Annotated in this window: 56 protein-coding genes, 15 tRNA genes and 1 rRNA gene (1 of these 72 running past the window's edge); 47 read left to right on the forward strand and 25 right to left on the reverse strand. The window is 44.1% G+C overall.

Features of this window, described 5'->3' with window-relative positions; all coding sequences use genetic code 11:
* Window positions 1-174 precede the first annotated feature (174 nt).
* The 20 genes from rrf (at window position 175) to KNP94_RS00100 (ending at window position 4,647) form a co-directional block, all read left to right on the forward strand.
* Window positions 175-290, forward strand: a 5S ribosomal RNA gene (rrf, locus tag KNP94_RS00005).
* 6 nt (window positions 291-296) lie between these two features.
* A tRNA-Asn gene (locus KNP94_RS00010) sits at window positions 297-371 on the forward strand.
* Between the two features lie 26 nt (window positions 372-397).
* A tRNA-Ser gene (locus KNP94_RS00015) sits at window positions 398-488 on the forward strand.
* 33 nt (window positions 489-521) lie between these two features.
* A tRNA-Glu gene (locus KNP94_RS00020) sits at window positions 522-596 on the forward strand.
* A 10-nt stretch (window positions 597-606) separates the two neighbouring features.
* A tRNA-Met gene (locus tag KNP94_RS00025) sits at window positions 607-680 on the forward strand.
* Between the two features lie 7 nt (window positions 681-687).
* Window positions 688-763 (forward strand) — tRNA-Asp (locus tag KNP94_RS00030).
* Window positions 764-770: 7 nt separating this feature from the next.
* Window positions 771-843: transfer RNA gene (locus KNP94_RS00035), tRNA-Phe, on the forward strand.
* 36 nt (window positions 844-879) lie between these two features.
* A tRNA-Tyr gene (locus KNP94_RS00040) sits at window positions 880-963 on the forward strand.
* A 4-nt stretch (window positions 964-967) separates the two neighbouring features.
* Window positions 968-1,038 (forward strand) — tRNA-Trp (locus tag KNP94_RS00045).
* Window positions 1,039-1,047: 9 nt separating this feature from the next.
* Window positions 1,048-1,120: transfer RNA gene (locus KNP94_RS00050), tRNA-His, on the forward strand.
* 10 nt (window positions 1,121-1,130) lie between these two features.
* Window positions 1,131-1,202: transfer RNA gene (locus KNP94_RS00055), tRNA-Gln, on the forward strand.
* Window positions 1,203-1,210: 8 nt separating this feature from the next.
* Window positions 1,211-1,285, forward strand: a tRNA-Gly gene (locus tag KNP94_RS00060).
* Between the two features lie 6 nt (window positions 1,286-1,291).
* Window positions 1,292-1,365 (forward strand) — tRNA-Cys (locus KNP94_RS00065).
* Window positions 1,366-1,400: 35 nt separating this feature from the next.
* Window positions 1,401-1,481: transfer RNA gene (locus KNP94_RS00070), tRNA-Leu, on the forward strand.
* A 4-nt stretch (window positions 1,482-1,485) separates the two neighbouring features.
* Window positions 1,486-1,556 (forward strand) — tRNA-Gly (locus tag KNP94_RS00075).
* A 31-nt stretch (window positions 1,557-1,587) separates the two neighbouring features.
* Window positions 1,588-1,658: transfer RNA gene (locus KNP94_RS00080), tRNA-Gly, on the forward strand.
* Between the two features lie 82 nt (window positions 1,659-1,740).
* Window positions 1,741-2,886, forward strand: a complete 1,146-nt coding sequence (queG, locus tag KNP94_RS00085) for a tRNA epoxyqueuosine(34) reductase QueG (RefSeq protein ID WP_214767949.1) — start codon at window positions 1,741-1,743, stop codon at window positions 2,884-2,886.
* Window positions 2,876-3,361 (forward strand): methylated-DNA--[protein]-cysteine S-methyltransferase, encoded by a 486-nt coding sequence (locus tag KNP94_RS16075; protein WP_088836437.1) that lies wholly within the window; start codon window positions 2,876-2,878, stop codon window positions 3,359-3,361. The genes queG and KNP94_RS16075 overlap by 11 nt, the downstream gene beginning before the upstream one ends.
* Window positions 3,361-3,834, forward strand: a complete 474-nt coding sequence (trmL, locus tag KNP94_RS00095) for a tRNA (uridine(34)/cytosine(34)/5-carboxymethylaminomethyluridine(34)-2'-O)-methyltransferase TrmL (RefSeq protein ID WP_029332789.1) — start codon at window positions 3,361-3,363, stop codon at window positions 3,832-3,834. Before KNP94_RS16075 ends, trmL begins: the two co-directional genes overlap by 1 nt.
* Window positions 3,835-4,080: 246 nt before the next feature.
* Entirely contained in the window at window positions 4,081-4,647 is a 567-nt protein-coding gene (locus tag KNP94_RS00100; protein ID WP_029332790.1) for a DUF5366 family protein, read from the forward strand.
* A 3-nt stretch (window positions 4,648-4,650) separates the two neighbouring features.
* Here KNP94_RS00100 and KNP94_RS00105 read toward each other — a convergent pair whose 3' ends face one another.
* Window positions 4,651-6,432 (reverse strand): transglycosylase domain-containing protein, encoded by a 1,782-nt coding sequence (locus tag KNP94_RS00105; protein WP_214802647.1) that lies wholly within the window; start codon window positions 6,430-6,432, stop codon window positions 4,651-4,653.
* 207 nt (window positions 6,433-6,639) lie between these two features.
* On the opposite strand from KNP94_RS00105, the gene KNP94_RS00110 reads away from it, so the two are divergent.
* The 4 genes from KNP94_RS00110 to KNP94_RS00125 are packed head-to-tail and all read left to right on the forward strand — an operon-like array spanning window position 6,640 to window position 12,831.
* Entirely contained in the window at window positions 6,640-7,800 is a 1,161-nt protein-coding gene (locus KNP94_RS00110; RefSeq protein WP_088836440.1) for a glucose-1-phosphate adenylyltransferase, read from the forward strand.
* A 13-nt stretch (window positions 7,801-7,813) separates the two neighbouring features.
* Window positions 7,814-8,914: a glucose-1-phosphate adenylyltransferase subunit GlgD gene (gene glgD, locus KNP94_RS00115; RefSeq protein ID WP_029332793.1), complete on the forward strand. Its 1,101-nt coding sequence runs from the start codon at window positions 7,814-7,816 to the stop codon at window positions 8,912-8,914.
* Window positions 8,915-8,927: 13 nt separating this feature from the next.
* Window positions 8,928-10,379: a glycogen synthase GlgA gene (gene glgA, locus KNP94_RS00120; protein ID WP_214767946.1), complete on the forward strand. Its 1,452-nt coding sequence runs from the start codon at window positions 8,928-8,930 to the stop codon at window positions 10,377-10,379.
* Window positions 10,380-10,407: 28 nt separating this feature from the next.
* Window positions 10,408-12,831, forward strand: a complete 2,424-nt coding sequence (locus KNP94_RS00125) for a glycogen/starch/alpha-glucan phosphorylase (protein WP_214767943.1) — start codon at window positions 10,408-10,410, stop codon at window positions 12,829-12,831.
* 38 nt (window positions 12,832-12,869) lie between these two features.
* Here the strand turns inward: KNP94_RS00125 and KNP94_RS00130 are convergent, their stop codons facing one another.
* Complete coding sequence (locus KNP94_RS00130) at window positions 12,870-13,682, reverse strand: sulfurtransferase (RefSeq protein ID WP_239456828.1); 813 nt, start codon at window positions 13,680-13,682, stop codon at window positions 12,870-12,872.
* A gap of 91 nt (window positions 13,683-13,773) precedes the next feature.
* Here KNP94_RS00130 and KNP94_RS00135 point away from each other — a divergent pair, with 91 nt between their 5' ends.
* Window positions 13,774-15,510 carry a phospho-sugar mutase gene (locus KNP94_RS00135; RefSeq protein WP_214767940.1) on the forward strand — a complete coding sequence of 579 codons (1,737 nt, stop codon included), beginning with the start codon at window positions 13,774-13,776 and terminating at the stop codon, window positions 15,508-15,510.
* A 147-nt stretch (window positions 15,511-15,657) separates the two neighbouring features.
* Window positions 15,658-16,554, forward strand: a complete 897-nt coding sequence (locus KNP94_RS00140) for an aldo/keto reductase (RefSeq protein WP_215115068.1) — start codon at window positions 15,658-15,660, stop codon at window positions 16,552-16,554.
* 360 nt (window positions 16,555-16,914) lie between these two features.
* Here KNP94_RS00140 and KNP94_RS00145 read toward each other — a convergent pair whose 3' ends face one another.
* The 5 genes from KNP94_RS00145 to KNP94_RS00165 all read right to left on the reverse strand — a co-directional run bounded on the left by KNP94_RS00145 (window position 16,915) and on the right by KNP94_RS00165 (window position 20,871).
* Window positions 16,915-17,103, reverse strand: a complete 189-nt coding sequence (locus KNP94_RS00145) for a hypothetical protein (protein ID WP_014969669.1) — start codon at window positions 17,101-17,103, stop codon at window positions 16,915-16,917.
* Between the two features lie 142 nt (window positions 17,104-17,245).
* Window positions 17,246-17,896, reverse strand: a complete 651-nt coding sequence (locus tag KNP94_RS00150) for an amino acid ABC transporter permease (protein WP_088836445.1) — start codon at window positions 17,894-17,896, stop codon at window positions 17,246-17,248.
* Window positions 17,893-18,654, reverse strand: a complete 762-nt coding sequence (locus KNP94_RS00155) for a transporter substrate-binding domain-containing protein (RefSeq protein WP_214769841.1) — start codon at window positions 18,652-18,654, stop codon at window positions 17,893-17,895. The genes KNP94_RS00150 and KNP94_RS00155 overlap by 4 nt, the downstream gene beginning before the upstream one ends.
* Before the next feature lie 160 nt (window positions 18,655-18,814).
* Window positions 18,815-19,921, reverse strand: coding sequence for an ABC transporter ATP-binding protein (locus tag KNP94_RS00160; protein ID WP_029332801.1), 1,107 nt, complete (start codon window positions 19,919-19,921; stop codon window positions 18,815-18,817).
* 119 nt (window positions 19,922-20,040) lie between these two features.
* Complete coding sequence (locus tag KNP94_RS00165) at window positions 20,041-20,871, reverse strand: helix-turn-helix domain-containing protein (protein ID WP_215115069.1); 831 nt, start codon at window positions 20,869-20,871, stop codon at window positions 20,041-20,043.
* 73 nt (window positions 20,872-20,944) lie between these two features.
* On the opposite strand from KNP94_RS00165, the gene KNP94_RS00170 reads away from it, so the two are divergent.
* Window positions 20,945-22,081, forward strand: a complete 1,137-nt coding sequence (locus KNP94_RS00170) for a DUF445 domain-containing protein (RefSeq protein WP_088836448.1) — start codon at window positions 20,945-20,947, stop codon at window positions 22,079-22,081.
* 20 nt (window positions 22,082-22,101) lie between these two features.
* Window positions 22,102-22,479: a YlbF/YmcA family competence regulator gene (locus tag KNP94_RS00175; protein ID WP_029332804.1), complete on the forward strand. Its 378-nt coding sequence runs from the start codon at window positions 22,102-22,104 to the stop codon at window positions 22,477-22,479.
* 135 nt (window positions 22,480-22,614) lie between these two features.
* Here KNP94_RS00175 and KNP94_RS00180 read toward each other — a convergent pair whose 3' ends face one another.
* The 3 genes from KNP94_RS00180 to KNP94_RS00190 all read right to left on the reverse strand — a co-directional run bounded on the left by KNP94_RS00180 (window position 22,615) and on the right by KNP94_RS00190 (window position 24,940).
* Window positions 22,615-22,836, reverse strand: coding sequence for a YhzD family protein (locus KNP94_RS00180; protein ID WP_088836449.1), 222 nt, complete (start codon window positions 22,834-22,836; stop codon window positions 22,615-22,617).
* Window positions 22,837-22,892: 56 nt separating this feature from the next.
* Complete coding sequence (dinB, locus tag KNP94_RS00185) at window positions 22,893-23,972, reverse strand: DNA polymerase IV (RefSeq protein ID WP_251132114.1); 1,080 nt, start codon at window positions 23,970-23,972, stop codon at window positions 22,893-22,895.
* Between the two features lie 62 nt (window positions 23,973-24,034).
* On the reverse strand, window positions 24,035-24,940 hold the full coding sequence (locus tag KNP94_RS00190; RefSeq protein ID WP_214802656.1) for a magnesium transporter CorA family protein: 906 nt from the start codon (window positions 24,938-24,940) through the stop codon (window positions 24,035-24,037).
* A 103-nt stretch (window positions 24,941-25,043) separates the two neighbouring features.
* On the opposite strand from KNP94_RS00190, the gene KNP94_RS00195 reads away from it, so the two are divergent.
* The gene (locus KNP94_RS00195; protein WP_029332810.1) at window positions 25,044-25,964 is read left to right on the forward strand and encodes an HD domain-containing protein; all 921 of its coding nucleotides are present in this window, start codon (window positions 25,044-25,046) and stop codon (window positions 25,962-25,964) included.
* Between the two features lie 22 nt (window positions 25,965-25,986).
* Complete coding sequence (gene namA, locus KNP94_RS00200; protein ID WP_215115070.1) at window positions 25,987-27,009, forward strand: NADPH dehydrogenase NamA; 1,023 nt, start codon at window positions 25,987-25,989, stop codon at window positions 27,007-27,009.
* Window positions 27,010-27,170: 161 nt separating this feature from the next.
* On the opposite strand, the gene KNP94_RS00205 is transcribed toward namA, so the two are convergent.
* The 4 genes from KNP94_RS00205 to KNP94_RS00220 form a co-directional block, all read right to left on the reverse strand.
* A complete protein-coding gene (locus tag KNP94_RS00205) occupies window positions 27,171-28,085 on the reverse strand; it encodes a peptidylprolyl isomerase (RefSeq protein ID WP_215115071.1) in 915 nt (304 codons plus the stop codon).
* Between the two features lie 263 nt (window positions 28,086-28,348).
* Window positions 28,349-28,918 carry an HTH-type transcriptional regulator Hpr gene (locus tag KNP94_RS00210; RefSeq protein ID WP_029332813.1) on the reverse strand — a complete coding sequence of 190 codons (570 nt, stop codon included), beginning with the start codon at window positions 28,916-28,918 and terminating at the stop codon, window positions 28,349-28,351.
* Between the two features lie 84 nt (window positions 28,919-29,002).
* The gene (locus KNP94_RS00215; RefSeq protein ID WP_029332814.1) at window positions 29,003-29,344 is read right to left on the reverse strand and encodes a hypothetical protein; all 342 of its coding nucleotides are present in this window, start codon (window positions 29,342-29,344) and stop codon (window positions 29,003-29,005) included.
* Between the two features lie 127 nt (window positions 29,345-29,471).
* A complete protein-coding gene (locus KNP94_RS00220; RefSeq protein ID WP_214765547.1) occupies window positions 29,472-29,897 on the reverse strand; it encodes an HIT family protein in 426 nt (141 codons plus the stop codon).
* Between the two features lie 114 nt (window positions 29,898-30,011).
* Here KNP94_RS00220 and KNP94_RS00225 point away from each other — a divergent pair, with 114 nt between their 5' ends.
* Window positions 30,012-31,088, forward strand: a complete 1,077-nt coding sequence (locus KNP94_RS00225) for a TcaA second domain-containing protein (RefSeq protein ID WP_215115072.1) — start codon at window positions 30,012-30,014, stop codon at window positions 31,086-31,088.
* A gap of 65 nt (window positions 31,089-31,153) precedes the next feature.
* On the opposite strand, the gene KNP94_RS00230 is transcribed toward KNP94_RS00225, so the two are convergent.
* The 5 genes from KNP94_RS00230 to KNP94_RS00250 are packed head-to-tail and all read right to left on the reverse strand — an operon-like array spanning window position 31,154 to window position 32,595.
* Entirely contained in the window at window positions 31,154-31,405 is a 252-nt protein-coding gene (locus tag KNP94_RS00230) for a GlsB/YeaQ/YmgE family stress response membrane protein (protein WP_088836456.1), read from the reverse strand.
* 51 nt (window positions 31,406-31,456) lie between these two features.
* Window positions 31,457-31,708, reverse strand: a complete 252-nt coding sequence (locus KNP94_RS00235; protein ID WP_088836457.1) for a GlsB/YeaQ/YmgE family stress response membrane protein — start codon at window positions 31,706-31,708, stop codon at window positions 31,457-31,459.
* 45 nt (window positions 31,709-31,753) lie between these two features.
* Window positions 31,754-32,005 carry a GlsB/YeaQ/YmgE family stress response membrane protein gene (locus tag KNP94_RS00240; protein WP_215115073.1) on the reverse strand — a complete coding sequence of 84 codons (252 nt, stop codon included), beginning with the start codon at window positions 32,003-32,005 and terminating at the stop codon, window positions 31,754-31,756.
* A gap of 45 nt (window positions 32,006-32,050) precedes the next feature.
* Window positions 32,051-32,302, reverse strand: a complete 252-nt coding sequence (locus KNP94_RS00245; RefSeq protein ID WP_088836459.1) for a GlsB/YeaQ/YmgE family stress response membrane protein — start codon at window positions 32,300-32,302, stop codon at window positions 32,051-32,053.
* Window positions 32,303-32,346: 44 nt separating this feature from the next.
* The gene (locus KNP94_RS00250; RefSeq protein WP_088836460.1) at window positions 32,347-32,595 is read right to left on the reverse strand and encodes a GlsB/YeaQ/YmgE family stress response membrane protein; all 249 of its coding nucleotides are present in this window, start codon (window positions 32,593-32,595) and stop codon (window positions 32,347-32,349) included.
* Between the two features lie 338 nt (window positions 32,596-32,933).
* Between KNP94_RS00250 and KNP94_RS00255 the strand changes: the two genes are divergently transcribed.
* Window positions 32,934-33,668 carry an ABC transporter ATP-binding protein gene (locus tag KNP94_RS00255; RefSeq protein WP_214802670.1) on the forward strand — a complete coding sequence of 245 codons (735 nt, stop codon included), beginning with the start codon at window positions 32,934-32,936 and terminating at the stop codon, window positions 33,666-33,668.
* Entirely contained in the window at window positions 33,665-34,801 is a 1,137-nt protein-coding gene (locus KNP94_RS00260) for an ABC transporter permease (protein ID WP_215115074.1), read from the forward strand. Before KNP94_RS00255 ends, KNP94_RS00260 begins: the two co-directional genes overlap by 4 nt.
* Window positions 34,802-34,898: 97 nt before the next feature.
* Here KNP94_RS00260 and KNP94_RS00265 read toward each other — a convergent pair whose 3' ends face one another.
* Window positions 34,899-36,194, reverse strand: a complete 1,296-nt coding sequence (locus tag KNP94_RS00265) for an ammonium transporter (RefSeq protein ID WP_215115075.1) — start codon at window positions 36,192-36,194, stop codon at window positions 34,899-34,901.
* A gap of 117 nt (window positions 36,195-36,311) precedes the next feature.
* On the opposite strand from KNP94_RS00265, the gene KNP94_RS00270 reads away from it, so the two are divergent.
* The 7 genes from KNP94_RS00270 (at window position 36,312) to mscL (ending at window position 43,104) form a co-directional block, all read left to right on the forward strand.
* The gene (locus tag KNP94_RS00270) at window positions 36,312-36,614 is read left to right on the forward strand and encodes a MerR family transcriptional regulator (protein WP_088836463.1); all 303 of its coding nucleotides are present in this window, start codon (window positions 36,312-36,314) and stop codon (window positions 36,612-36,614) included.
* Between the two features lie 143 nt (window positions 36,615-36,757).
* Window positions 36,758-37,804, forward strand: a complete 1,047-nt coding sequence (hemE, locus tag KNP94_RS00275) for a uroporphyrinogen decarboxylase (RefSeq protein WP_088836464.1) — start codon at window positions 36,758-36,760, stop codon at window positions 37,802-37,804.
* A complete protein-coding gene (gene hemH, locus KNP94_RS00280) occupies window positions 37,801-38,733 on the forward strand; it encodes a ferrochelatase (RefSeq protein WP_215115076.1) in 933 nt (310 codons plus the stop codon). The genes hemE and hemH overlap by 4 nt, the downstream gene beginning before the upstream one ends.
* Complete coding sequence (gene hemG, locus KNP94_RS00285) at window positions 38,723-40,129, forward strand: protoporphyrinogen oxidase (RefSeq protein ID WP_214765529.1); 1,407 nt, start codon at window positions 38,723-38,725, stop codon at window positions 40,127-40,129. Before hemH ends, hemG begins: the two co-directional genes overlap by 11 nt.
* A gap of 111 nt (window positions 40,130-40,240) precedes the next feature.
* Complete coding sequence (cls, locus tag KNP94_RS00290) at window positions 40,241-41,704, forward strand: cardiolipin synthase (RefSeq protein ID WP_215115077.1); 1,464 nt, start codon at window positions 40,241-40,243, stop codon at window positions 41,702-41,704.
* 116 nt (window positions 41,705-41,820) lie between these two features.
* Window positions 41,821-42,705 carry a Cof-type HAD-IIB family hydrolase gene (locus KNP94_RS00295; protein WP_214765523.1) on the forward strand — a complete coding sequence of 295 codons (885 nt, stop codon included), beginning with the start codon at window positions 41,821-41,823 and terminating at the stop codon, window positions 42,703-42,705.
* A 12-nt stretch (window positions 42,706-42,717) separates the two neighbouring features.
* Entirely contained in the window at window positions 42,718-43,104 is a 387-nt protein-coding gene (gene mscL, locus KNP94_RS00300; protein ID WP_029332829.1) for a large-conductance mechanosensitive channel protein MscL, read from the forward strand.
* Window positions 43,105-43,179: 75 nt separating this feature from the next.
* Here the strand turns inward: mscL and KNP94_RS00305 are convergent, their stop codons facing one another.
* Entirely contained in the window at window positions 43,180-45,342 is a 2,163-nt protein-coding gene (locus KNP94_RS00305; RefSeq protein ID WP_088836468.1) for an ATP-dependent helicase, read from the reverse strand.
* A gap of 267 nt (window positions 45,343-45,609) precedes the next feature.
* On the opposite strand from KNP94_RS00305, the gene KNP94_RS00310 reads away from it, so the two are divergent.
* Complete coding sequence (locus tag KNP94_RS00310) at window positions 45,610-46,107, forward strand: GNAT family N-acetyltransferase (RefSeq protein ID WP_088836469.1); 498 nt, start codon at window positions 45,610-45,612, stop codon at window positions 46,105-46,107.
* Between the two features lie 162 nt (window positions 46,108-46,269).
* Here KNP94_RS00310 and KNP94_RS00315 read toward each other — a convergent pair whose 3' ends face one another.
* The 3 genes from KNP94_RS00315 to KNP94_RS00325 all read right to left on the reverse strand — a co-directional run bounded on the left by KNP94_RS00315 (window position 46,270) and on the right by KNP94_RS00325 (window position 49,952).
* Window positions 46,270-47,733, reverse strand: a complete 1,464-nt coding sequence (locus KNP94_RS00315; protein WP_215115078.1) for a glycoside hydrolase family 32 protein — start codon at window positions 47,731-47,733, stop codon at window positions 46,270-46,272.
* Between the two features lie 86 nt (window positions 47,734-47,819).
* The gene (locus tag KNP94_RS00320) at window positions 47,820-49,418 is read right to left on the reverse strand and encodes a sensor domain-containing diguanylate cyclase (protein ID WP_214845800.1); all 1,599 of its coding nucleotides are present in this window, start codon (window positions 49,416-49,418) and stop codon (window positions 47,820-47,822) included.
* A gap of 42 nt (window positions 49,419-49,460) precedes the next feature.
* Window positions 49,461-49,952, reverse strand: coding sequence for a GNAT family N-acetyltransferase (locus KNP94_RS00325; protein WP_088836472.1), 492 nt, complete (start codon window positions 49,950-49,952; stop codon window positions 49,461-49,463).
* A gap of 154 nt (window positions 49,953-50,106) precedes the next feature.
* Between KNP94_RS00325 and KNP94_RS00330 the strand changes: the two genes are divergently transcribed.
* Window positions 50,107-51,024, forward strand: a complete 918-nt coding sequence (locus KNP94_RS00330) for an ABC transporter ATP-binding protein (protein WP_088836473.1) — start codon at window positions 50,107-50,109, stop codon at window positions 51,022-51,024.
* A complete protein-coding gene (locus tag KNP94_RS00335; protein WP_088836474.1) occupies window positions 51,002-51,745 on the forward strand; it encodes an ABC transporter permease in 744 nt (247 codons plus the stop codon). Before KNP94_RS00330 ends, KNP94_RS00335 begins: the two co-directional genes overlap by 23 nt.
* A 45-nt stretch (window positions 51,746-51,790) precedes the next feature.
* Here KNP94_RS00335 and KNP94_RS00340 read toward each other — a convergent pair whose 3' ends face one another.
* Entirely contained in the window at window positions 51,791-52,432 is a 642-nt protein-coding gene (locus KNP94_RS00340; protein ID WP_239456834.1) for a YczE/YyaS/YitT family protein, read from the reverse strand.
* 155 nt (window positions 52,433-52,587) lie between these two features.
* Here KNP94_RS00340 and KNP94_RS00345 point away from each other — a divergent pair, with 155 nt between their 5' ends.
* From KNP94_RS00345 to KNP94_RS00360, 4 genes are all read left to right on the forward strand, one after another.
* Window positions 52,588-53,151 (forward strand): glycerol-3-phosphate responsive antiterminator, encoded by a 564-nt coding sequence (locus KNP94_RS00345; protein WP_088836476.1) that lies wholly within the window; start codon window positions 52,588-52,590, stop codon window positions 53,149-53,151.
* Window positions 53,152-53,340: 189 nt separating this feature from the next.
* Window positions 53,341-54,165 carry an MIP/aquaporin family protein gene (locus tag KNP94_RS00350; RefSeq protein ID WP_214802676.1) on the forward strand — a complete coding sequence of 275 codons (825 nt, stop codon included), beginning with the start codon at window positions 53,341-53,343 and terminating at the stop codon, window positions 54,163-54,165.
* A gap of 28 nt (window positions 54,166-54,193) precedes the next feature.
* Window positions 54,194-55,684: a glycerol kinase GlpK gene (glpK, locus tag KNP94_RS00355; protein WP_214765506.1), complete on the forward strand. Its 1,491-nt coding sequence runs from the start codon at window positions 54,194-54,196 to the stop codon at window positions 55,682-55,684.
* 137 nt (window positions 55,685-55,821) lie between these two features.
* Window positions 55,822-56,693, forward strand: partial view of a glycerol-3-phosphate dehydrogenase/oxidase gene (locus KNP94_RS00360; RefSeq protein ID WP_088836478.1) — the 5' portion only. The gene runs 802 nt beyond the window's last position; only the first 872 of its 1,674 coding nucleotides appear in the window; it begins with the start codon at window positions 55,822-55,824; its stop codon lies off the right edge, out of view.

The following is a 56,693-nucleotide window of genomic DNA, read 5'->3' on the forward strand; positions in this document are numbered from 1 at the left end:
GATGAGGTAGATAGGTCACGGGTGGAAGCATGGTGACATGCGGAGCTGAGTGATACTAATCGGTCGAGGCCTTGTTCTAGCAGATGATTTTGTTGATGACTTCAGTTTTGAGGGCGCGAGCCTTTCAAAAAAAGTGCTTGACGTTATGGAAACATAATGTTAAGATAATAGATGTCTGGTGGCGATAGCCAAGTGGTCACACCCGTTCCCATGCCGAACACGGAAGTTAAGCACTTGAACGCCGAAAGTAGTTGGGGGCTTCCCCCTGTGAGGATAGGACGCTGCCAGGCGATCGTTCCGCAATAGCTCAGTGGTAGAGCAACCGGCTGTTAACCGGTAGGTCGTAGGTTCAAATCCTACTTGCGGAGCCATTAATAACTTCTTCACCACGTTCACTGGAGAGCTGTCCGAGTGGCCGAAGGAGCACGATTGGAAATCGTGTAGGCGTCATAAGCGTCTCAAGGGTTCGAATCCCTTGCTCTCCGCCATAATTATATGTAACGTTTCAATTTTACTACGATGGCCCGTTGGTCAAGCGGTTAAGACACCGCCCTTTCACGGCGGTAACACGGGTTCGATTCCCGTACGGGTCACCATTTTTATCATCGCGGGGTGGAGCAGTCTGGTAGCTCGTTGGGCTCATAACCCAAAGGTCGTCGGTTCAAATCCGGCCCCCGCAATACATACGGTCCTGTGGTGTAGCGGTTAACATGCCTGCCTGTCACGCAGGAGATCGCGGGTTCGAATCCCGTCAGGACCGCCATTGTTAAGGCTTTGTAGCTCAGTCGGTAGAGCAGAGGACTGAAAATCCTCGTGTCGGCGGTTCGATTCCGTCCAAAGCCACCTTTTATAGAAGAATGAAGTTGATTTCCCATTTGTGGGGGGGTAGCGAAGTGGCTAAACGCGGCGGACTGTAAATCCGCTCCCTCGGGTTCGGCGGTTCGAATCCGCCCCCCCCCACCACCATAGGGGCATAGTTTAGCGGTAGAACTACGGTCTCCAAAACCGTCAGCGCGGGTTCGATTCCTGCTGCCCCTGTTTATTATGGCGATTGTGGCGAAGTGGTTAACGCACCGGATTGTGATTCCGGCATTCGTGGGTTCAATTCCCATCAGTCGCCCTCTTATTATTGGGCTGTAGCCAAGTGGTAAGGCACTGGATTTTGATTCCAGCACGCGAAGGTTCGATCCCTTCCAGCCCAGCTTTTTAAGCGGAAGTAGTTCAGTGGTAGAATACGACCTTGCCAAGGTCGGGGTCGCGGGTTCGAATCCCGTCTTCCGCTCCAATGAGTGGCGCCATAGCCAAGTGGTAAGGCAGAGGACTGCAACTCCTCTATCGTCAGTTCGATTCTGACTGGCGCCTCCAATTCTTTTCAATTCAATAGTTTTGCAAGAGATTGTGCCGGTGTGGCGGAACTGGTAGACGCGCACGACTCAAAATCGTGTTCCTTTGGAGTGTCGGTTCGATTCCGACCACCGGTATCTTGCGGGTGTAGTTTAGTGGTAAAACCTCAGCCTTCCAAGCTGATGATGAGGGTTCGATTCCCTTCACCCGCTTTACCTTTTCACAATCTTAGTTTTAACCCATGCGGGTGTAGTTTAGTGGTAAAACCTCAGCCTTCCAAGCTGATGATGAGGGTTCGATTCCCTTCACCCGCTTATTTAAAAGAGCAACGTGTCGTTTTCATCTGACACATTGCTCTTTTTGTTTAGGATAGAACGATGAAAGGAGGGATCTGTCATGCGCGGAGAACAACTTAAAGAAACACTTCAAGCATATGCTTTAGAGATTGGGATCGATGTGTTTCGGGTGACGACGGCCGATCCATTTTTAACGATGAAACAACGATTGATTGATCAGCAGGATAAAAATTATGCATCTGGTTTTGAAGAACCTGATCTCGAAAAACGGACAACTCCGAAACTGTTGCTAGATGACGCGGTATCAATCATCGCGATTGCAGTTGCTTACCCGAGTAAGTTAACGGATGCACCACGTGGGAAAGCCGGGGAACGGCGTGGGATTTTTGGTCGCTCTTCTTGGGGGCTTGATTATCATCAGGCGCTGAATCAACGACTCCAGCTACTAGAGAAAAAAATCGAAGAGTTATCGCCTGGAGCAAAGACACGTTCGATGGTGGATACTGGTGAACTCGTCGATCGCGCCGTCGCAGAACGGGCAGGAATTGGTTTTAGCGGAAAGAATTGTTCGATCATTAGCGAAGAACATGGATCTTATCTTTATCTCGGTGAATTGATTACAGATCTTTACTTACCTCCTGATCAAGCGGTTGAAGAACTCTGCGGAACGTGTAATAAGTGCATCGATGCCTGTCCGACGGATGCATTAGTCGAGCCGGGGGTAATTGATGCGAAACGTTGTATCTCCTTTATTACCCAAACGAAGACGCTGATTCCGGAAGATTTCCGTTACGCATTAGGTAATCGCTTATACGGCTGTGATACATGTCAGCAAGTTTGTCCTTACAATCGAAAAAAACATGCGACGCAACATGCTGAATTGCAGCCGGACCCGGAACAAGTCAAACCACTCTTAATTCCAATCTTGTCGCTCAGCAATCGTGAATTCAAAGCGAAATTCGGTTCGCTTTCAGGAGCATGGCGTGGAAAGAAGCCGATTCAACGAAATGCGATTTGTGCACTCGTCCATTATCAAGACAAGACAGCGCTTGATGCTCTGCGCTTGATGGCAGAAACAGATCCACGTGATGATATGCGGGCTCTCGCGCTCTGGGCGATTGGCCGTATTGCGGGGGGCGATGAAAAAAGTTACGTAGAAGAACGACTAATGAATGATTCCGCACAGGATGTCCAAACGGAAGGTGAGCGTCTTTTGTCGGAGTGGAGGGAACCCGATGCCGTATAAACAAGTGAAGTTCACGTTCGGAGAGTTACTGATTGCCTGGGAGGACGACGTCGTTGTTTATTTAGATTTTGGTCTTGATACTGAGCGCGCTAAACGATATGTTCGAGAAGGACAGCGGTACGAAGCGCCACTTCCACTGCATCTAAAACAAGCTCTCGATGATTATGAAAATCGTCTACCAAATGCGCTAGAACGCATTAGTTGCCGCCTCGACGTGACGGATTTTCAGCGGCGTGTTCTTACGAATCTTCGAAGGATTCCATTCGGAGAAACAGCGAGTTATGGAACATTAGCTAAAATGATGGGTTCCGAAAAAGCAGCGCGAGCCGTCGGTGGGGCATTAAATCGAAACCCGATCGCGCTGATTTATCCTTGTCATCGAATCATCGGGGCATCCGGAAAGTTGACGGGGTTTGCGAGTGGAATCGATCATAAACAAGCGCTACTTGCGCATGAGATAGGAGAGAGAAGATAATGGCAATTCATGTTGTAATGTATCAACCAGAGATTCCTCAAAATACAGGAAATATCTCAAGAACGTGTGCTGCGACACATTCCGTTCTTCATTTAATCCGTCCATTAGGTTTTTCAACGGATGATAAGCAGTTGAAACGAGCCGGACTCGATTATTGGGAGTTTGTTGATGTAAGATATCATGATTCACTCGAAGAATTATGGGAGAAGCACCCGGAAGGGAAGTTTTATTACATCACGAAGTATGGGGAACAGTATCCAAGTCAAATTGATTTGTCAAATGTCGAGGAAGACTACTTCTTTGTATTCGGTCGAGAAACAAAAGGCTTACCGCTTGAAGTGATCGACCAAAATGCAGATCGTTGTATTCGATTACCGCAGTCAAATTTAGTTCGTTCGCTAAATGTCTCAAATACGGCTGCAATTATCGTGTATGAAGCATTACGGCAGCAAGGGTACGCTGGACTACTTTAAACACAAAAAAGCGCTGACGCATCCTATTCGATGCATCAGCGCCTTTTTATTATTCGTTACCTTCAGGTTTTTTGTTGTAGCCTGCAGTGAAAATCGCTGTCAAGAAAGCGAGACTTACACCAATCATTAAAATAAATGCCATTTTTGCTTCCCCCTTCAGTCTCAATAACCGATATAATCTATTATAGTATACCTGTAAGAGAAATTGTGTGCTACATATGAATTTTCTATGAATGGAGATTGGAAATGCGGACGAATGTCTATCTGTTAAGTTATGCGCCGTTGATTAGCATCCTGTTGTTCAGTACGTCGCTTGCGATTGCGACATCGGAGTTAGCACTCTCATGGCTAAAGGATGTCGGTGTATACAATGAATTGTTACAAATTTTGAGCGCACGTGACACTAAATTATTAGTTTGGCTTGGTTTTTTGATTGTCTATTTTATGATTTTTAGTACGCTCAAACTGATTTCAGACACAATCAATCAGTTAGGGTTTGCCTTCTTCATCAAGGAACAGATTGGGACGACACTCAGTATGCTTCGACCTGGTAGCATTTTATTGCTCGTAGGTGGATGCATCAGCTTTGCTTTCATGACATCGTTCCCACTCGTCTGCCTCGTATTAGCAAGTTCATTCCTAATTTATTTTTTCTTTTATACCTTTCAAATCAGCAAGATGACGACTGCGGCCGGAGCGATTGGCTTGATTGTCTTTTTGTTTCTTGCATGGGGCATCTTACTGGCTGGCTTAGCCTGGGTCGGATTGACTTTGTTCAATTCGTTAGGCGAAGCGATTTTATTCCCGAAATGATCGTCAGCGTAGAATGTTAGCCCACGTCCTTACTTGAAGCGTTGAGTTGGCCTCGGCAGGGAAAGGTCGTGGGATGTCTGCGCCTAACCAAATCCCTCCTATGTGTTGATCTTTGATTCCGACGAACCACATATCTTTATTATCATTCGTCGTCCCTGTTTTTCCACCGATATAAGTGGGGCGTGTATCATAACCAAGACGCCCTGTTCCGTATGTCATGACATTCGTCAATCCTTTACGTAACACCTGGTTTGTCCGACTCGACCAAATGCGATTATTTTGAACAGTATGCCGATACAGCGTCCCTTCGCCTTTTGATAAGGTGATGGTTCGAACCATGGATGCTGGACTATACAAGCCGTCATTAGCAAGCGTTGTGTAGGCATTCGTTAACTCGTAAGGACTAACACCATATTTTAATCCACCTAACGCACTCGTGTAGGCATTGTCTTGCTTCGACCATTGGCTGAATTTAAACGGACGAATCGCTTTTAATCCTTCAGCGAAGGAGACAGAAAACGCACGAAGGGCTGGCGTGTTATAGGAATAGGCAATGGCATCGGCAAGCGTGACTTCACCAAGAATCCGGTTCCCGCTATTTTCAGGACAATAGCCGTCAAAGCAAACAGGACGACCGTCAAGAGGACTACTTAACGTGGCTTTTGTTTTCTCGAGGTATGGTCCGTAGACGAGTAAGGGCTTTAATGTGGATCCCGGTTGACGAAAGGATTGTGTTGCCCGATTGAATTGACCAGGTAAGTCAGTTTTATGGCCGACAAGTGCTGTCACACCATGCGTTCGTCCATCAATTCCAACATAAGCACCTTCGATTTCCTTAGGTAGTGCCACGATGGATTGTTTGGCCCGTGTTTGCTCCGTTGAATCCAAATAAGTCGCAATCGTCGCGCCATGTTGATGCAGATATTGTTGTGCGGCCTCATAATCTAATTTTTTGATGGCGGCCGTTTGACGGATTGCTTCCTTGACACTTGCATCAATATAGTCAGGGAATGGGATGACCGGCTTATTGAAGGACAATGCAATTTCTTTTGTTTTAATCGATTTTGGTATCGTGTCTGTATTTGCTAAAATTTTTAAAATCCGCTGTTGACGTTTTTCTGTATTTTGAGGTGAACGTAACGGATCGTATAGTGTGGGGTTGTTTGGAATCGCCGCTAGATAACTCACTTCTGCCCACGTCAAATCGTTCGCCTTTTTTCCGAGGTACGCCGATGATGCCAGTTCGATTCCATAAATATTATTTGCGAAATAGGCTTGATTGACATATGCCGTTAAGAGTTCTTTTTTGGAGTATTTTTGCTCCAACGAAATGGCGATTAAAAGTTCTTTTATTTTTCTAGTATATGTTTTTTCATTTGAAAGATACGTCATTCGAGCCAATTGTTGTGTAATCGTACTGCCACCTTGCCCTTTTTGGTCAGTCGATTGATTTTCAGTGAATGCGCGAAGAATTCCTGTAATATCATAACCACCATGCTGATAGAAACGTTGATCTTCGATAGCGATGAAGGTTTGTTCGACCTTTTTAGGTAACGCATTTGCTGTTAAATCATCACGGCGAAGTCCATCGTACAACTTTACCTTCTCTTTGCCGTATGTGACAGTGATCGGTTTGTACGACGTCAATGGTTGACGGGTCGTCTGTACATCTGCCCAATGGAAAAGTTTGCGGGACGTCTCGAGTTGGTCGCGAACGGAAAACAACGTCAAAAGTAAACCGATAGTAAGTCCAATTAATAAAAGGTAGCCAGTCGTAATTCTCATGAAAACTCCTCTCAAAAGACATTTCCTTCTTATTATCGGTCTCTTTTAAGCAAAGGAATAGATTTTTTTCTGAATTTCGTATTTTAATAAACCTATTTTGCAGGAATGTTATATTAAAAAGAGAAAAGGTGGGTATATAAGAGTATCTGTATAAAAACTACATCATGGTCTGACTGTAAAGAAAGAGCATAAACTGGAGGGGACGAAATGGCTAAAAAGAATGTTGTGGCAATGCTACTTGCTGGTGGAGAAGGAAAACGTCTAGGAGCACTTACGAAACACACTGCAAAACCAGCAGTTGCGTTCGGAGGGAAATATCGAATCATTGATTTCCCATTATCGAACTGTACGAACTCGGGAATCGATACAGTCGGTGTCTTAACGCAATATGAACCACTAGAATTGAACCGTTATCTCGGAATCGGGAGTGCCTGGGACTTAGACCGTCGAAACGGGGGATTAACGATCTTGCCTCCATATCAAGCCCAAAACGGAAAGAACTGGTATGAAGGAACGGCCAACGCGATTTATCGGAACATGAGTTACATCAATCAATACGATCCAAACTATGTCCTTGTCCTATCTGGAGACCATATCTATAAGATGGATTATGAGAAGATGATTGAAGAGCATCGTCAAGGTGGGGCAGATGTAACGATTTCAGTCCGTGAAGTGCCGTGGGAAGAAGCACCACGTTTTGGAATCTTAAACACAGATGATGATTTACGGATCAATGAGTTTGAAGAAAAACCTGAAAATCCAAAATCGAACTTAGCCTCAATGGGCATATACGTCTTCAACTGGGATATTTTAAAACGTCACCTCATTCAAGACGCCGGGGATGCCGAGTCAAGCTTTGATTTCGGGAAAAACATTATTCCGAATATGTTGTTTGAAAACTTAAATATTCGCGCGTACAAATTTAAAGGATATTGGAAAGATGTTGGGACAATCCAGTCGTTATGGGAAGCGAATATGGATTTACTTGAAGCGGAACCAGAGTTCGACTTGTATGAACCATCGTGGAAAGTACATTCCGTTAACCCGAATCAACAACCACAGTACATCGGAAACAATGCGACGATTGAAACGTCAATCATCAATGAAGGCTGTCACATTGAAGGTGAAATCAACCATTCCGTTCTCTTCTACGGCGTTGATGTCGCGGAAGGTGCACTCGTGAAAGATTCGGTCATTTTCCCGAATGTCAAAATCGGAAAAGATGTCACGATTCATCGTGCGATTTTAGCGGACGGCGTCGTCGTCGAAGACGGCGCAACAATCGGTACACCGGGCGGCGAAGTGTTCGTCATCGAGGCAAATAGTGTCATCAAGAAAAATGAAGTCGTAAAAGAAGCGATTCAATAAGGGGGAACTACCGATGAAAGCAGATCTATTGGGTGTCATTAATTTAAGTGGAGAAGAAGGATTCTTTAAAGAACTGACGGAGCATCGAAATTTAGCCGCGGTTCCGTTCGCCGGACGGTATCGGTTGATTGATTTCACGTTGACGAACATGGTACAAAATGAAATCGCCAACATTGGTGTCTTTACGCTTGAAAAGTACCGAGCGATGATGGACCACCTTGGGTCGGGAAAAGAGTGGGATCTTGACCGTTCGAACGGGGGACTCTATATCTTCCCACCGGCATTATCACAAGATGCCCATGAATTCCGGGGCGATTTATCAAACTTCCATTTACACCGCGACTTCTTCTTGCGTAGTAAAGAAAACTACCTCGTGATTTCGGGTTCGAATGTGTTATCGGCAGTAGATTATCGCGATGTCTTGCGTGAACATAAAGAATCGAATGCTGACATCACAGTCGTCTATACGAAGCGTGACTTGCCATGTAAATATTGCCGTCCGATTCGTTTTGGTGATCAAAATCGAGTGACAGCGATTGGTTCGCGCGGTTTTGAACCGTCTGACGAAACATTCTATATGGAAACAGTCGTCCTATCGAAAAACCTGTTCGTCCGTCTCGTTGACGAAGCAGTCGGTCGTGGCGAATATGATTTGCTTCAAAGCATCATTCGCTCGCAGTTGAACCGTCTGCATGTTCATGGGTACGAGTATCAGGGCACATCACAAGTCATCCACTCACTACGCTCGTATTACCGTGAGAGCATGCTATTGCTCGAGCAGTGGGGAGCAATCAATGATTTCCAACATGTCTACACGAAGATTAAGCATGAACCACCGACACGTTATCTCCCAGGCTCGACGATCAAGAACTCGCTCGTCGCGAATGGATGTAAATTAGAAGGAACAGCGAAAGACAGCATCTTATTCCGGGGTGTGAAAGTCGGGAAACATGCTCGTGTTAAAAATTCAATCATCATGCAAAAATCGGTCATCGAAGAAGGTGCAGTCGTCGAATACGCGATTCTCGATAAAGAAGTCACTGTCAAACGTGGACAAGTGATTCGTGGAACGGCGGAAGAACCGATCGTCATCAAAAAACAAACAATCGTTTAAAGGGGATGTCATCATGAAGGTATGGTTTGCTGCCACAGAAGCGACACCCTTCATCAAGACGGGGGGGCTAGCTGACGTCGTCGGCTCGCTCCCTTTAGCGCTTGCTGAAGAGGGTGCGGAAGTATCCGTTGTCTTACCGAACTATGGTCAAATTAAAGAACAGTTCAAGTCGGAAATGGAATTTTTATTCGATTTCATCGTACCCGTCGGCTGGCGGCAACAGTTTGGTGCCGTCCTACGTCTGAAACAGGATGGTGTCACATTTTATTTCATCGATAATGAATATTACTTTAATCGAGATGGGATTATTTATGGTCATTACGACGATGCGGAGCGTTTCGCATACTTTTCCCGGGCGGTGCTCGAGATGATTCAACACCTTGATCGTGCGGAAGTACCAGATGTCATTCATTGTCATGATTGGCAGACCGGTGTCATTCCAGCTTTCTTACGAATTCATTACCAACACCTTGAGCGTTATCAAGACATCAAAACGGTCTTTACGATTCATAATTTGCAGTACCAAGGTATTTTCCCGGAAGAAGTTCTTGGCGATTTACTTGGCCTCAGTCATGAACACTTTACGATGGATGGACTTGCGCATAACGGTCTCGTCAACTATATGAAAGCGGGACTTGTTCACGCCAATCAAATTACGACGGTCAGCCCATCGTATCGGGATGAAATCATGGACCCGTACTATGGTGAGAGTCTAGAATCCATCTTGCAACACCGGGCAGTCGATGTTCGTGGGATTTTAAACGGAATTGACTACCGTCAATTCAATCCGGAAACAGACGAGCATCTTGTCGAGAATTATGATGTTGAGACGGCTGAAGAAGGAAAAGCAGTAAATAAAGAAGCATTGCAAAAAGAATTGGGTTTACCGGTCAATCCGGATGTTCCACTTTTCGGATTCGTGTCGCGTCTTGTCGACCAAAAAGGAATTGATTTACTTGCGCACATTTTACCTGATTTATTCGAACTCGACGCGCAGTTTATCATTCTCGGGTCAGGTGAGGCGGAATACGAGGGCTTGTTCCACCATGCGACAACAATTCGTCCGGATAAAGTGGCTTCATACATCGGCTTTGACGTCGGACTCGCTCAACGTATTTATGCAGGGAGCGACGCGTTCTTGATGCCGTCACGCTTTGAACCGTGTGGACTCAGTCAATTGATTTCGATGAAGTATGGTTCTTTACCTGTCGTCCGTGAAACAGGTGGTTTGCGAGACACGGTGACACCATTCAATCAATTTACATTAGAGGGAAATGGCTTCTCGTTCTCGAATTATAATGCACATGACTTCCTTGACGCGATCAAGCGAACGATTGATGTCTATCAAGATAAACCAGTCTTTAAGCATCTGATTGAGACAGCAATGGAAGAAGATTTTAGCTGGATTCGCTCAGCCGATGAATATTTAGCACTCTATCATCTCATCGCACCATCTGTTGACTGATTGGGATTAAGAGAAATGAGGTTTTGGCATGTTTAAAGATAAAGAGAAGTTCAAGAAGAGGTTTAATGAGCGGTTTGTGTCGATGCACGGAAAAGCACTGAGTGAAGCAACAGAGAATGATGTGTATCAAACACTCGCCTACATGGTCCGGGAATATGTCACATCAGATTGGATGCACACGAAGGAAACCTATATCCATAAAAAGAGTAAGCAAGTCTACTATTTCTCGCTCGAATTTTTGCTCGGACGTTTTCTGTACAACAACTTGCTGAGCTTAGACGTACTCGAGGAAGTTCGCGAGGGATTAGAGGAACTTGGCTACGACCTAGCAGACTTGACGGAAGAAGAGCCGGAACCAGGACTTGGTAACGGAGGGCTCGGACGATTAGCAGCATGTTTCTTAGACTCGTTGGCAGCTCTCGGTCTACCTGGACACGGGAACGGAATTCGATACCAGTATGGTTTATTTAAACAAAAAATCATCGACGGCTATCAAGTCGAACTCCCGGATAACTGGCTCAAAAACGGAAACATGTGGGAGATACGTCGTCCCGATAAGGCAGTCGATATTCCGTTCGGTGGACACGTCTGGCTCGAGGAAGTAGACGGCGGGTACCGTGTCCATCATGAACCAGCTGAAATTGTCCGGGCCGTCCCGTATGATATGCCAATCGTCGGCTATCAAAATGGTGTCGTCAATAACTTGCGTCTTTGGAGCGCAGAATCTCCATATGATGATGATGAACTGTTGCACCAGCACAGCGGGAACTATAAAGATTTACTTGCACATAAACAATCGATTCAAACGATTTCAGAGTTTCTTTATCCGGACGATACGACGTACGAAGGGAAAGTCCTACGTTTGAAGCAACAATATTTCTTTGTTGCCGCCGGCTTACGGAGTATTCTCTTGTCTCACAAAAAACGAAATGCATCGTTTAAACAGCTCGGAAATCAAATCGCGATTCATATCAACGACACACACCCAGTCGTCGCGATTCCAGAACTGATGCGGATTCTAATTGATGAGGAAGGCTATGAGTGGGAAGAAGCGTGGCGCATCACGAAGAGTGTCATGTCGTTTACGAACCATACATTGCTCGCCGAAGCGCTCGAGCGCTGGCCGGTCGACTTATTTAGAAATTTATTACCGCGGATTTATCAAATCATCGAGGAAATTAATCGTCGCTTCTGTCAGGACGTTCTTGATAACTATCCACACCTTGCTTCACACATGCAAGAAATCGCCATCATCGCCGATGGACGGATCAACATGGCGAACTTAGCAGTTGTCGGGACACATTCGACGAACGGCGTCGCACAGATTCATACTGAAATCCTGAAACAACGGGAGATGCGTCTGTTTTACGAGATGTTCCCACTTCGTTTCAACAATAAAACGAACGGGATTACGCATCGTCGCTGGTTCTTGTTATCGAACCCGCAACTCGCGAACCGTGTGACGGAAGCGATTGGAGATAGCTGGATCAATCATCCGTCAGACTTGCAAAAGTTGACGAAATGGTCGGAAGATCGTCAACTCCAACAGGATATCAAACAAATTAAGCTTGAAAATAAACAGGAACTTGCTCGATTGATTGAAGCGGAGACAGGCATTACTGTCGATCCATATTCGATTTTTGATGTGCAAGTCAAGCGTCTCCATGCCTATAAACGCCAGTTACTTAATGCTTTGCATATCCATTCGTTGTATTACCGTCTAAAAGAAGATAAATCCTTCAAGATGACACCACGGACCTTTATTTTCGGAGCAAAAGCAGCTCCGGGGTATCATTATGCGAAAGAAGTCATTCGTTACATCAATGCACTCGCAAAATTGATTAATTCTGATGCGGAAGTCAGCCCTTACATGAAAGTCGTGTTCTTAGAAAACTATCGTGTTTCGCTTGCTGAAAAAATCTTCCCGGCGAGTGATGTCAGTGAGCAGATCTCGACGGCGAGTTATGAAGCGTCTGGTACAGGAAACATGAAGTTCATGATGAACGGGGCCTTGACAATCGGGACACTTGACGGAGCGAACATTGAGATTCGGGACGAGGTCGAGGATGCAAATATCTTTATTTTCGGACTTACACCGCAAGAGGTCATGAACTATAAAAAGTACGGTGGCTATAATGCATACGACCAATACAGTTCACAACCGGAGTTACGGAGAATCGTCGATAGCTTAGTTGATGGTTCATTATTCCCGGTTGGGGAGTTTCAAGCGATTTATGACTCGCTCATCACGTATAACGATGAGTACTTGATTTTAAAAGACTTCCAGTCGTATCAGCAGGCACAAGAACGAATCGACCGGACGTATCAAAACCCTGAGAAGTGGTACCAGATGGTTATTATGAACATTGGAAAATCAGGTGTCTTCTCGAGTGACCGGACGATTAAAGAATATGCGAACGCGATTTGGAACATCAAGCCGGTTCAAGTTTGATCATAAGAAAAAGCCTGATCTAATCAGGCTTTTAAAAATTATGAAATATCGTTCGTTTGACTAATCCAGTCGCTATAAGAACCAGCGTATAGCCGAACATCATTTTTACCGAGCGAGTGTAATGCGAGTATGTTGACGCAAGCTGTCACACCGCTACCACAATAGAGGATCGGAGATGCTTCTTCAAGTAACGGAGCATAAAGCTCCTTTAAATCTTCTGCATCTTTCAGTCTTCCGTCGGGTGAAATCGCTTCTTCGAAGAAACAATTGACAGCACCGGGAATGTGACCAGCTACAGCATCAATCGTTTCGTTCTGACCCTTGAATCTGTCAGGGGAACGAGAGTCGACGAGTAGCGTATCCGTCGAACGTCCTTTGACTGTCTCAAAATCGACGAGCATGTCATCTTGGAACTCAGCGTCGTATGTAGAAGGCGCGAAGGATTCCAAATCTTGTGTCATCGGATAGTCAAACGCAAGGTAAGAGGAGAGGCCGCCTTCGAGTACGACGACGCGTTCATGACCGGCCCATTTGAAAAGCCACCATGCGCGTGCTGCATAAGGAAAACCATCATCATATAAGACGACGAAGTCATCATTTTTAATGCCGTGCGCTTCTAGCGTTTGAATCCATTTTTCTTTCGACGGTAAAGGATGACGCCCGCCCGTAGAGGATACGGGTCCTGATAAATCATTTGCTAAATCTAGATACAGTGCACCAGGCACATGTTGGTCCTCAAAAGCTAGACGACCATAATTCGGATCACGTAAATCGTAGCGGCAATCGAACCAACGGATTTGATCCGAGTGGACGAGTTGTTGTAAGTCCGCCATTTGAATGGTTGGAAACATTTGAATCACCTCGACCTTTCTAGATTAATCATATGAAAGGTGACGCTTCATCGCAAGTGTGACTTCGATAAATTAAAGGAGTGGAATGAATATGTCATGGAAAGAGACCTATCAAAAGTGGAATCAGTTTGAAAAATTAGAGCCTGAATTGAAAGAAGAGCTCGTCGCGTTATCAGCAGATGATAAAGCGGCAGAGGACGCTTTTTATAAAGAACTTGAGTTTGGTACTGGCGGTATGCGTGGAGAAATCGGTGTCGGTACGAACCGGATGAACGTTTACACAGTCCGTAAAGCATCTCAAGGGTTTGCAGACTTTATTAAAGCGGCAGGGGAAGAAGCTGTCACGCAAGGAATCGTCATTGCACATGACTCGCGTCACTTTTCGCCTGAGTTTGCTTTAGAAGCAGCAAAAACGCTTGCAAGCAATGGCATTAAAGCATATTTATTCGATGGACTACGTCCGACACCAGAATTATCGTTTGCTGTACGTGAGCTTCGCGCTGCAGGGGGGATCGTCATTACGGCAAGCCACAACCCGCCTGAGTACAATGGTTACAAAGTATACGGTAATGACGGTGGACAATTGCCGCCAAAAGAAGCGGATGAACTCGTATCGTATGTCGATCAAGTTGAAGATGAACTATCGATCGTGTTAGAAGCAGAAGAAGTCCTTCGGGCAAATGGACTTATCGTTCGTGTCGGAGAACAAATCGATGATGCGTATCAAGAAAAATTAAAAACGATTCGTGTTTTACCGGCGATTCAAGACGAGTTGCAAGATTCATTAAAAATTGTGTTCACGCCACTTCACGGAACAGGTCTTGTTCCTGTTACTGTCGGACTAAAGAACTACGGTTTTGAAAACGTGACGGTCGTTGAAGAACAAGCAAAACCGGACGGGGCGTTCCCAACGGTTTCGTCACCGAACCCGGAAGAACACGCTGCGTTTGAACTTGCCATCGAATACGGGAATCGGGTCGACGCGGATGTACTGCTCGCGACAGATCCTGATGCAGACCGCGTCGGTGTAGCGACGCGCGATGCAAGTGGGGAATGGACGGTACTGACAGGAAACCAAACGGGTGCATTGTTACTCGACTACATCCTGTCGCAAAAATCAGCCCAAGGTACATTACCGGCGAACGGCTTTGTCGCGAAAACAATCGTAACATCAGAACTCGGTGCGTTAATTGCCCGTCATTACAATCTGCATGTCGAAAACACATTAACGGGCTTTAAATTCATCGGTGAAAAAATTAAACAATATAATGCGTCAGGTGAATATGAATACCTGTTCGGTTATGAAGAAAGTTACGGTTATTTGATCGGCGATTTTTGTCGCGACAAGGATGCTGTCCAGGCGTGCTTACTCGCAGCAGAGATGGCAGCGTACCATAAGAAAGAAGGACGGACGTTGTATGAGGCATTACAAGCCATTTACGAACAGTTCGGTTACTTCGAAGAGTCGTTACGTTCACTGACGTTAAAAGGAAAGGACGGAGTGGAACAAATTGGACGAATCATGAACACGTTCCGTGAAAACCCACCCAAACAAGTGGCGGGAGAGAAAGTGGTCTTGTTCGAAGATTACGATGCGAGCATGGCGCACGACTTGATTCAACACAAACCATCGCCAATCAATCTTCCGAAATCGAACGTGCTGAAGTTCACGCTTGAGGATGGTTCATGGTTCTGCCTCCGCCCATCAGGAACGGAACCGAAAATCAAGTTTTACTTCAGTGTAACTTCACCGGATGCGGCGGATACGACACGTAAACGTCAACTGATTGAAGATGAAGTGATGCAAGAAGTGGAACAAATTCAGTAAGACCGTTGACTAAATGATTATCAAGGCACGAGTACCGGACAGGTATCTCGTGCCTTTTTGTGAAAAGCGAAATCCGTGCAACCGTTACCAACTTCCTGTAGAGTTAAATGGGACAGAAAAAGTACGAGATCGAAAGGATGAATTGGAATGGAACGAATTCAACTAACAGAAGAATTGTCATTTTCGCGTGTGATTCATGGATTATGGCGATTAAATGAGTGGAACATGACAGCAGAAGAACGTCTTGCTTTGATTGAGCAATGTTTAGCGCTTGGGATCACGACGTTTGATCATGCGGACATTTACGGGGATTATACGAATGAAGGTTTGTTCGGAGAAGCGTTGGCCTTAAAACCAGAATTACGTGAACGAATGGAGATTGTGACGAAAACGGGGATCAAGATGAAAGGGAACTACTATTCCGATCAAAACCTTTCATTTTACGATACAACAAAAGAACATATCATTGAAAATGCGACACGTTCATTAAAGGAACTTGGTGTCGAATACATTGATACGTTATTGATTCACCGACCGGATCCATTGATGGACCCGAACGAAATTGCCGAAGCGTTTGTTGAATTAAAAGAGTCCGGTAAAGTTCGGACGTTCGGTTTATCGAATCATACGCCAGCTCAACAAAGTTTAATTCAATCACGTCTACCGTTCATGCTCGTGACGAATCAATTGGAACTCTCAGTTGCTGAACTGAAACATTTCGAAGATGGATCGGTGGATCTTTGCCATGAAAACGAGATGCCGGTCATGGCATGGAGTCCGCTCGCCGGTGGACGGTTATTCAAAGAAGAAGAATATCACGTCTTACGAGATAAGCTTGAAGAAATCGGACAACAAATCGGAGCGACAGATATTGATGAAGTCGCCTATGCGTGGCTCTTGAAACATCCGGCACGCATCATGCCGATTGTCGGTTCAGGGAAAATCAAACGGATTGAATCCGCGGTCAATGCGACGCGTTTGACATTGTCACGTGAACAGTGGTTCGAAATTTTGAAAGCGTCTCGCGGACGTGACGTCGATTAAAAAAATAGCCTTCGGGCTATTTTCAGCGTCTAGCCGAAGTAACATAGGGTGAGATAAAAGCTTATCCCTGTTCCGTTGCATTCCTCGGGCGAGAGGCAAGCCGTTGCTCCTTGATCCTAGCGGATAACGAGCAGGGTCTTGCCTACCTCTGACAGTGCGTTAAAAACGCACTTTTCCCCGTAGGAGTCAACGGAAAAGTGACGCTTTTGAGACGAGGCGAGACAGGGAAGCGTTACACACGATCATATCGGTATAAATCCTTCATTAGAGTTTGGCCATAGCCTGAAAATAGCCTTCGGGCTATTTTTTTTTGCATAAAAAGCCCATCTCAAGGGGGATTTGAGATGGGTATCTATAGGGTCACGCTTCTAGGCGAAGCATCTCCTGGCGGTATTTATCTAGACGTTCTTTACTGGCAACTACGGCAGCTTGGTCACTGACTTGGATAGCATCAAAGAGTGTGCTGAGCTCATAATCAATCTCGAGGCGTAGCACTGGAATCCGCTGTTCTGCATCTTGTCTACGGAAAGCTTCAATTACTTGTTTCATCTTGGCCACGCTCCTTTTAAAGTTATCAGATAATTCTGATTTTTTATTAGTATACTTGATTATTCCCGTGTTGCCTAGTGTTAAACCTTAAAAAGAACAAAAAAATACTTGGAATGTGCTGACCATTCCAAGTTGGTTTCATTTAATTCGGGATGCTAAAGCGAACTTCTAAGCGGTGTTGAACCATCTGTACGAGCGTCGACATGATCCAGTAAATCGCTGCTGAGAACAGCAGAAGTGGCATGACGAGATAGGTCGTAGCAGAAATTTGATCCGAGACATACGTTAACTCTTCGACAGCGACAAGCGTACCGAGTGACGTCGATTTAATGATATCGATGACAGAATTCGACAGCGGCGGAATGGCGCGTGATAATGCTTGAGGAAGGATGACGTCCTTGAACGTTTTCCGACGCGGGATTCCGAGCGAATCAGCTGCTTCCCATTGCCCGCGATCGACAGAAGCGATGGCGGCACGGAACGATTCCGAAATATAAGCGGAAAAGTGCAGTGATAATCCAAAAGCGAGTGCCTGAAAGCCCGTCAGTTGTAATGCGACAAGACCATTATATAAAATCAAAATCTGTAACAGTAAAGGTGTTCCGCGGAAGAACGAGACATACAATCGAGCGAAACCGCTAAAGACGGTGAAGCGGCTGTCACGCATGACGGCAAGAATCAACCCGAGGAAAAGCGCAAAGACGATGGCAAGTCCACTTGCAAGAAGTGTAATGCCAATCGCCTCTCCGTAGACGTTCGCATTATCGCGAACGATCGTGAACAATTCCGTCACTGACTGATATCCTCGTCAAAGTATTTCTTACCGATGTCTGCAAGTGTACCGTCTTTTTTCATTTCTGCAAGTGCTTCATTGAAGTCCTCTGCATACTTGCTATCTTTTGCCATCATGAAACCAGACTCATTTTTATCAAATGTTTCTCCGACTGCTTTCACTTTATAACCGGCTTTTTTGAGTTCAGTCAAAACGAACAAGCGATCGTTCATCGCAGCATCAACACGTCCTGCTTCAAGATCTTTTAAAACTTGGTTTGCACCTTTATAATACTTCACTTTTGCGCCAGCATCTTCTGCTGTCTTTGCATAAAGCGAACCTTGTGTCGAACCAACGACTTTACCTTTTAAATCATCAAGTGTTTTGATGTCGTCCGTTTTTTCATTGACGATGATTGTTGATCCGGATACCGTATATGCATCAGAAAATGCATACTTTTCTTTCCGCTCATCCGTGATACCCATTTGGTTCGCGATGACATCGATACGTTCTGAATCAAGTGCTGGAATCAATCCTTTAAAGTCCATTGCTTTATAGTCGATTTTATAGCCGGCGCGTTTAGCGACTTCATTCATGACATCGATGTCATAACCAGTCAGTTCGCCTTTTTCTTTATACGTAAATGGTGGGTATGTCGCTTCAGTACCAACCGTAATCATCTTACTGTCTTTGCTTGCTTCTTCATTAGAAGCGCCGCACGCTGCTAACACCCCCGCCGTTGATAGTGCTGCTACTGCTAGCTTTAGTCCGTGTTTCATAGCGCTCTCTCCTTTAAAAATAAATGATTTCAATTCCTAGTTTTCGAATAGGATTAATTTAAGACTACAAGCAGTATCATACAAAGTTACAAGAACGTCTGTCAATAAAAAAGACTGCCCACGAATGGACAGTCTTAGAAAAGTAAACATTCAGTTGAAATTAACGAATTGTCGCTTCAGTTGCAGCGTCGAAGAAATGCGCTTTTGTCATGTCGAAGAAGAGGTCGAGATCTGATCCCATCTCGACGTGTGAGCGTGAGTCGACACGAGCTGTGAAGGCTTGATTACCTACCTTGGAATAGAGATACGATTCTGCACCCATCAATTCGGAAACTTCGATATGTGCCGGGAAACGGTGTGCTGTTTTTGTGTCTTGATAAATCAATTCAGCATGAATGTCTTCCGGACGGATTCCGAGGACGAGGTCTTTGCTCGTATAGCCGCGTTCACGGAGAACTTTCATTTTGCCTTCAGGGACTTCGAATTTCTCTTCTGTCCCTGTGACGTGGAAAAGTCCATCGTCAGCCAGTTTGCCTGTTAGGAAGTTCATCGAAGGCGATCCGATGAATCCGGCGACGAACATGTTATCTGGGTGATCGTATACTTCTTTAGGTGAGCCGACCTGCTGAATGAGACCTGCTTTCATGATGACGATACGCGTCGCAAGCGTCATCGCTTCTGTTTGGTCATGGGTAACATAAATCGTCGTTGTTTCGAGACGTTTATGAAGTTGGATGATTTCTTTACGCATTTGAACACGGAGTTTTGCATCCAAGTTCGAGAGGGGTTCATCCATCAAGAAGACTTTTGCATCACGAACGATGGCACGACCGATTGCAACACGTTGACGCTGTCCACCTGATAATGCTTTTGGTTTCCGCTCGAGGTACTCTTCCAGACCAAGGATACGTGCCGCATTGTCGACGCGCTGTTTGATTTCGTCTTTCGGGAACTTACGTAGCTTGAGTCCGAATGCCATGTTATCAAACACGTTCATGTGCGGGTAGAGTGCGTAGTTTTGAAAGACCATCGCGATATCGCGGTCTTTCGGCGCGACGTCATTCATCCGTTTACCGTCGATGATGAAATCTCCGCCTGAGATTTCTTCGAGTCCAGCGATCATCCGAAGTGTCGTTGATTTACCACAACCTGATGGTCCGACGAAAACGATGAATTCTTTGTCTTGGATGTGAAGGTTAAAGTCGTCAACGGCCTTTGCTGAGCCGGAATAAATTTTGTCAATATGTTCAAGACGAATATCTGCCATGTGTATATCCTCCTAGTAGTGTGATCGGGTAATGTAACGCTTACAATCCTTAGTATAGAAGAAAAGGGATCAACTGAACATGGACAACATGACGAAATGCAACCGTTTTCATTTGGGCACTATGCTAGAAGTAATAAGGTATATAAAAAGGCGGCACCTTCAAACGATCGAATATCGATTTCTGTCTGTTCTGTCAACCGGTCAAGTCGGTACTGAAGGCTGTTACGATGAAGAAATAAGTGTTTTGCTGTCAACGATACATTCAGATTGGCACGACAGAAAGCATCAATCGTCTCACGCGATTCAGGTTCGAGTGGTGCAATGAAGTGATCTGTCAGCTCGTCACGGACCGTTTCCGATAAAAGAGCGAGTCGTGTGAGGGCAGGTAAGAAACGTTCGACACGGAACGGAAGCAGGTTAAGGGCTGCTTGTTCTAGACGGAACTGGACTGCGATATCTCCATTTATTCGGCGTTGACCGATTAATACTTTTCCATCTGTTAGAAAATCAGATTGTAAAGCTGTGAATAAGTCATTTAAATCATGTTCGCTCACTAACTCATCTCGTTCAATGACAAGCAGTCGAGTCGTCGTCAAGGGGACAAAGATGCTCGAGGAGTCGAAAAAAGAAGTCAATAGCTGTTCGAGATCTTCAGTCGTCCGATCATCGAGTTGATTGAATAAGAAATGGGTCATCCGGAAGGGTTCGTGCTCGACGGCGCTCGATAATTCCAGACGCTGATGCCAGTAAGTTGTATCGGTTGATGCTGAAACGACGACGCGTTCTGCGATTAAATTCAATAAGTCGATTTCACGCCCGGACAACGCGGAACTTTCGATTCCGAAACGAAGCCCATCCGCTAACTGATATACGCTATAATTATCCATGCAATATACCGTGGGGTCTGTCGATAACTGATCTTTGAATAAGGAAATCAATTGCTGTAGCACGTTACATCTCTCCTACATAAAAAGTGATACTCAGACTTTACCACAATACTAAATTCGGAAGGAACGATGAGCTATGCAAATCGAATTCATGACCATCTTAAAAATCATCGGAATGATTGTATTAGGTGCAACAATCGGTGCAGTCACGAACCATCTTGCGATTCGTATGTTATTTCGACCGCTAGAAGCAAAATATATCGGAAAGTACCGGATTCCTTTTACACCAGGTCTAATTCCGAAACGGCGCGATGAACTAGCAGCCAATCTCGGACGGACCGTTGTCAAGCATTTAGTGACCCCTGAAGGAATCGGGAAACGCCTTCGACAACCTGCGATGCACGAGGCCGTTACAAATCTTGTCACGACCGAACTCATGAAATGGGTACACTCAACCGTCACGATTCGAGAAGTGATCGGCCGCTTCGTCAATCAACCGGAAGAACAATTGCGAAAAAAAATCGAACAGACGCTTGAACATGAATTGATGGACGGCGTGATTCATCTGAAAAACTCAACGATTCAAGAAGTCATCGGCGAAGGCGGAGTCTTAAAAGTCAAGGAAGCAATCCCTGACGTCGTAGATGCATTGTTAAAACAAACGGATGTTTATTTTGATAGTCCAGAAGGGAAGATGAAATTAGAGGAGACGGCCGCCGGATTCATCCAAGGAAAACTTGGAGGCGGAATGTTCGGGATGTTACTTGCGAATATCAATTTGGTGGAGATGATTCAACCTGAAATCAAACGGGTATTACAAGGAGAGTCGACGCGTCAGTTCATTACTGAAATGGTCGAGAAAGAAATCGAACAAGTGATGGAACGTCCGATTCATACACTCCTTGATGAAGAGTTAGAGAAACAAGTCATCGAACGCGTCAAATCGGAAATCATCAACCGGATTCCACTAACAGAAACGTTGGATAAGCCATTACACCATTATCTCGGCCGGTTTGATGAGAAAGTGCGGACCGAGTTCGTTCCGGTGATTGTCGACCGGTTGATTGACCAAGCGGTGAAACACGCAGAACGAATCATGACGACACTCGACGTCGAATCGATTGTGCGTGATGAGGTCGACCTACTCGATACACAGTATCTCGAAGAAATCGTCTTATCGATTTCTCGGAAGGAATTCCGGGCTATCACTTGGCTTGGAGGACTGTTAGGTGGTTTAATTGGGATGATACAAGCAATCATCGTGATTGCTTAACTAAATTGGAGGGTTTTAATATGTCTGAAACAAATTTGTATGACCACGCCTATACGCTCGAACGTGCACTGCGAGAAACTCCGGAGTACACAACATTACAAGATTTATACACACAAGTGAACGCTGATCCAGCATCGAATGAACTGTTTGCTTCATTCCGTAACGTTCAACTTGAGCTTCAACAAAAGCAAATGGAAGGTGAAGAAATCACACCTGACGATATGGCTTCAGCTCAAGCAAAAATGTTGGAAGTTCAAAACAATCCACTCATCAGTCAATTGATGCAAGAAGAACAACGGATGCATACGATGTTGACAGAAGTTACTCAAATCATCATGAAGCCGCTCGAAGAACTTTATGCGCCAATGATGGAGCAAAATCAAGACGACGTGCAATAAGATGTAAACAGAGCCTCGGACAATGTCCGGGGCTCTCGGTGTGTAGACAAAGTGGCATTAGACAATAGAAGATTCTTTCTTTTTCGTTGCGTATCTCTTAATTTGTACATAGGTGACTCTGATTTCAATAAGAACTTATGTTGAACTGCCTGCAACAGGCACAATTTTAGGTAAATAAGCACGCTCGAAATGAATCAATTTACCGGCACGCGTGACGCGGGCGCCTTTATGTTCGAACTTTCCTTCTTTGAGACGACGGATCCCTTCCTCCCTTGCATCTGAATCGTTAGGTGATTCAAACGTATCATCGAGTAAAGTTTCTCCACGGTCCGCGAATACAGTAAGTGTATAGAGCATGTCTCTTCCTCCTTTAATAAAATAACTAATTCAAGTGTACTGAATAGTCATTCATTTTACAAGTAGGAGTCAATATCTTGCCACGTTAATTGTCTCGACTTTGGTGGTACTTCAAGATGACTGACACTCATTCCGATTAAACGAATCGGACCCGTGAATTCGATTTCATTAAATAATTTTGTCGTTACCGTGAGTAACCGATCTTCGTCGTTCGTCTCTTCAAGAAAGGTGAAACGTTTTGAACGTGATTGGAATGTCTCTGTTTTCCACTTAACGGTGACCGTCCGACAAACGAGTTCTTTTTGTTGCAGACTACGGACGACAGATTGGGCCTCTCGCTTTAAGGTTTCGAAAATCGTATCAATATCTTCCGTATCTTCTTCGAAGGTCGTTTCAGATCCAATCGATTTGCGCTCACGGTGGGGACGGACTAAACGTTCGTCTTCACCGTGGGCCATCGTATACAATTCTGTTCCACGGTCCCGACCGAGTAACCCGCGGAGTTCTTCGACCGGTGACTGTTGGATATCAGCGACGGTCTCAAATCCATGTTTTCGAAGCGTCTGCTCGGTGACTTTCCCAACACCATGCAAGTCACCGATTTGTAAAGAAGACAAAAAGGGAAGTACCTCCTCAGGCGGAAGAACGGTTAAGCCGTTCGGTTTTTGATAACCGGAAGCAATTTTTGCGACGAGCTTCGAATTAGAGACACCAGCGGATGCCGTCAAGTCCGTCCGGCGTTTGATTTCAGCAAGGATATACTCTGCGATGTGGGTCGCACTCGTCATATTTAAATTATTCTCCGTCACATCGAGGTACGCTTCATCGAGTGATAATGGTTCGACAAGCGGTGTGACTTCAAGAAACAGTTCCATGATTTGCGCACTAACTGCACGATAGACGTCGAATCGGGGACGGATGAAGACGGCACGCGGACAGAGCTGAAAGGCACGACGAGATGGCATCGCGCTGTGGACACCGTACTTCCGTGCTTCATAGGAACAAGTCGCGACGACTCCACGTGCATGAGGAGGGCCACCGACGATGACAGGAACACCCTTTAAGTGAGGGCGATCGCGTTGTTCGACAGAAGCGTAAAAAGCGTCCATATCGATATGAATGATTTTTCGTCCCATCAAAAGTCACCTCCTCCAACTAAATATGATAAACTAAGTATAACGAACTTATGTTCTTATATCTATTTTTTTGTCCGTTTTTTAGGCATGCGAACGAGTGCTCCGAGCCATCCACGCCATTTCATCCAATAAAAGATTCCACCGGTCGTAATCACGATCAGGGTAAGTGCACCTGCGTAACCGTATTTCCAGTCGAGTTCGGGCATGTTCTTGAAGTTCATCCCCCAAATCGCGCCGAGGGCCATCATCGGGGTCGCAACAGCCGTGAAGATCGTCAAGGCCTTCATGATTTCATTTCCTCTAAAGTTCGAGACGGTCGTCGATAAATCGAGCAGAACCTCAATATCTTTTTGATAGTGTTCAATCAACATCAATAAACGCTCGACACGTCGTTTGGCAAGGCGAAACGGAAGATGTTGTTCAAAATCAGTGACTGCGACGAAGGCTTCTTGACCTGCGAGAATCAATTCTTGAAAAGGGACGATTAAGTCAGACCAGTTCTCAATTGTATCGCGTAAGGCAAAGATGCTATCGAGTGAATTCTCATTGATGTTGCCCCTGAGTTCATCTTGTCGAGAAAAGAGTTCCTTTTCAAAGTCATCGATGCCTGAAAAGTACGTATTCATTTGTAACGAAAGAATCACATAAAAGGCATCAAAAGCTGTTTTTGAGTCAAACGGTGCAGCCAGTGACATAATATGTTCAGAGAGTCCGATCGTGATGAGTTCAGTTGGCGTGATGTAATAGCAGATGAAGCGACGGTCGCTTTTATCGTCAGGATTTTGCCAAGTCACGATTGAACCGTATAAGACACCGAGTTCTGCTCGGGTAAAGTTGACATCTTTTGTACGAAGCTGACGAACCCACTCAATTTTTGAGGGACTGACGGTCTCTTCGTTATTTAGTTGTTGGTCGTAGTCTGATACAGTCATGTAGCGGTACCAGTTAAAGTGCGAATCGAATTTCATGTTTAAGGCTCCCATATAGTAGAATAAATAAGTGAATTGCAGTAAGCATAATGAAAAATATTAAAGATACGATTAACTTCTAAAATAAAGGACGTGTTGTGAAATGAAAGGTATTGGACAACTGGCAGTTGGAGAAATGCTTGATCAACGTGTGATGATTAAGCAGTCGATGAAAGGCATCGCGGCGAACGGAAAACCATATCTCACATTGATTTTAGCAGATAAGACAGGTGAAATTGAGACGAAGATGTGGGATACAAGTGATGTCGAAAAGTATGCACCTAAGTTCATCGTCCATGCGGCAGGTGAAGTGATGGATTATCGCGGCCGGACACAGTTGAAACTAAAACAAATTACGGTACTCGATGAGACCAATGTTGAAGAGTACATTCAGGCAGCACCGCTCCCGCGGGAACAAATCGAAACAGAAGTACTCCAGTACATCGAGTCGATTCAACAAGCGGATATGAAAAAAATCGTCAAACACCTTGTCACTAAAAACTTTAATGCCTACTTTACGCATCCGGCGGCTGTTAAGAACCACCATGCGTTCTATTCAGGGTTATCGTACCACGTACTGTCGATGCTGAAGCTTGCCGATCAAATCGCGAAGCTCTATCCGACATTGAATCGCGATCTACTCGTAGCAGGTGTCGTGTTACATGATTATGCAAAAATAAAAGAGTTATCAGATCCTGTCACGCCAGAGTATACGCTTCCTGGAAAACTTGTCGGTCATATTTCATTAATGGTCGCAGAACTTGAAAAAGTCGGAGCAGAACTCGAGATTGATGCTGAAGTGTTGACGGTCTTACAACATCTAGTGCTCAGTCATCACGGTCGTCCTGAGTGGGGATCGGCAGTAGCACCTCAAATGCGCGAAGCAGAAGTGTTATTTTTAATTGATAATTTGGATGCACGAATGACGATGATGGATCGTCTTCTTGAATACGTGGAACCAGGACAATTCTCTGAACGTTCGTTTGCACTCGACAACCGTTCGTTTTATCGACCAAAATTATAATCAGCGGTAGGGGGAGAATAAAATGAAGGCAAAGTTATTCGAAGCAATCGAAATTGGGAATGTGACGTTTCGTAATCGTGTCATCATGGCACCGATGTGTATGTATAGCGCGAAAGAAGACGGTAAGCTGACGGATTGGCACGTGACACATTACGCGTCCCGCGCAGTAGGGGGTGTAGGAGGTGTCATGTTAGAAGCGACAGCTGTGACACCTGACGGACGGATTTCAGCAGGCGATTTAGGAATTTGGTCAGATTCGCAAATTGAAGGCTTACGACGGATTGCGGAGCAAGTACAAGCAGCAGGGGCGAAAGCTGGCGTACAACTAGCACATGCGGGACGGAAAAGCACGACAGCACGTCCGCCTGTCGCACCGAGTCCGATTGCCTTTGATGATTCATATGGAAGTCCAGCCGAGTTATCTATAGAAGACATAAAAAAAATTCAGCAACAATTTATCGATGCAGCATTACGCGTTGAACAAGCAGGGTACGATTTCATTGAATTACATGGGGCACATGGCTATCTAATCAATACATTTTTATCACCGTTATCAAATGAGCGAAACGATCAGTATGGCGGATCGCTTGAAAACCGGATGCGTTTCTTACTTGAAATCACCGAAGGTATTCAAGCAAAATCGGATATCTCACTCTGGGTCCGGATTTCAGCAGCTGATCACGCACCGGGTGGAATGACAGCGACGGACTATATTCCACTCGCGCAAGCATTAGTAGAACGAGGTATCGATTTACTCGATTGTAGCTCCGGTGCCGTCGTCGCTAATGCAGTTCCAGACGTATACCCTGGTTATCAAGTTCCCTATGCTGCAGAGCTCAAGCAAGCGACAGGAATCAAGACAGGGGCAGTTGGATTAATTACGACAGCAACGATGGCAGAAGAGATCTTACGGAGTCAACGTGCTGATGTCGTATTACTCGCACGTGAACTCTTACGGCAACCGTACTGGGTTCATCATGCAGCGGCAGAACTCCATGATGAGGTCATCCTTCCGAAGCAATACGAACGTGCGCCCATTCGTTGATCAAAAAAGAGCGGACTTAAAAAGGAATCACGCTTTCGCACATGTGCTTTCTTCAGGCGGGGGAGTTGCTTCATCTACGCACTTGGTCGCCATGTTCAGAAAATATGTATAGAAAACGCCGATGACTCCGTATAGAAAACGGAATCATCGGCGTTTTTTGATTACTGCTGTTGTTGCATCATTTGTTGCTGCATTTGTTCTTGTTCTTGTTTATCGAGATCAAATGCGTCTTTAAAGTCTTTATTTTCGATTTTGACATCGTATTCTTTCATCAATGCACGGTAGATATCGTTCGGATTGACTTGAGCTGCTTTTTCTTCAGCAAGTTCTTTTTTGATCCGGTCTTTTTCTTTTTCAAGTGTGAAATCTTTTTTCTCTTTACGATCCGTTACCTTGATGATGTGGTAACCGAATTGTGTTTTGATTGGATCAGAGATTTTACCTTCAACGCCATCTTTGAAGGCATACGTTTCGAATTCCTCGACCATTTTACCTTTTGTGAAGTAACCGAGGTCTCCACCTTTCGTAGCGCTACCTGTATCTGTCGATTTCTCCTTAGCGATTTTTGCGAAGTCTCCACCGTCATCTAACTCTTTTTTGATTGCTTTTGCTTCTGATTCTTTTTCGACAAGAATATGGCTTGCTTTTACTTCAACTTTTTCTTGATTGAAACGTTCTTCAATTTCTTTATCTGTTACTTTAGATTTTGCAGATTTTGCTTCTGTTAAGAGCATTTGTGTGCGAAGAACTTTTTCGAATTCTTTTTCACTTTTAATACCGGCTGTTTCCAATGTAGAGTTGAATTGCTCTTCATCCGGGAATTGGTCTTTTGTTTTTTTGACTTCTGCCTCTACTTCTTTATCCGTTACTTTCTTGCCATATTCTTTTTCAAGAAGCTCGTTCATTGTTTGTTGGAAAGCGATTTGCGCACCCGCTTTTTCATAGGCCTCTTCCTGGACATCAGCCTTGTTCACTTCGCCACCTTTATAGTTGATGACGGCTTCATCATTTGACCCACACGCTGCTAGTGTGAAAACACTTGCGACTGCTGCTGCACTTAAAAATTTCTTCTTCATACATACACCCCTAATTTACCATTTATTTCAACCGTTCTATCATATCATATCCTGGCTAGGTTGACAGCTGCACACCTTTTCAAAAGATGTTTGCTCTTTTCTATGCTATCACATTCATCATCAACAGCGTTGACTATCTTTATGGGAAATTGTGATGGGAATTCTGTCTTTGACACAGACTAGTAATGTGACCGTCACTCCACAAAACAGACGAAAAGCGTTCTAGGCAGAGGCTAGAACGCCTGATTTTTAAAAGCATCGAGTTATGCCTTTTTGATTGAATCGATGACAGGGTCTTGCGGGCGACGATCAGCTTCTTCTGTAATCATTTTCGACGTTTCAGCGAAGATATCCATGAAGCTGTCTCCGTATAGACGACGAACGATCGCAGAGATGTCCGTCAGCTCAGGAAACTTCCCGTATAATTCTTGAAGCGGGAGTGAGGCACGGAAGACACCATTCTCTTCCGGGCGGAACGCTTGAATGGTTTCAAGTAATAACGTTTCGCCGGCTGGTGTAAGCTGGACGTACGTATTTCGTTTATCCGTCTCTTTCTTCGAGAATGTCAACAGACCACGGTCTTCTAATTTTTTAGAGAAGTTAAACGCCGTTGAAACGTGCATGACACCGTACTTCGCGATCTCAGAAATCGAAGCACCACCTAAAGCATGTGAAATCCAGAGGATATGATGCTCATTGATGTTTAAATCAAAGGGCTTAATCCAATTTTGCCAATCTTTTTCTACCGTTTTCCATAGTGCTTTGCTCAGCTGGACAATTTTATGACTGTATAACAGTGCTTCTTGTCCAGGATATAATTTTTCATGTTCCATATCTGACTCATCCTTTCGAAAGGTGACGATGGCTAAAAAACGCAAAATGCAAACTATACAAAAAACAAATCGAAGCAATGGACCTTACTTTTGAGGAGAGAGGTGATCCGCATCTTGTTTCGCCTCATCAGCTAATTCTTGGATACGCGAAATGGATTCTTGAATCTCGGCTTGATACACAGAGACATCTTTCGTAACTTCATCTTTGAAGGTTGTACCGGAAATTTTAGCTGTCTCTATTAAGTTCTTGCCCTCCTGTGTTAAATCCTGCACGTTCGTTACGATTGTAGAATAAGAATTTCGACGTTGTTTACCATTCGAAGAGTCACTTTTAGTACCTTGGCGAAGCGCCTTCAAACCGTAAAAAGTCACAAGCGACAGCGTAGCACCAAAAGCGACCCAGTTACGTTGGGGACGCTTCGACATAGTTTACCTCCTTCTTTAATATTAAAATATTTGTTTCATATTATTTTACCGAAAATCCGATATTGGAAACCTATTTTGACAATATTTCTAAAAAAGGGTGTATGGAATAATGCATTCGAAGGTCTTTTTACAGGTGAGTCGAGATTGAATTTGCTAAAATGGCAAGCTCTTCAGCCGTGTAGTCTTCATTATGAACTTCCCATTTTGCGCCAAAACCATCATGTTTATCATGCCGTGGGATTAAATGAATATGAAAGTGTGATACGGACTGTCCAGCGACCTTGCCCGTGTTCGATAGAATGTTGATGCCAGCAGCTTGTGTTTCCTTTTGTAAGGCACGACTAATTTCCGGAACTACGGCAAAGACTGATTGAGCATCTTCGACCGATAAATCGTATACGTGATCTGCATGTTGTTTTGGAATGATTAATGTATGACCTTTTGTAACTTGAGAAAGATCGAGGAATGCAAGAACCTCATCATTTTCAAACACTTTATGGCTAGGTACTTCGTGCTTAGCAATTTTGCAGAAAATACAGTTATCTTTTTGCATAGGGATTACTCCTTTTTTAAAAATAGAATTATCTCCATCTTAAGTGTGATTGACAACGTAATCAAACGTTTTTACACTTAGATACACAAGATTAAAGAAAGTAGGGAACTCACGATGCCGTCTCGTATGACGTTACATGAACGAAGGAAAAAACGAAATCAGCGTTTGCTCATCATCGGAATCGTTCTCCTCTTAGTTGCAGGGGGAGTCTGGGGGTACGTAAGCCAAATCAAGCCGGCTGCTGAGCGAGAGCGTACAGAAGCTGTTTTTGTGAAAGCCGTGAACGATCAGGACCGGGCTGCGTTCCAAAAATTCGTCTATGAAGATGATCAAGTCGTATCGATTGCGGAAGCAACTCGTTTGATGAAATGGTTTCAGGCAGAGGATGGACGTCTCAGCCGAGCAGCGGCGGAGATTAAAGCCGATCAGCAAAACTACCCTGAACCTACAGCAGAGAAAAATGAACAGGATTTATTCGAGCTAAAAAAAACAGCAGGGCGCTTTTGGTATGACGAATATGTGCTTCATCTAAATAAACAGCTACTTCAAGTAACGAGTGATGTACCAGAGACGACTGTCTTCATAGATGATGAAGAAGTAGGCGTCCAGGAGGATGAGCCGTTGAAAATCAAACGTTTTCCGGGTGAGTACGATGTACTTGCAAGTGTCGAAGCCAATGGTAAGACAGGACGAGACCGTCAAACCGTTCAACTGGGAGACGAAAAAACAACGGAAGTAACGTTTAAGTTAGCGAAGCAAATCAAACCAGACGTCACGGAGCAGTATGGATTAGACATCGAAAAATTGTTAGAAACTGAAGTCGAGGCACGAACAGGCAAGTCGATCGATACGATGACGACTTATCTAGGAGGCGACCGTACGTCGTTCGAAAAAGAATTTGGTCCTCCAGTATCGCCTCCAGCATCAAATGTAGCAAATCGTGCAGTGTACGACGGTTTTGAAGTGACGTATGCAAACAATGATGTAAAAAGCATCATGATTGATTTAAATAAGACGCCGTCTGAGCTTGAAGCAGTCGCCGGTAAACCGGAATCGAAAAGTAATGAATCGATCGGGACCGTCTGGGAGTACCCGACGAGCTTCTTTGAAGATATACTAGGTTGGCTTAACTTGCGCTCAGAAAAAAGAGTGATCGAGCGTTCGGATAAAATGTGGTTAGAATTGCGCTGATGGTACAAAAAAAGCACTGGTAACGACTTTGAGAACTTCGAGTCTGTTACCGGTGCTTTCATTTATTATTTTTTGTTCACTGCACGAAGAATGAACGAAACGATTAGAATCAAGATGATTGCTCCGAGTAATGCTGGAATGACGGCGAATCCTCCAAGATCAGGTCCCCAACTACCGAAGAGAGCTTGACCGATCATGGCCCCGACGAAACCTGCGATGATGTTACCGATGATACCACCGGGAACGTCTTTACCAAGAATAAGACTTGCCAACCAACCAATGATACCACCGACGATTAAAGCCCATAAGAATCCCATTTAAAACACTCCTTTTTTAGTTTGAATAAGGTCTCAAGTAATTAGTTTTTATTACCGTTTACGAACTGAACGAAGAACGAGTGATACGATGAAGATTAAGATGATTGCACCGATGATTGCAGGAATGACTGCGAAACCGCCGATAGAAGGTCCCATGTCTCCGAAGATGGCTTGTCCGATCATTGAACCGATGAAACCAGCGACGATGTTACCGATGATGCCGCCAGGAACGTCTTTCCCGATGATTAAGCTCGCTACCCAACCAATCAAACCGCCGACGATTAAAGCCCATAAAAATCCCATTAAAAAACACTCCTTTGAATTACTAGTTTTAGTGGTTACTGCTACTTACTTTTTATTTACTGAACGAAGAACGAGTGACACGATGAAGATTAAGATGATTGCACCGATGATTGCAGGAATAACTGCGAATCCGCCGATGTCAGGTCCCATGTCCCCGAAGATGGCTTGTCCGATCATTGAACCGATGAAACCTGCGACGATGTTACCGATGATGCCACCAGGAACGTCTTTCCCGATGATCAAGCTCGCTACCCAACCAATCAAACCGCCAACGATTAAAGCCCATAAAAATCCCATTAAAAAACACTCCTTTGAATTACTAGTTTTAGTGGTTACTGCTACTTACTTTTTATTTACTGAACGAAGAACGAGTGACACGATGAAGATTAAGATAATTGCACCAATGATTGCAGGAATTACCGCGAAACCGCCGATAGAAGGTCCCATGTCACCGAAGATAGCTTGTCCGATCATTGAACCGATGAAACCTGCGATGATGTTACCGATGATGCCGCCCGGTACGTCTTTCCCGATAATCAAGCTCGCTACCCAACCAATTAAACCGCCGACGATTAAAGCCCATAAAAATCCCATTTAAAAACACTCCTCTAATTTAAATTGTTATTCGATGATAATGATTACTTGCGAATGGCACGAAGAATCAATGACACGATGAAGATTAAGATGATTGCACCTAAGATTGCAGGAATGATTGCGAACCCGGCAAGATCAGGTCCCATTGAACCGAAGATTGACTGTCCGATGATTGCGCCGATGAAACCAGCAATGATGTTACCGATGATGCCACCAGGAACGTCTTTCCCGATGATTAAACTTGCTACCCAACCGATTAGTCCACCAACGATTAAAGCCCATAAGAATCCCATTTGAAACACTCCTTTTCATACTTAGATTTACCTGTTTTCAGGTTGTTATAAACACTTTGAAAATGAATGACTCATAAACGTAATTTTTGATGAGAAGTAAAATAATACAAGTAGATAAGATAGCTAGACGATTAGACCAGTTACTTCTCTATAAAACGTTTGATGTGACATACACTTTCAATTTTTGTAAATCGTTTTTCATATATTGATGTAACGATTACACTTAGAGTAATTGCCGTAATAAGATGTATTGAAACCTTTTCTTTTAAAAAAAATCATCAATAGTAGAAAAACAAGGATGAATTGTCTAGGATAGTTAATGAGAGGAGTGGCTAGATTTGTTATTAGAAATTAAAGATCTTTCAGGTGGATATGGATCGAAAACAGTGTTGCATCATATTGATATAGCAGTAAAGCAAGGGGAGTTAGTTGGACTGATTGGATTGAATGGTGCCGGGAAATCGACGACGATTAAGCACATATTAGGATTGTTACCTATTAAGTCAGGTGAAATCTTGATTAACGGTGTCAGTCTGTCAACTGATGAACAAACGTACCGGAAACAAGTGGCATACATCCCGGAACAGCCGATGTTATACGAACAGTTGACTCTTCGAGAGCACCTTCGCTTAATGGCGCAAGGGTATGATGTCGATGAGAAAACAGCACAAGAACGAATCGAACATTACACAGAGCGATTGCGGATGACGAAACAGCTGGAATGGTTTCCAAGTGTATTTTCTAAAGGAATGAAACAAAAGGCGATGATTCTCTGTGCTTTAATCACAGGCAGTGAGTTATTGATTGTCGACGAACCGTTTGTTGGTCTCGATCCACTAGCGATCCGGGAATTGTTGAATATTTTTAGTGAATTAAAAACCGATGGAAAAGGTATTTTAATGTCCACACATATTTTAGAGACTGCGGAGCGGCATTGTAATCGATTTATTCTCCTTCACGATGGACATATCGCAGCAGAGGGGACGACCGAGGAATTGCGGAAACGTTTTGATTTAACGGATAGTTCGCTTGATGACATTTATGTAGCTGCCATCGAGGAGGCAGAAGGATGACGAGTGCTACCTTATGGCGAGAACGCTATCAAGCTGCGATGTCGGAAATGACCAAGTACATGAAGTACATGGCGAACGGTGGATTGTTATTTACGGTCTACTTCGTCATCTTGTATGCTCTCGTCGTCTATGGGCGGTTTCTGAATCAAATCAATGGCGACTTTCCTGGAAATCTGCTGATGGGCGGTTTATTCATTATCATCGCCTTTTATCGGACGGCACGAACGTTCTTAGTCGAGGCTGACCAAGTATTTTTATTGCCGAACTTGCCGCAACTTCGTTCTTATATGAAGCGGGTCCGACTGTACAATGCTTTTTTAGGGATGGTTCGAGTTGTCATTCCGTTTTTAGCAATCGCTGTCCTTTATGTAAGAACGGAATCAACGAGTCCGCTTGAGATGATCGTATTATTTTTCGCTCTCGCGATGATTGGTGCGAGCGCGAACCTATCGAAACTAGAAGCGATTCCGCACCGGCTTGTCGTTCTGTATGCAGTGGGCGCAGGGATTTTAGTGATGATTGATATGCCGCTTTTCAGTATAGTGATTACGAGCTTACTGCTCGTCACGCTGCACTTAAAAAAATATCAGAAGTTACCGCTGATGGAATGGATTGCAATCGAGCAGGAGTCGCGTGATCGTTTCTACCGGATTGCGAACTGGTTCGTTGATGTTCCACGCTTATCGAAGACGTATAAACAACGCCGTATCTTAAGCCAACTCGTCGAAAAAATTCAATTTGATAAAAAACAAACGTTCGACTACCTTTACATGAAGCAACTCATTCGTAGCACAGACGGAATTGGATTGATTGTTCGGCTCACATTGATTGGTGCAGTCTTCATCTGGCTCGGAAAAGATAATCCGTGGCTTGTCACGTTTGCAATTCCTGCCTTCAGTGGTTTGACGAGTTTTCAATTGGCGCCATTTACACGTGCAATCGATTCGCATTTGTTAACGCGCTTGTTGCCTTTTGGAGATGCGAATAGATCTCGTAAAAAAGTCATCCGGGTCGCGTCAATCCTTCAGATTATCGCATTAGCATTAATCGCTATATTAATGAACGGGCAACCTATCGTCTTGGTTGGGGCAATCATCGCCATTGCCGTTAGTGAAATGTATCTCAGAAAATGAAATGTAATGTAATGTATGACAGACTAACCCCCGATTTCTCGTTCCTAAGTAGGTACGAGAAATCGGGGGTTAGTTTCTTGTTTAAGAAAACGAGATGTTAATTCACTTTTTCAGAAGTTTCAGCATCATACGTTGCTTTTAGTTCTTTACTGATTGGAGCGGGGAGGTCATATGAAGCTTGTCCGTGTTCAGCGACATCAAGTCCGCGGAGTTCATCTTCTCGCGTGATCCGAAGGCCGATCGTTACATCGAGGAGTTTGAGGAAAGCATAACTTAAGACACTGACGACGACGACGGCGAAGACAACACCGAGTGCTTGGACACCGAGTTGACTAAAGCCACCCCCGTAGAATAAACCAGCTTGTCCAATCCCTGTGATTTCAACGAGGCGTGGTGAGGCGAAGAACCCGGTAGCAAGTGTTCCCCAAATCCCGGCGACACCGTGAACAGAGAAGGCACATAATGGATCATCGACACGGCGCGCGAGTAAAATGCTTGTTCCGTACGTGATGATACCTGCGAGGAAACCAATTACAACTGCACCCCACGGTTCAACGAATGCACAGGCTGCAGTAATCGCGACGAGTGCTGCAAGTACGCCGTTGATAATCGAAGGAATGTCTGCCACACGACGATGCCAGAAAGAAATAGCGAGTGCGCCGAGTGCGCCGGCAGCTGTCGCAAGTAACGTCGTCAAGGCGACATAACTGAAGAACCCGTCGGCAATCGTCAATGTCGATCCAGCGTTGAAGCCGAACCAGCATAACCAAAGAATGAAGGCGCCGACGACAGAATAGATGACGTTGTGACCAAGGAGCGGCGTTTTTTCAGCGCCAATCCGCTTTTTCAAAATTAACGCGGCGACGAGAGCGGCGATTCCACCTTGTAAGTGGACGACGGTCGAACCGGCGAAGTCTTGCATACCGAGTGAACCGAGGAAACCACCTGCCCAAACGGAGCGAGCGATGATTGGATAAATGATGGCGACAAAGAATGTTCCGAACAGCAGATAAACAGATAGTTTAGCTCGTTCAGCAAACCCGCCCCAGGCAATCGCTAAGGAAACAGCGACGAATGAGAGTTGGAAGAGGAACTTAACATCGATTGTAACATTTGACCAGTCGAGACTTGAGAACCCTCCTTGTAAGAAGAATCCTTCCGTTCCGATTAGACCAGGTCCGTCTCCGAACGTCAGTCCAAACCCAATCGCCCAAAAAGCTAACGCGGCGACGGAAAAACTAATGAGCTGTTTGACGGCGACGTGCCCTGCATTTTTGGCGCGTAACATTCCCGTTTCAAGTAATAGGAAACCGATTTGCATCGTAAAGACGAGTAGCGTAGCGAATAAGACATAAAACGTATCAACTGAAATGATCATTTCTTCAAGATTCATCGTCGTTCCTCCTTTATCAATTTAAAGTATGTGTTTACTTTAAACGGAAATTGTTTTTAAGGAACGACTTGTGTCAGAAAATCTGACATGGTATTTTTATCAAAAGGAGTGACGAAGATGAGTTACCGTGAAAAGAAAGTGATGTCGATCGGGATTGTCTGTGAATTGACAGGGTTATCGGAACGTCAGATTCGTTACTATGAGGAGCGGAAACTTATTTTCCCGGAGCGTACGAACGGGAAAACACGAAAATATTCATTTACAGATATTGAACGACTAGTTGAAGTTGCAGAAAAAATCGAAGATGGTTGGCGGACGCATGAAATCCGTGAAAAAGAGCGGAAAGTAACGGAGCAGCAACGAACTGATTTAATTCGGGGACAATTGAATGCTGCGTTTGGTCTTTACAAGAAACGGTGAACATTTAATGAACTGGATAAGGAACTGTAATTTTGTAACCGATTTATTGGCACAGACTTCTTCATTTCAGATATAATGTTTCTGTGTTCACAAACTTATCGTACGTTATTTTGGGGCGTTAGTAAGAGTATAAAGGGGTAGTTATGATGAAAAACTTCAATGATACGTTTTTACGGGCGGTCCGTGGCGAACAAGTGGGCCACGTACCTGTCTGGTACATGCGACAAGCAGGTCGTTATCAAGCGGAATATCGTGAAATTAAAAAGACGCGTACGCTGTTCGAGATCACACATGATCCAGAACTATGTGCATACGTCACTGAATTGCCGGTTAAACAACTTGGTGTTGACGCAGCGATTCTGTACAAAGACATCATGACGCCATTACCATCTATGGGTGTTGATGTTGAAATTAAAAGTGGCATCGGTCCGGTCATCGCGAATCCGATTCAAACGATGGAAGATGTACAGGCGCTACAACCGTTTAAAAAAGAAGATATTCCATATATCTTCGAGACCATCAAGTTATTACGGGAACGATTAGAAGTACCATTGATTGGGTTTTCAGGCGCACCGTTTACACTTGCGAGCTATATGATTGAAGGTGGACCTTCAAAAGGCTACCATAAAACGAAAGCATTGATGTATGGACATCCGGATGTATGGCATGCATTAATGGAGAAACTCGGAGACATGGTGATTGACTACATTAAAGCTCAAGTTGATGCTGGGATTCAAGCGTTTCAGATTTTTGATTCATGGGTCGGAACGACAAGTCAGAAAGATTATGTTCTCTACATCAAACCGACAATGGAGCGGATTTTCACGGAATTAAAAGAAACGGGCGTTCCGATGATTATGTTTGGTGTCGGTGCAAGTCACTTAGCAGAAGAGTGGCATGATTTACCGCTCGACGTCGTTGGACTTGATTGGCGTCTGTCGATCGACGAAGCACGCGAACGCGGGTTGACAAAAACGTTGCAAGGAAACCTTGATCCCTCTTATTTACTTGCACCATGGGAAATCTTAGAAGCGAAAGCAACAGAGATTCTTGACATGGGAATGAAACGTCCTGGATTCATCTTTAATTTAGGACATGGAATCTTCCCGGAAGTCGACCCAGAAGTCTTAAAACGCTTGACTGCATTTATCCATGATTATTCGAAAGAAAAAATGGAGGTAGCAAAATGAAAACACTTGGATTACTCGTAATGGCATACGGAACACCGTATAAACCGGAAGATATCGAACGATATTACACGCACATCCGTCGTGGGCGTAAACCGTCACCTGAAGCACTCGCTGAACTGACGGAGCGTTATGAAGCAATCGGCGGTGTCTCGCCACTTGCACAAGTCACGATTGACCAGGCGGAAGAATTACATCGTCAGTTGTCTGCAAAATATGCGGGCGAAATTGAGTTCAAACTCTATCTAGGTCTCAAGCACATCGAACCGTTCGTCGAAGATGCGGTCGAGCAAATGGCAAAAGACGGCATCACGGAAGCAGTGACGGTTGTTTTAGCACCACACTATTCGACATTCAGCATTCGTTCATACAATGGACGAGCAAAAGAAGTCGCGGACAAACACGGAATTCAGCTTGCTTCTGTCGAATCATGGTACCAAGAAGAAGCATTCATCAACTGGTGGGGACAAGCGATTCGTCAAACATTCGATGCACTGCCTGTAACAGAAGAAAAAGCGGTCCTCGTCGTGTCAGCGCATAGTCTTCCTGAGAAAATCATTGCAAACGGTGACCCGTATCCGGATCAATTGAAAGAAACGGCAGAGTTGATTGCAAAACGTGCTGGTGTCAAACATATGATTACAGGATGGCAATCGGCAGGACAAACACCTGAACCTTGGCTCGGGCCAGACGTTCAAGATTTAACGCGTGATGTTTATGAAGCAGAAGGGTATGAAGCATTCGTATACGTACCAGTCGGATTCGTCGCTGACCATTTAGAAGTTTTGTTTGATAATGATTACGAGTGTAAAGTCGTATGTGACGAACTCGGTATCCACTATGCTCGACCAGGTATGCCAAACGCGGAGCCGGCTTTCATGGAGGCAGTCATGGAAGCCGTCGCAAAACAAGTTGGTAGCTATGTCAAGTAAACGTCTCGTTATCGTCGGCGGGGGTATTACTGGTCTTGCCGCTGCCTATTTCGCAGAACGTTTATTTCCTGATTTAAATATCACCGTCCTAGAAGCAGGTGAGCGACTTGGTGGTAAAGTCGCGACCTATCGAGAAGACGGCTTCATGATTGAGCGTGGTCCGGATTCTTACGTCGCACGAAAACACATCTTGACCGATTTAATTGAAGCGGTTGGATTAGGCGATAAGTTGGTTCGAAACAACACGTCGCAAGCATTCATTTTAGATCCAGGTGGTCTCCATCCGATTCCGAAAGGGTCTGTGATGGGGATCCCGACCGATTTAAACTTATTTTCAGAGACGACGTTGCTGACAGATTCGGAAAAAGCGGAGGTTGCACGATTGTTGCTTCATCCTTCTGATCAATTGACGATTCCTGAAGAAGATATTCCGCTCGGTAGTTACTTGCGTCCTCGCCTCGGGGATGCGCTGGTCGAGAAGTTGATCGAACCGTTATTGTCGGGAATTTATGCCGGGAACATTGATCAAATGAGTACGTTCGCGACATATCCGCAGTTCGTTGCGAATGAACAAAAAGCGGGATCGTTATTCGAAGGGATGCGTTTGATGCGTCCGACTGCTCAAGTTCAAGGACAAACGAAACCAGCGACAGGACAGTTCCTGTCACTTTCAACGGGACTTGAATCGCTAGTCGAACGTTTAGAAGAAGTGCTTGAACGGACTGAAATTCGTCTAGAAACGCCTTTACTCGAAGTTGCGCGTGAAAATGAACGGTATCGCTTAAAAACAGATCATGGTCCTGAGTATGCCGATTATGTACTCTTGACGATTCCTCATCCTCAAGTCGTCAGTTTACTTCCGGATGCCGATTTACGGGAACTTGAGCAGTTGAAGACCCATTCAACGGCGACGGTTACGCTGATTTTCGATGAGCAAGCGACATTACCCATTGAAGGTACAGGTTTTGTCGTCAATCGACGTGCCCCGTATTCGATTACGGCATGTACGGCGATCGATCAAAAGTGGAGTCATTCTGCACCGAATCATACGGTTTTACGCGCTTTTGTCGGTCGGCCAGGTAATGATGCGCTCGTTCACGAGACGGATGATGTCATCAAGGAAACAGTATTAAAAGATTTGGAACAAATTTGTGGTCAAACGCTTGCACCGAGACAAGTCATCATCAGCCGGTTAGTTGATGGTTTACCAGCTTATACGGTTGGTCATGCAGGACGGATTCAAATTGTCCGTGACGAAGTCATGAGTAAGTATCCTGGTGTGTATTTAGCGGGATTGGCTTATGATGGCGTCGGTTTACCGGATTGTGTTGCCAGTGCGAAAACGATGGTTGAAGAAATCGCTATACAGCACGGACACGAACAGTCGAACGCTTAAACTAACATGCCTGAAATTCAGTTACTACTGAATTTCAGGCATGTTTTTTAATGAACGGCAAAGGGACTAAAGAATGGATGCTGGGGAATAGAAGGGAGAGGAGGGATGGATATGATGGATGTACTTAGCACGTTTACAGTTGTCTTACTGTTTGGACTGGGAATCATGAATTTACTTGCAGTGTTGACGGTCATCTTCTTGGAACGGCGTGATATTGGTGCGACATGGGCCTGGATGCTCGTCCTCTATTTCATTCCGATCGTTGGATTTTTAATTTATTTATTTTTTGGACGCCTACTCAAGAAAAAGGATTTTTATCATGTTAAAGAAGAGGAGCGGTTGGAACAGTCACGACGTGTCGAGCTACAGATTGCAGAATTGAACCATTTGGGTGACCTTCGACGGACATATCCGTTGATCGAACGATACAATCAATTGATTCAAATGAATCTGAAATCAAACAGGTCATTACTCAGCCTGAAAAATGAAGTGACGATTCTATCAGATGGTGAACAAAAATTTAATCGAATGATGACAGACATCATGAATGCCAAACATGAAATCAATATCCAGTATTACATCATCCAAAAAGATTCCCTTGGCTTAGCATTGATTGACGCATTGACGAAGATGGCGCGTCAAGGAATCAAAGTCCGTTTATTGTATGATGCAGTAGGCTCTCGTGATTTGAAACGACAAGATTTTAAAGACTTACTTCATCATGGTGGAGAAGTGTTTGCGTTTTTCCCACCGACGTTTGGAGTCATTAATTTTCGAATGAACAACCGGAATCATCGTAAGTCTTGTATCGTCGATGGGCAGATTGGTTACATCGGAGGCTTTAATGTCGGAACGGAGTATTTTGGAATTGATGAGAAATTCGGCTATTGGCGTGATACACATTTTCGGCTAGAAGGTGAGGTCGTTCACGATCAATTAGATCGATTTATTTTGGATTGGAATCAAGCGAATGACATCTACACGGATAAAACGCTCTTTTATTATGGATCTCACGAAATCAATCAGCCGTTACCCATGCAAATTGTCACATCAGGACCAAATTCTGAGACAGAACATTTAAAAAATGTATTGATTAAAATGATTTCACTTGCTAAGAAATCAGTAATGATTCAGTCGCCTTATTTCATACCAGATGCCAGTTACATGGATGCGTGTAAGATGGCGCTATTGTCTGGTGTCGATGTTCGAATCATGATTCCGAATAAACCGGATCACCCATTCGTTTACTGGGCGACGACAGCCGCAGCGGGAGAACTGATTGCCTATGGAGCGAAAATCTATACGTACGAACCAGGGTTTCTTCATGCAAAGACAATTGTCGTCGATGGAGAGATTGCTTCAGTCGGAACGACGAACATTGATGCCCGGAGTTTTCGATTGAACTTTGAAATGAACTCGATTGTATATGACCGAGCGACTGCGCTCGAGTTAGAACAATTATTTCTCGCTGATTGTGATGTATCAAAGTTGTTAACTGCTGAAATATATGCAGAACGGTCGAGGCTGATTAAATTTAAAGAGAGCATTTCTAGATTGTTGTCTCCGATTTTGTAAGGAAGAAAAAGTAAAGGTATGACTTTGATCACGATTCGTTCGAAACAGGTTTGAGAAGGCAAAGAAAAAGAGAAATGGTATAGTGGGATTGAAAAAGATAAAGGAGAGTGGAAGAAGTGGCAAAAGCAATCAAGTTATTGATTTCCGACATGGATGGTACGGTTTTATCGAGTAATCAAAAAATCGAACAGGAAACGATTGATGCGATTAAGGCGGCAAAGGAACAAGGCGTCGATTTTGCGATTGCAACAGGGCGGAACTACTTAAATGCGAAGGAATTAACGGATCAAGCAGGAATCGTTTGTCCAATCATTGCATCGAACGGTGCACGTGTCATGACGCGCGATGGTGAACAACTGAGCGCAACGACGTTGACGGCTGAACAAGCGCAACAAATTTATAGTATCATCAGCCAATATGAAGTGTTTTTCGAGATGTTCTGTGATCAAGGTCTCGTAACAGCGCAAGGCGCAACAATCGATGCAGCGTATGACTCATTAAAAGATATGAGTCGTGAAAGTGACCGTGCGAAAGAAGTTCTCGACTTTTTCTATAAACGCTATTACGTCAATGAAGATGTAAAAATGATTGATGGGTTCCGTTCCTTCATCCGGAATCAGGCGGGACAAGTCTTTAAATTCATCTCATTCTCGTTCGATCAAGACTTAATGAATAAGATTTGGAAAGAAGTCGAAGAAAAAGTTGACGGTATTTATGTGACGTCGTCTGGTCACGATAACATCGAAGTCATGGCAGTCGGTGCCGATAAAGGAACAGCTGTCAAAACGTTAGCGAAGCACTTAGGTGTATCAATCGATGAGGTCGCAGTCATCGGTGACAACTTAAACGACGTTCCAATGTTCAAAGTCGCAGGTGTTGCGATTGCGATGGGAAATGGACATGAAGATGCAAAAGCGATTGCCTCTCACGTCACAAAAACAAACGATGAACATGGTGTCGGTCATGCAATCAGTCAACTTGCAGCCGGAACATGGTCTTAACGGGAGGGTAATATGTTTAAAGCGTTTAAAGAGTTTGCCTTTCGCGGAAATGTCGTTGATTTAGCGATTGGTGTCATCTTAGGGGCAGCATTTAGTAGTATCATCAAGGCACTCGTCAACAGTATCTTCATGCCGTTGATTGGCATCGTAGTTGGTGGAGTAAATGTAAAAGGATTATCGGTGTCCGTCGGGAGTGCAGAATTATTGTATGGACAGTTTCTTCAAGCAACGATTGAATTCATCTTAATTGCCTTTGCGTTGTTTTTATTCGTCAAAGCTATCAATCGTTTTCGGAGTAAAGAAGAAGTTACGGAAGAAGTCCCGGAACCGACGACGGAAGAAAGACTGCTTACAGAAATTCGAGATGCACTCGTCAGTCGAAACGATGATCGTATTTAAGTAGAAAATTAAATCAAGAAAAAACCCGTCAGCTTTTCTACTCGTCGTAGCAGTAGAAAATGCAGCGGGTTTTTCTTATAAAATGGAAATGAGTTGATTCTCTGAACAAACTTGAAGGGAAAATTGTTTTTCGACACCTTGATCAAATTGAACATCGAGAACGTCTCCTGTTAAATGAAGAACAGTCCCTTCGCCAAATGATTTATGGGCAATCCGCATCTTTTCCTCGATTGGTAATAGTTCTACGGGAGGACGCATACTCGGTCGAACTTGTGCTTGCTGTTTTTGTCGTTTAGCGGCATCTGGATTCAGGATTTGTCGCACGTTGCCAACAAAAATCGATTCTTCGACGACTTTTGATTTGTAGCGATACGAAATCAAATGGAGTTCATGACGTGCTCGTGTCATGCCGACATAGAACAACCGAGCAGCCTCTTCCATTTCTTCGAGCTGACCATCTTTATAGGATTTGATATTATCTGATGATGGTAAAACGCCATTGATTAAATCAATCATGAAGACACGATTAAATTCGAGTCCTTTTGCACTATGGAACGTGGAAAGCGTGACTGCGTTTTGATGTTTATTGGACTTGGCATCACGCATCAGTTGCTCTAAGTGAACAATACGCTCCTTGAATGCGAGAGCGGTCGGTAAGTCACTGGCGACATTTTCAATCGTGTTCAACATCTCAAGTAAATAATCGATACTGAATCCAAGACTGTCACTCATCTTACGTAAGTTTTTTTCGTATCCGAGTTCATTACGAATCAAAGCAAGAGCAGCAGCCGGACGGGCAGTTTGAATCGAAGCGAAAACAGTTTTCATCGTTTTTAATTGTTTCTTTTGGTAAAACTTCATCTCGACATGTTGAAGTAACAAGTCAAACGCATGTTCACCATTACGTAATTCATAGAGGCGTTGCAACTGGACTTTAGAAATATAGCCGGCAAACTTCGTATGAATTTGTGCCAATACATCGATGTCGGAAGGATCCTGGGCGAATTCGATAAAATGTAAAATATCTTTTAGGACCCAGTGACTGAAGAATTTATGATCGACATCTTTAATGTAAAATGGAACATTTGCTAAATCGAGTGCATTCATGACATTGATTGACGATGCATTGTTCCGGTAAAGAATCGCGACTTCCTCAAAGTTCGTTTCCTGCCGCAACTGATTGATGACATATCGCGTTTGATCTTCATAAGAAGCAAGCTGTTCAATCGTAATCGGACGGACGGATGGATTTTCTGTGAACATTTTTTTCGGATGTCGTACTTTATTCCGTTGAATGAATTGATTCGCCGTTTCGACGATTTCTTTTGACGAACGATAATTTTGTTCCATATACAAAACCGTTGCATCCGGGTACGTGTCCTTGAAGTGGATAATCTTCGAAACATCGGCACCACGCCAGCTATATAAAGTTTGGTCATCATCAGCGACAACACAGAGATTGTTATGCGGAAGAGCCAATTTTTCAACGAGTTGATGCTGGACGAGAGAGGTATCCTGACTTTCATCCGTCAATATATATTCGAAACGTCGTTGATAGTTAGCTAACAAAGAAGCATCGTCAGCAAGAATCGTATTGGCATACGTCAACATGTCATCAAAATCCATCAAAGGATGTGAGGGATCGCGCAGTTTAAATTGTTCATATGCAAGATAGATTTCTGTGAAGTTTTTAATCGTTGTTTTTAATGTACGAATATCTTTTTCGACGAGGAGGCGGTTTTTGACAAAAGAAATCATCCGTAACAACTCGTCCATTTGATCTTCTGTGATGACGCTACGGTTTATTTCCTGGAAAATACGACGTAATACCATTCGTTTATGCATCGGCTGATTCGCTGTCTTTTCCAAAGCACCTTCGATGATCGTATATTGTAACTGATTCAATGACGCATAATCTCGCACGACCTGAAAAGCGAAACTATGGATGGTGGAAAAGGACGCAGTCGTCCCAATAAGATGATGAAACCAACCGTGAAACCGTTCCGCCATTTCATGGGCTGCTGCTTTACTAAACGTCAAACCTAGAATCGCTCGTGGATTTACTTTCTTTTCTAAGATTAAATAAGCAATTTTAAAGTTTAAGGTAGTTGTCTTACCAGACCCGGGGGAAGCAAGTAACAGAAGCGGACCTTCATCATGCTCAATCGCAGCACGTTGGACGGGGTTCAACTTCGTACCAGTTTCAAGCTCCATTTTTTTAAAGAAATCATCGGACATGTCAATCTTCACCTCTAACATCTGTAAACTCGATTTTCTTTCCCTAGTTTAGCATTTCCGACATCATAATTGATTAAGGAAGTAAAAGAAGTGGAATAATATTAGAACGAAACAGAAAGTATGATATGAGAAAAAATGAGAAGTGACTTCGTTTTTCGGTGAGTTATGTATAGGATAAAACTTAAAATCAGTGTAAAATGGGAATTGATGTAAGTCTAGTGAGCTAAAGTAGCTCTTTTTGAAATAGACGGAAGGATGAAAAAAACCATGTCTCAAATCAGATTATTTATGTATACGGATGAACACTATGAGCAATGCGATGCCTTTATACTTCCGGAAGAACAAGTTCAATTTACGACTTTCCCGACTCGTGTCGTAACGGAAGCGTTAGAAAATCCAGATAAGTTTCCTGTCGTCATCAAAAAAGACTTGGAAGTCGTCGGCTTTTTCATCTTGCACTTAAACCCCCCGAAAACGCATCGGACAGAAGAACAAAGTGTTCTCTTACGTGCATTTTCGATTGATGCTAAACATCAAAAACAAGGGTATGCCAAAGAAGCGATGTTGCAGCTACCAAAATTCGTTCAGCAACACTTTCCACAAGTAACTGCCATTACATTAGCTGTCAATAAAAAAAATATCGCGGCTAAATCGTTATATTTTAAAACCGGTTATGTAGATACGCTCCAATCAGTCATGGGACCAATCGGCGAACAACACATACTCGCTTTTAGCTTGCAAAAAGAAACGCAATTAGAGCGTTGAGTACCATCGAAAAGGCTTGAGATACAATCGGATGATTTTGAACAGGACGAAATTAAAGAAGGGATTGCGCATTGATTTTAGATGGCAATCCCTTCTTTAATTTTTTTTAGAGCAAATCACGTGTTTCGGACTCTCGGTCTAAAAGTGCTGTGCTTTTTATATTTACAATTCGTAGATCGCAATATCCGCTGTCAAATCACCGATTAACGTAATATCCTGACTCGTTGATTTCGGGAAAATGCGAGTGGAAGCGACAGCTTCACCGTCATTCAAAAAGATTTCGATTGATGAGCGATCAACGAATAGCCGTAGTTGATGTAACGGTTGTTCTAATTGAACAGTACGTGTCGTACCGTAATCGACAGCAGGAACTTCAGCGCCAGAACGACTACGATCAAGCGTAAAGCGTTGTGTCATCGCATCATAAGTTAGGACGGTTGCTTCCTGGTCAGCGGCTCGAACATGTATCTCGAACTGCGTTGTTTGAAGTGCTAAGTTTGATAGATCGAGTTCAAATGTCTCTGCTTGGGCCATCACCATCGCATGATTAATTTCAGTAGATTGCGCGTAAATTGTACGTTTTCTAAGAAGATCGAGTTCACGGACAGGCAATTGTTTCAAACGTCCTTCCTGCAACGTCAGTTCACGTGGAAGTGTTAATGCATGAGCCCAGTTATACATGTCGCTCGGGTATGAAATGTCTGGTAAGCCCATCCATCCGACTAAAATCCGGCGTCCATCTGCTGCTTGCGTCGTTTGGGGGGCATAAAAATCAAACCCGAAATCGAGTTCTGAGAAGGCATGGTGTTGATACGTTAACTCAGGCAAAGCTAGTTTTTCCCCAATCATGTATCCGGATTGGAAAATGTTTTGATAAGCGTCCCCGTCCGGCTCAATGCCTTGTGGGCTGAATAATAAAATACCTTTATCGTCGAGCTCGAAGTAATCAGGACATTCCCACATGTAGCCAAAGTCAGGGTATTGTGTCTTCAACTCTCCGAGGAACGTCCATGTTTCAGTATCTTCCGACTGATAGAGGACGGTGCATCCCGTTAAATCGTCGCGCTGAGCTCCGATGATGCAATACCATGTACCAAACGCTTCCTGGAAGACTTTCGGGTCGCGAAAATGTTCTGTATAACCTGCAGGAACGTTCGGAATCGCAGGAGGTAAGTGTTTGTCGATGCGACCATCCGAACGCAAATGACCAACGATTTGACTTGGATGCCGTACCCAATCTGCATCGCGTTTGTTTCCTGTATACATAATATGGACAGCATCATCCTTAATGAAGCCGCTACCTGAGTATGCACCATGGGAATCTGCATCATCGTTCGGAATAAGTGCCGCGCCTTCGTCAAACCAATGGACTAAATCTTTTGATGTCATGTGGTACCAATACTTTAGACCATGAACAGGTCCAAGTGGGAACCACTGATAAAATAAATGATACGTTCCGTCGTGATATACAAAACCGTTCGGATCGTTTAGGAGACCGGTTGGAGGTTGGATATGGTAAGAAAACCGCCAAGGAGAATTTCTTACTTCTTCCTTCATTGTTTGATAAACTTCCGGTGCGATATCTGAGAGGGGGCGATAGCGTGCCTCGCGTGTCCACTGATTCATGCTGACAGCTCCTTATGCATTTATTTATATTTTTTCTTCTATTTGCTTACATTACGGAGAGCGTTCCCTCTTGTCAATGTCTAATGTTAGCGATGGAACGTCAATCGACCTTTACCAAGTTTTTTAGAATCATATAATGCAATATCAGCACGGTGGATGACTTGTTCAACCGATTCGTTTAATCGTCGCGTCGCAATTCCGATACTTACCCCAATCTGAAGTGTGGATTGATCGATGACATAGGAATCTGAAAGATACGCTATGATTTCTGTTCCGTACTGATCGAGTAAATCAAAGGATACGACATCGTTCAAAACGATTAAAAATTCATCTCCGCCAAGTCGTGCGATCATACTGTTCGGGCGTCTCATCTGGCTCAAACGTTCAGCTACTTCTTTTAATAATACGTCACCTGTCTGATGTCCAAATCGATCATTGATTGCTTTGAAGCCATCTAAATCAATATAAAGATAGATTTCGGGCGTTTCATTTAAAGAAATCTCATGTAAGTAGTTCGACAGTCCGTTTCGGTTCGGTAAACCGGTCAGCGGATCGATGAGCGCTAACGTCTCATACGTCGTTCGTTGCTGTTCTGTATCAGACAGCTGAGCAATCAGTTGACGTAAGGCAACCGATAGAACGGTGATTTCTCGAATTCCTTTATGGGACGGGATTGAGATTGAATGATCGTGTTGCATCTGCTCAGCAGCCAATGTAATTTTCTTGAGTGGTTTCGTAATGAGTTGCGCGATGAACCAACCGATGACGGCAGTAACGATGGAAGCAATCAGTCCAGCGAAAAAAATAAATTTCTTCAATAGGATGGCGTCGTTAAAAGCGATTTCACTTGGTTGACGGACAAGAATCGTCCAGCCGAGACCATCGTAGTTTTTGTAGCCTTGGCTTTTAGTCGAGCCGGTCAAATAGACATTTCCATCAGACCATTCCGATACATGATAACCGGACTCGACGGGTTCGACGAGATTCTGTGGGAGCGCTTTACCGCGCCACTCATTCGGTCCGAGTAAAACAGTCCGTTGATTTTCGCTGACGATGAAAAATTCTAAACCCTCGATTTGTTTGGTTGAACTCTTAAAGCTTTGTTCGATTTCTTTTGCCCAGGCGAAGCTCAGGTGCGCTGCAAGGACGCCAGTCAATCGACCATCAGTGAATAAAGGGGTGCTGATATCAACGAACTGTAAAGGTTCATTACTCGGATTGGGAAGCAGTTTTGCAAGCAAGACGGCATCATGGACATCACCAATGAATGGGCGTTCTGTCGCTTCTTGGAAGACGGGGCGTGATTGAATCGATTGCCCTTCTAAGATTTGATCCGTCGAAGCACGCACTGTACCGTTCGCATCGAGTAGACCAATCCAAGAGAAATCAGGAATTTGTTGCTGAAGTTGTTCTAACGTCGTTCGCGTGACAGGGAGGTCTGCTGAATTTTTAAGCGTCGGAAGCGTAGCAAGTAGATTAACTTCTGCTGCCCGTGACCACATGTAATGGTCGAGTTTATCAGACAACTGGTAGGCAGTCGCAGACAACGTCATTCCGACTTCTTCTTTTAGGCGATCTGTTGCACGGTCACTAATAAAAAAGGTTAAACATAAGGTCATTGTAAAAAAGAGTAGGGCAATTAGCATTGCAAGTAACACATCAAAACGAATTGATAACTTTTGCATCTAGTGAGCTCCATTTCACCTGTAAATATACGATGACGTATTCTACTTTATTTTATCATAGTTCCTCGACAGGTCTTGAAATTTGACGAAAACTTCGACCTCCTGGTTCGTATTAGAAATACTTTTCTGTTCGAAAATATAACTTAGTTTCCGCCAAAAAGATTGTCCGATTTGATTTTTTGGAAGAACAGCTAAACGAATGACGTCTTTGTTCTTTAAATAGCGTTCATGAAAAGTATGATAAAGGATTGTACCGACTCCCTGGTGATGATAGCGGCCATCAATCAAAAAGAGACCAATCCAAGTTGATCCGTCCCTTGGATGTTCAGGCAAATAGTCGATAATTGCAAAAAATCCCGCATCACTTCGACATAGAAGACTGACGGTTTCGGGGTTAAGGAACTCTTCTGTGAATGCTTGACGAGTTAAAGGAAGTTGACGATTTTCTAGCTGAGCATATGCCAGGTTGTGATTAAAAATGGTTTGAACATCTTTAAAGTGGTCCGGGGTGATTTCAATAAACGTAACGTCCATGTCGAACCTCTCTTTCATCAATTTCGTAACATTCAATGCTTTTATTATACAAAGAGCAAGTGGGTTTTGATTACATAATTGTAAGAAAAGGAACTTTTTCTTTTATTTCCCGTACAATGTAAAGGTAGAGTAAAAAAATGAGGAGGCGAAAAAAATGTTGAAGATTGAACATATCTCGAAGCGGCTCGGAAAAGAGCAAATCCTAAAAGATGTCAGCTTTGAAGTTGCACCCGGAGAAGTCTTTGGATTTTTAGGTCCGAACGGTGCGGGGAAAACGACGACAATTCGAATCATTACAGGGTTGTTAGAGCAGGACGAAGGTAAAGTGACCGTGAATGGACACGATGTCGTCGAGGAGCGTTCGAAAGCATTGACGCAAATTGGAGCGATTGTCGAAAATCCGGCATTTTATCCGTATATGACAGGGAAGCAAAACCTCGTTCATGCGAAAAACTTAATTCCAGGTTTAGGTGAAGTCGACTACGAGGCACTTTCCCGTCTCGTTGGGCTAGAAGGGAAGCTGTCGAAAAAAGTCGGCGAGTATTCTCTTGGGATGAAACAACGTTTAGGAATTGCCCGCGCTTTATTACATAATCCGCGTGTTCTCATTCTCGATGAACCGACGAACGGGCTTGACCCAGCCGGAATCGCAGAACTGCGTGAATATTTACGGGCGATGGCTCGGGATCAACAGATTGCGATTTTAATATCGAGTCATATGTTAGGTGAAATGGAGCAGATTAGCGACCGGTATGCCATCATCGATCAAGGTGTCATCAAATCTGTCGAATCCGTCCGCAATGAGACGGGATCGAAAATTTTATTACGTGTTGCGACGGAAGAAACGGAAGACGTACTTAAAGCACTTAAAGCAGCAAACTATCAAGCGGATCTGTGGAATGATCGAATCGTCGTTACGGCTCCTGAAACGGCATGCCCGGCAATTGCTCGCCTAGTCGTTCCGATTGCTGATTTACACGAGTTAACCATTAAACGGATGACGTTAGAAGAACAATTCTTGCAAGTCACGAAAAAAGAGGGGGATTCACATGCTTTCACTCATACAAAATGAATGGATGAAATGGTGGACGATGAAAAAATCGAAAATCGTATTGGCCTTGTATGTACTCGTTACGATTGGAATCATCATAATCGCAAAGACAAATGATATCGATTTTACGCGAAGTGAATTTTATTCAATCACGTCGATGGTTTTAATTGCACTGCTTGGTATCATCACAATCGTCTTCACAGCTGAAGCGATTGGTAATGAAGTCCGGTATGATACGATGAAACATTTATTGATGAGTCCATATTCTCGGATGACGATTTATTTCTCGAAATTAGCGTTTTCCGTTCTCATCATGCTCGGTCAGTTCCTGTTTATCGTCCTGCTTTCATACGCATTGTCATTTACGTTCTCTGAAGCTGGAGACCCACTCGTCATGCGGGATACCTGGTTACAACTGGTAGGTCCAATCTTTACGATTTTCATGACGTTATTCTTTTCGCTCGTTTTCCGCTCCGTCGGAATGATCATCGGTTTTACTGTACTTGCTCAGTTCTTTACTTCGATTGCCGGGAACGTCTTGCTTGCCTTTAAACCAGAAATCGCGAAATGGATCGTCTTCATGCACCTCGATTGGTCGATGTACTTCGATGGTTCACTAATGGCAGAGATGGCTAATCAAATGGACACGACATTGACATTCTCCGTGCTCTTTGTACTTGCGCATATCTTAGTATTGCTCGGTGGATCAATTTTAATCTTCCAAAAGAAATCATATACGTAAAAAAATCCCGTCCTCATATGATTCGTGAGGGCGGGATTTTTTTAATTACTTCACTCGATTGGAAATCGGGAAAATCCGCTGGAAAAACTCGATTAATGGACCATTCAATAACAAGAACACAAAGGTTCCGACACCAATTCCAATCAATTCGTGTTCGACGATGGAAAGAACACTTGCGATGAGGAAAGGGATTGCTAAGCTGATCGTCGCACCGATTGTCGTACTGTTAAAACGACTGATTAACGATTTCATCAAGTAATCAGGCGGCATTAAGACGAAACCGATTTGTAGATAAAGGGCGAGACCTAATGAAATCATCGGCATCCCGATTATCATATAAACCGAACGGGTTACAAGGTTCGATGGCACATAGAGTAACTGATGAATAGCTAAGAAAAAGTCAATCGCAACACCAAATAAAACGACGAGCGAAAAACTTAAAATAATTGTCCACCAACTAAAACGACTTCCTAAAGCGAGAGCGCTGGCGAGCGCGAAGATATGCAGACAAACGATTGCTAACCCGACCGTTAAAGGTGAAATTCTCGCTAAAGCTTCGCTGGCGGAAGTCCAAGGAGCACTCCCGATTGCGGCGGTGACCATAAAGCTGTTCCCTAAGGCGTTGATGATGATAGAAAATAAGTAAATCGTAATTCGTTTTTGTTGACTCATGGTGGAACGTAGCAAGTGATGCTACGCTTCTCACCTCCTTTTCAGACAGTTTTACGTTAAGGTATACCCTAAAAGTGTTGACTCTTTTCATGGAAATTCAGGAAACCCCATTGCGAAACCTTTACTGGACACGACATACTGAAAACAATTCAAAGAAATGGGGAGTGACGATGACTTATTTTGGTCAGAAAATTTTACCGTCCGTCAGGAAACTTGAGGACTTTGAAAAAATGCTGAAAAGTCCGTATGAATACGGAGTGTTACTCGAGATGCACGTCTCGCGTTTGAAGTCGGTTTATGAATTAGCCAATCGATATGATAAAAAAATGTTTTTGCATATGGATTTAGTTCAAGGACTAAAAAATGATGAATATGCGACGGAGTACGTCTGTCAGGAATTAAAGCCATATGGTGTCATTTCAACGAAAGCGAGCGTCATCTTAAAGGCGCGTCAAAAGAAAGTTAAAACGATGCAACGGATGTTTCTGCTCGATTCCAGTTCACTCGAAAAAAGTTATCAATTGATGGAGCGGACTCAGCCTGATTATATCGAAGTGTTACCCGGATTGATGCCAAAATACATTGAAGAAGTTAAACGAAAAACGGGACGACTCGTTTTTGCGGGTGGATTGATTGATACGGTCGAGGAAGTAGAACAAGCGATTGCAGCGGGTGCGTCGAGTATTACGACGTCCAATAAAGAGTTGTGGCGACATTTTGAACCTGAACGATGAAAGCGCTATGATAAAACGCACAAAAAGTGTTTGACAGCGTTTTCATCGATTGTTATAGTGACATTAAGTTAATACACAGTGACGGAGAAATCGGAGATTCACGCTTTTATTCCCTTTGAGTAATTCTCAAGAGGGAGGAAGTGTGAATCTCTTTTTTTGTTGCTATTTTGATAAAAGGGGGAATAGAACATGTCAGCAGTACTAGCAGAATTTTTAGGAACAGCCTTACTTGTTGCGTTAGGTAACGGAGTCGGGGCAGGGGTTTCGCTATCAAAGTCGTATGCTAAAGACGCTGGATGGATTGTCATTACGTTTGCTTGGGGATTTGCGGTAGCGTTGTCCGTCTATGCCGTCGGTCAGTTCAGTGGAGCCCACTTGAACCCTGCCGTCACACTCGGATTAGCCTTTGACGGTTCATTTGCTTGGGCAGATGTACCAGGATACATGATCGCGCAGGTCTTAGGTGGAATCGTCGGTGCCAGTATCGTTTATCTTCATTACTTACCGCACTGGGCAGAAACAAAAGACCCGGCAACAAAATTGGGTGTTTTCGCAACGTCACCCGCTATTCCACATACATTCGCAAACGTTGTCAGTGAATTGATTGCTACGTTCCTGCTCGTCGTCGGAATCTTATCGATTGGTGCTAATACGTTCTCAGATGGTTTGAATCCACTCATCGTCGGCTTTTTGATTGTTAGTCTCGGTATGTCATTCGGGGGAACGACAGGCTATGCAATGAATCCGGCACGTGATTTAGGACCGCGGATCGCACACTTCATTTTACCGATTGCAGGAAAAGGATCATCGAATTGGGGTTACGCTTGGATTCCAGTACTCGGTCCCGTATTAGGCGGAAGCTTAGGTGGATTATTTTATCGGTCTGTTTTCTCAGGCAAGGATACACCGGCCTTCATTATCGTCGGACTTGTGACAATTGTCATTTTAGGTTTATGCTATAAATTCGGTATTCGTCCGAATAAAGAAACGTCAGTAGCGTCAAAGTCAGCTTAACTTACTAGATACAAAGGATGGGGAAGAGATGGAGAACTACATTTTATCATTAGACCAAGGAACAACGAGTACACGAGCGATTCTGTTTAACCAAGCAGGGGAAATCGTTCATTCCGCCCAACGTGAATTCACGCAGTATTTTCCAAAACCGGGTTGGGTCGAGCATAATGCGAATGAAATCTGGGGTACAGTCCTTGCAGTTGTCGCAACATGTTTAACAGAAGCGAACGTAAAAGCGAATCAAATTGCTGGAATCGGGATTACGAACCAACGTGAAACAGCAGTCGTTTGGGAAAAAGAAACGGGTAAGCCAATTCACAACGCAGTTGTTTGGCAATCCAGACAGACAGCTGAAATCTGTGAAGAGTTACGTGAAGCGGGTCATGGTGAATTGTTCCGTTCAAAAACTGGTCTTTTAATTGACGCTTACTTCTCAGGTACAAAAGTCAAGTGGATCCTCGATCACGTCGAGGGGTCACGAGAACGTGCAGAACGAGGAGAACTCTTATTCGGAACGATTGATACGTGGTTGATTTGGAAGTTGTCAGGTGGAAAAGCGCACGTGACAGACTATTCAAATGCCAGTCGGACATTGATGTACAACATTCATGAACTGAAGTGGGATGACGAATTACTTGAGATTCTTGATGTGCCTAAAGCCATGCTTCCTGAAGTCCGTCCGTCGTCTGAAATTTATGCGAATACAGCAGGTTATCATTTCTTCGGTGAGTCGGTTCCGATCGCTGGAGCAGCAGGCGATCAGCAAGCGGCATTATTTGGTCAAGCTTGTTTTGAAAAAGGAATGGCGAAAAACACATATGGTACAGGATGCTTCATGTTGTTGAACACAGGAGAAAAACCAGTCGTTTCGGATCACGGCTTATTGACGACGATCGCTTGGGGTGTCGACGGAAAAGTCGAATATGCACTCGAAGGAAGCATCTTCGTTGCCGGATCAGCAATTCAATGGTTGCGCGACGGCTTACGTCTCATTAATGATGCGAAGGAAACGGAAGCTTACGCAAAACGTGTCACTTCTTCAGACGGCGTCTATGTCGTTCCGGCATTCGTCGGACTCGGGACACCTTACTGGGATAGCGACGTCCGTGGAGCAGTCTTCGGCCTGACGCGTGGAACAGAAAAGGAACACTTCATTCGTGCGACACTCGAGTCGCTTGCGTATCAGACACGCGACGTCTTGACGGCGATGGAGCAAGATTCAGGAATTGAAATGTCGGCACTTCGTGTTGATGGTGGTGCTGTTAAAAATGATTTCTTAATGCAGTTCCAAGGCGATATCATCAATGCACCAGTCGAACGTCCGGAAATCAATGAGACGACGGCACTTGGTGCTGCATATCTTGCAGGACTCGCAGTCGGATTCTTTAAGGACAAAGAGCAAATCGCGGCACATTGGAAAATGGATCGTCGTTTCGAACCAGAGATGGATGGAACAGAAAGCGATGCATTATATGACGGATGGAAAAAAGCTGTCCAGGCAACGATGTTGTTTAAATGATGTGACATATGTTATATTGGGTATAAGTTAATAAACCGGTCGGAGAATATGGAGAGACCACAACAGCAGTTGGCATAGTCAGCTTGTTCGTTGTGGTCTCTTTTTTTCTTTTTCGAACCTAACAGGAGGAACTATTCATGGCTAACCAATCTTTTTCAAGCAAAAACCGTACAGACGTCTACAATCGATTGACGCGTGAAGAACTTGACATACTCGTCGTCGGTGGCGGAATTACAGGCGCAGGAATCGCACTCGATGCTGCGTCACGCGGCATGAAAATCGGTCTCGTTGAAATGCAAGACTTTGCAGCCGGGACGTCAAGTCGTTCAACGAAACTCGTCCATGGTGGTTTACGTTACCTGAAACAATTTGAAATTCAAATGGTCGCTGAAGTCGGGAAAGAACGAGCAATCGTCTATGAGAACGGACCACATGTTACGACACCGGAGTGGATGTTACTACCGATGCATAAAGGTGGTACATTCGGACCGTTCAGTACGTCAATCGGACTCCGTGTCTACGATTTCCTAGCGGGTGTCAAACGTTCAGAATGGCGTTCGATGTTATCTGCAAAAGAAACACTCGCAAAAGAACCGTTAGTCAAACAAGACGGATTAAAAGGTGGCGGCTATTACGTCGAGTACCGGACAGATGATGCACGATTGACGATTGAAGTCATGAAAGAAGCCGTCAGTCACGGAGCACGTGTCGTCAACTATACGAAAGCTGAAGAAATCATCTACGAAGCAGGTAAAGTCGTCGGTATGCGTGTGACAGATCTCTTAACAGGAGATGTTCATGAAATCCGTGCTAAAAAAGTTGTGAATGCGACAGGACCATGGGTCGATGAGTTACGTGAGAAAGATGGTTCAAAAGTCGGGAAACAACTTCGTTTGACAAAAGGGGTTCACGTTGTCATCGACCAATCTAAATTCCCACTCAAACAAGCAGTCTATTTTGATACACCAGACGGTCGGATGATTTTCGCGATTCCACGTGACGGTAAAGC

It is taken from the genome of Exiguobacterium sp. s80, assembly GCF_018618725.1.
Taxonomy (GTDB): domain Bacteria; phylum Bacillota; class Bacilli; order Exiguobacteriales; family Exiguobacteriaceae; genus Exiguobacterium_A; species Exiguobacterium_A oxidotolerans.

Excerpts from the sequence above, each read along its gene's own strand:
- namA (WP_215115070.1), top strand. The coding sequence starts at position 25,987 with ATGAAGGCAAAGTTATTCGAAGCAATCGAAATTGGGAATGTGACGTTT.
- KNP94_RS00320 (WP_214845800.1), bottom strand. The coding sequence starts at position 49,418 with ATGCAAAAGTTATCAATTCGTTTTGATGTGTTACTTGCAATGCTAATT.
- hemH (WP_215115076.1), top strand. The coding sequence starts at position 37,801 with ATGAAAACACTTGGATTACTCGTAATGGCATACGGAACACCGTATAAA.
- KNP94_RS00215 (WP_029332814.1), bottom strand. The coding sequence starts at position 29,344 with ATGTCGAAGCGTCCCCAACGTAACTGGGTCGCTTTTGGTGCTACGCTG.
- KNP94_RS00305 (WP_088836468.1), bottom strand. The coding sequence starts at position 45,342 with ATGTCCGATGATTTCTTTAAAAAAATGGAGCTTGAAACTGGTACGAAG.
- KNP94_RS00335 (WP_088836474.1), top strand. The coding sequence starts at position 51,002 with ATGCTTTCACTCATACAAAATGAATGGATGAAATGGTGGACGATGAAA.
- KNP94_RS00175 (WP_029332804.1), top strand. The coding sequence starts at position 22,102 with ATGTCTGAAACAAATTTGTATGACCACGCCTATACGCTCGAACGTGCA.
- KNP94_RS00160 (WP_029332801.1), bottom strand. The coding sequence starts at position 19,921 with ATGGCAGATATTCGTCTTGAACATATTGACAAAATTTATTCCGGCTCA.
- KNP94_RS00125 (WP_214767943.1), top strand. The coding sequence starts at position 10,408 with ATGTTTAAAGATAAAGAGAAGTTCAAGAAGAGGTTTAATGAGCGGTTT.
- KNP94_RS00250 (WP_088836460.1), bottom strand. The coding sequence starts at position 32,595 with ATGGGATTCTTATGGGCTTTAATCGTTGGTGGACTAATCGGTTGGGTA.
- KNP94_RS00265 (WP_215115075.1), bottom strand. The coding sequence starts at position 36,194 with ATGAATCTTGAAGAAATGATCATTTCAGTTGATACGTTTTATGTCTTA.
- KNP94_RS00240 (WP_215115073.1), bottom strand. The coding sequence starts at position 32,005 with ATGGGATTTTTATGGGCTTTAATCGTTGGCGGTTTGATTGGTTGGGTA.
- dinB (WP_251132114.1), bottom strand. The coding sequence starts at position 23,972 with ATGGGACGAAAAATCATTCATATCGATATGGACGCTTTTTACGCTTCT.
- KNP94_RS00260 (WP_215115074.1), top strand. The coding sequence starts at position 33,665 with ATGACGAGTGCTACCTTATGGCGAGAACGCTATCAAGCTGCGATGTCG.
- hemE (WP_088836464.1), top strand. The coding sequence starts at position 36,758 with ATGATGAAAAACTTCAATGATACGTTTTTACGGGCGGTCCGTGGCGAA.
- KNP94_RS00205 (WP_215115071.1), bottom strand. The coding sequence starts at position 28,085 with ATGAAGAAGAAATTTTTAAGTGCAGCAGCAGTCGCAAGTGTTTTCACA.
- KNP94_RS00100 (WP_029332790.1), top strand. The coding sequence starts at position 4,081 with ATGCGGACGAATGTCTATCTGTTAAGTTATGCGCCGTTGATTAGCATC.
- glgA (WP_214767946.1), top strand. The coding sequence starts at position 8,928 with ATGAAGGTATGGTTTGCTGCCACAGAAGCGACACCCTTCATCAAGACG.
- KNP94_RS00180 (WP_088836449.1), bottom strand. The coding sequence starts at position 22,836 with ATGCTCTATACACTTACTGTATTCGCGGACCGTGGAGAAACTTTACTC.
- mscL (WP_029332829.1), top strand. The coding sequence starts at position 42,718 with ATGTTTAAAGCGTTTAAAGAGTTTGCCTTTCGCGGAAATGTCGTTGAT.
- glpK (WP_214765506.1), top strand. The coding sequence starts at position 54,194 with ATGGAGAACTACATTTTATCATTAGACCAAGGAACAACGAGTACACGA.
- KNP94_RS00140 (WP_215115068.1), top strand. The coding sequence starts at position 15,658 with ATGGAACGAATTCAACTAACAGAAGAATTGTCATTTTCGCGTGTGATT.
- KNP94_RS00350 (WP_214802676.1), top strand. The coding sequence starts at position 53,341 with ATGTCAGCAGTACTAGCAGAATTTTTAGGAACAGCCTTACTTGTTGCG.
- KNP94_RS00220 (WP_214765547.1), bottom strand. The coding sequence starts at position 29,897 with ATGCAAAAAGATAACTGTATTTTCTGCAAAATTGCTAAGCACGAAGTA.
- cls (WP_215115077.1), top strand. The coding sequence starts at position 40,241 with ATGATGGATGTACTTAGCACGTTTACAGTTGTCTTACTGTTTGGACTG.
- KNP94_RS00210 (WP_029332813.1), bottom strand. The coding sequence starts at position 28,918 with ATGGAACATGAAAAATTATATCCTGGACAAGAAGCACTGTTATACAGT.
- KNP94_RS00330 (WP_088836473.1), top strand. The coding sequence starts at position 50,107 with ATGTTGAAGATTGAACATATCTCGAAGCGGCTCGGAAAAGAGCAAATC.
- KNP94_RS00170 (WP_088836448.1), top strand. The coding sequence starts at position 20,945 with ATGCAAATCGAATTCATGACCATCTTAAAAATCATCGGAATGATTGTA.
- trmL (WP_029332789.1), top strand. The coding sequence starts at position 3,361 with ATGGCAATTCATGTTGTAATGTATCAACCAGAGATTCCTCAAAATACA.
- KNP94_RS00130 (WP_239456828.1), bottom strand. The coding sequence starts at position 13,682 with ATGTTTCCAACCATTCAAATGGCGGACTTACAACAACTCGTCCACTCG.
- queG (WP_214767949.1), top strand. The coding sequence starts at position 1,741 with ATGCGCGGAGAACAACTTAAAGAAACACTTCAAGCATATGCTTTAGAG.
- KNP94_RS00270 (WP_088836463.1), top strand. The coding sequence starts at position 36,312 with ATGAGTTACCGTGAAAAGAAAGTGATGTCGATCGGGATTGTCTGTGAA.
- KNP94_RS00110 (WP_088836440.1), top strand. The coding sequence starts at position 6,640 with ATGGCTAAAAAGAATGTTGTGGCAATGCTACTTGCTGGTGGAGAAGGA.
- KNP94_RS00230 (WP_088836456.1), bottom strand. The coding sequence starts at position 31,405 with ATGGGATTCTTATGGGCTTTAATCGTCGGTGGTATCATTGGTTGGTTG.
- KNP94_RS00190 (WP_214802656.1), bottom strand. The coding sequence starts at position 24,940 with ATGAAATTCGATTCGCACTTTAACTGGTACCGCTACATGACTGTATCA.
- KNP94_RS00315 (WP_215115078.1), bottom strand. The coding sequence starts at position 47,733 with ATGAATCAGTGGACACGCGAGGCACGCTATCGCCCCCTCTCAGATATC.
- hemG (WP_214765529.1), top strand. The coding sequence starts at position 38,723 with ATGTCAAGTAAACGTCTCGTTATCGTCGGCGGGGGTATTACTGGTCTT.
- KNP94_RS00310 (WP_088836469.1), top strand. The coding sequence starts at position 45,610 with ATGTCTCAAATCAGATTATTTATGTATACGGATGAACACTATGAGCAA.
- KNP94_RS00325 (WP_088836472.1), bottom strand. The coding sequence starts at position 49,952 with ATGGACGTTACGTTTATTGAAATCACCCCGGACCACTTTAAAGATGTT.
- glgD (WP_029332793.1), top strand. The coding sequence starts at position 7,814 with ATGAAAGCAGATCTATTGGGTGTCATTAATTTAAGTGGAGAAGAAGGA.
- KNP94_RS00345 (WP_088836476.1), top strand. The coding sequence starts at position 52,588 with ATGACTTATTTTGGTCAGAAAATTTTACCGTCCGTCAGGAAACTTGAG.
- KNP94_RS00105 (WP_214802647.1), bottom strand. The coding sequence starts at position 6,432 with ATGAGAATTACGACTGGCTACCTTTTATTAATTGGACTTACTATCGGT.
- KNP94_RS00135 (WP_214767940.1), top strand. The coding sequence starts at position 13,774 with ATGTCATGGAAAGAGACCTATCAAAAGTGGAATCAGTTTGAAAAATTA.
- KNP94_RS00195 (WP_029332810.1), top strand. The coding sequence starts at position 25,044 with ATGAAAGGTATTGGACAACTGGCAGTTGGAGAAATGCTTGATCAACGT.
- KNP94_RS00145 (WP_014969669.1), bottom strand. The coding sequence starts at position 17,103 with ATGAAACAAGTAATTGAAGCTTTCCGTAGACAAGATGCAGAACAGCGG.
- KNP94_RS00225 (WP_215115072.1), top strand. The coding sequence starts at position 30,012 with ATGCCGTCTCGTATGACGTTACATGAACGAAGGAAAAAACGAAATCAG.
- KNP94_RS00245 (WP_088836459.1), bottom strand. The coding sequence starts at position 32,302 with ATGGGATTTTTATGGGCTTTAATCGTCGGCGGTTTAATTGGTTGGGTA.
- KNP94_RS00235 (WP_088836457.1), bottom strand. The coding sequence starts at position 31,708 with ATGGGATTTTTATGGGCTTTAATCGTCGGCGGTTTGATTGGTTGGGTA.
- KNP94_RS16075 (WP_088836437.1), top strand. The coding sequence starts at position 2,876 with ATGCCGTATAAACAAGTGAAGTTCACGTTCGGAGAGTTACTGATTGCC.
- KNP94_RS00155 (WP_214769841.1), bottom strand. The coding sequence starts at position 18,654 with ATGAAACACGGACTAAAGCTAGCAGTAGCAGCACTATCAACGGCGGGG.